The organism is Streptomyces sporangiiformans, from assembly GCF_005768555.2.
GTDB lineage: Bacteria > Actinomycetota > Actinomycetes > Streptomycetales > Streptomycetaceae > Streptomyces > Streptomyces sporangiiformans.
The window spans coordinates 1-57,065 of record NZ_VCHX02000348.1; the positions used below are offsets into that span (position 1 = coordinate 1).

Annotated in this window: 53 protein-coding genes, 2 pseudogenes and 2 riboswitches (1 of these 57 running past the window's edge); of the genes and pseudogenes, 41 read left to right on the forward strand and 14 right to left on the reverse strand. The window is 69.9% G+C overall.

What is annotated here, in order from left to right; genetic code table 11:
- From FGD71_RS45125 to gcvT, 4 genes are all read right to left on the reverse strand, one after another.
- Positions 1 to 509: serine dehydratase beta chain (locus FGD71_RS45125; RefSeq protein WP_276147195.1), on the reverse strand; the 509-nt coding region annotated here is incomplete at its 3' end.
- A 78-nt stretch (positions 510 to 587) separates the two neighbouring features.
- Positions 588 to 1,850 (reverse strand): serine hydroxymethyltransferase, encoded by a 1,263-nt coding sequence (gene glyA / locus FGD71_RS45130; protein WP_119106431.1) that lies wholly within the window; start codon positions 1,848 to 1,850, stop codon positions 588 to 590.
- A gap of 13 nt (positions 1,851 to 1,863) precedes the next feature.
- The gene (gcvH, locus tag FGD71_RS45135; RefSeq protein ID WP_119106432.1) at positions 1,864 to 2,241 is read right to left on the reverse strand and encodes a glycine cleavage system protein GcvH; all 378 of its coding nucleotides are present in this window, start codon (positions 2,239 to 2,241) and stop codon (positions 1,864 to 1,866) included.
- A 127-nt stretch (positions 2,242 to 2,368) separates the two neighbouring features.
- A complete protein-coding gene (gcvT, locus tag FGD71_RS45140) occupies positions 2,369 to 3,499 on the reverse strand; it encodes a glycine cleavage system aminomethyltransferase GcvT (RefSeq protein WP_119106433.1) in 1,131 nt (376 codons plus the stop codon).
- 35 nt (positions 3,500 to 3,534) lie between these two features.
- Positions 3,535 to 3,648, reverse strand: a riboswitch (glycine riboswitch).
- Positions 3,649 to 3,745: riboswitch (glycine riboswitch) on the reverse strand.
- 187 nt (positions 3,746 to 3,932) lie between these two features.
- On the opposite strand from gcvT, the gene FGD71_RS45145 reads away from it, so the two are divergent.
- The 11 genes from FGD71_RS45145 (at position 3,933) to FGD71_RS45195 (ending at position 15,743) form a co-directional block, all read left to right on the forward strand.
- Positions 3,933 to 4,601 (forward strand): AAA family ATPase, encoded by a 669-nt coding sequence (locus tag FGD71_RS45145; protein WP_240437076.1) that lies wholly within the window; start codon positions 3,933 to 3,935, stop codon positions 4,599 to 4,601.
- Between the two features lie 105 nt (positions 4,602 to 4,706).
- Positions 4,707 to 5,483, forward strand: coding sequence for an enhanced serine sensitivity protein SseB (locus FGD71_RS45150; protein WP_119106434.1), 777 nt, complete (start codon positions 4,707 to 4,709; stop codon positions 5,481 to 5,483).
- Positions 5,484 to 5,735: 252 nt separating this feature from the next.
- On the forward strand, positions 5,736 to 6,515 hold the full coding sequence (locus FGD71_RS45155) for an enhanced serine sensitivity protein SseB C-terminal domain-containing protein (RefSeq protein WP_119106435.1): 780 nt from the start codon (positions 5,736 to 5,738) through the stop codon (positions 6,513 to 6,515).
- A gap of 338 nt (positions 6,516 to 6,853) precedes the next feature.
- Entirely contained in the window at positions 6,854 to 7,864 is a 1,011-nt protein-coding gene (locus FGD71_RS45160) for an ABC transporter permease (RefSeq protein ID WP_119106436.1), read from the forward strand.
- A 61-nt stretch (positions 7,865 to 7,925) separates the two neighbouring features.
- Complete coding sequence (locus FGD71_RS45165; RefSeq protein WP_119106437.1) at positions 7,926 to 9,713, forward strand: ABC transporter substrate-binding protein; 1,788 nt, start codon at positions 7,926 to 7,928, stop codon at positions 9,711 to 9,713.
- Between the two features lie 115 nt (positions 9,714 to 9,828).
- Positions 9,829 to 10,827: an ABC transporter permease gene (locus FGD71_RS45170; RefSeq protein ID WP_119106438.1), complete on the forward strand. Its 999-nt coding sequence runs from the start codon at positions 9,829 to 9,831 to the stop codon at positions 10,825 to 10,827.
- Entirely contained in the window at positions 10,824 to 11,927 is a 1,104-nt protein-coding gene (locus FGD71_RS45175) for an ABC transporter ATP-binding protein (RefSeq protein ID WP_119106439.1), read from the forward strand. Before FGD71_RS45170 ends, FGD71_RS45175 begins: the two co-directional genes overlap by 4 nt.
- Before the next feature lie 23 nt (positions 11,928 to 11,950).
- Complete coding sequence (locus FGD71_RS45180) at positions 11,951 to 13,210, forward strand: ABC transporter ATP-binding protein (protein WP_240437077.1); 1,260 nt, start codon at positions 11,951 to 11,953, stop codon at positions 13,208 to 13,210.
- A gap of 150 nt (positions 13,211 to 13,360) precedes the next feature.
- The gene (locus tag FGD71_RS45185) at positions 13,361 to 14,218 is read left to right on the forward strand and encodes a thioesterase family protein (protein WP_119106440.1); all 858 of its coding nucleotides are present in this window, start codon (positions 13,361 to 13,363) and stop codon (positions 14,216 to 14,218) included.
- A gap of 16 nt (positions 14,219 to 14,234) precedes the next feature.
- On the forward strand, positions 14,235 to 15,200 hold the full coding sequence (locus tag FGD71_RS45190) for a helix-turn-helix transcriptional regulator (protein WP_119106441.1): 966 nt from the start codon (positions 14,235 to 14,237) through the stop codon (positions 15,198 to 15,200).
- Between the two features lie 153 nt (positions 15,201 to 15,353).
- The gene (locus FGD71_RS45195; RefSeq protein ID WP_240437078.1) at positions 15,354 to 15,743 is read left to right on the forward strand and encodes a hypothetical protein; all 390 of its coding nucleotides are present in this window, start codon (positions 15,354 to 15,356) and stop codon (positions 15,741 to 15,743) included.
- A gap of 61 nt (positions 15,744 to 15,804) precedes the next feature.
- On the opposite strand, the gene FGD71_RS45200 is transcribed toward FGD71_RS45195, so the two are convergent.
- Complete coding sequence (locus FGD71_RS45200) at positions 15,805 to 16,422, reverse strand: TetR family transcriptional regulator (RefSeq protein ID WP_119106442.1); 618 nt, start codon at positions 16,420 to 16,422, stop codon at positions 15,805 to 15,807.
- Positions 16,423 to 16,545: 123 nt separating this feature from the next.
- Here FGD71_RS45200 and FGD71_RS47825 point away from each other — a divergent pair, with 123 nt between their 5' ends.
- The 3 genes from FGD71_RS47825 (at position 16,546) to FGD71_RS45210 (ending at position 18,259) form a co-directional block, all read left to right on the forward strand.
- Positions 16,546 to 16,710, forward strand: coding sequence for a hypothetical protein (locus FGD71_RS47825; protein WP_162931411.1), 165 nt, complete (start codon positions 16,546 to 16,548; stop codon positions 16,708 to 16,710).
- A 37-nt stretch (positions 16,711 to 16,747) separates the two neighbouring features.
- Complete coding sequence (locus tag FGD71_RS45205; protein ID WP_119106443.1) at positions 16,748 to 17,023, forward strand: DUF4190 domain-containing protein; 276 nt, start codon at positions 16,748 to 16,750, stop codon at positions 17,021 to 17,023.
- A 66-nt stretch (positions 17,024 to 17,089) separates the two neighbouring features.
- On the forward strand, positions 17,090 to 18,259 hold the full coding sequence (locus FGD71_RS45210) for a cysteine desulfurase family protein (RefSeq protein ID WP_119106444.1): 1,170 nt from the start codon (positions 17,090 to 17,092) through the stop codon (positions 18,257 to 18,259).
- A 35-nt stretch (positions 18,260 to 18,294) separates the two neighbouring features.
- On the opposite strand, the gene FGD71_RS45215 is transcribed toward FGD71_RS45210, so the two are convergent.
- A complete protein-coding gene (locus FGD71_RS45215; RefSeq protein WP_119106445.1) occupies positions 18,295 to 18,960 on the reverse strand; it encodes an N-acetylmuramoyl-L-alanine amidase in 666 nt (221 codons plus the stop codon).
- A 60-nt stretch (positions 18,961 to 19,020) separates the two neighbouring features.
- Between FGD71_RS45215 and mnmA the strand changes: the two genes are divergently transcribed.
- Together mnmA and FGD71_RS45225 are read left to right on the forward strand one after the other, a co-directional pair.
- A complete protein-coding gene (gene mnmA / locus FGD71_RS45220) occupies positions 19,021 to 20,145 on the forward strand; it encodes a tRNA 2-thiouridine(34) synthase MnmA (protein ID WP_119106446.1) in 1,125 nt (374 codons plus the stop codon).
- A 113-nt stretch (positions 20,146 to 20,258) separates the two neighbouring features.
- Entirely contained in the window at positions 20,259 to 20,723 is a 465-nt protein-coding gene (locus tag FGD71_RS45225) for an HIT family protein (protein WP_119106447.1), read from the forward strand.
- Here the strand turns inward: FGD71_RS45225 and FGD71_RS45230 are convergent.
- Positions 20,693 to 21,025 carry a DUF427 domain-containing protein gene (locus FGD71_RS45230; protein ID WP_240437079.1) on the reverse strand — a complete coding sequence of 111 codons (333 nt, stop codon included), beginning with the start codon at positions 21,023 to 21,025 and terminating at the stop codon, positions 20,693 to 20,695. The two genes, FGD71_RS45225 and FGD71_RS45230, sit on opposite strands and share 31 nt — an antisense overlap.
- Before the next feature lie 87 nt (positions 21,026 to 21,112).
- Between FGD71_RS45230 and FGD71_RS45235 the strand changes: the two genes are divergently transcribed.
- From FGD71_RS45235 to gatB, 10 genes are all read left to right on the forward strand, one after another.
- Positions 21,113 to 21,916 (forward strand): class I SAM-dependent methyltransferase, encoded by an 804-nt coding sequence (locus FGD71_RS45235; RefSeq protein WP_119106449.1) that lies wholly within the window; start codon positions 21,113 to 21,115, stop codon positions 21,914 to 21,916.
- On the forward strand, positions 21,913 to 22,452 hold the full coding sequence (locus FGD71_RS45240; RefSeq protein WP_119106450.1) for an LOG family protein: 540 nt from the start codon (positions 21,913 to 21,915) through the stop codon (positions 22,450 to 22,452). Before FGD71_RS45235 ends, FGD71_RS45240 begins: the two co-directional genes overlap by 4 nt.
- Before the next feature lie 21 nt (positions 22,453 to 22,473).
- The gene (locus FGD71_RS45245) at positions 22,474 to 23,163 is read left to right on the forward strand and encodes an SDR family oxidoreductase (protein WP_119106451.1); all 690 of its coding nucleotides are present in this window, start codon (positions 22,474 to 22,476) and stop codon (positions 23,161 to 23,163) included.
- Positions 23,164 to 23,194: 31 nt separating this feature from the next.
- On the forward strand, positions 23,195 to 24,214 hold the full coding sequence (locus FGD71_RS45250; protein ID WP_119106452.1) for a methionine synthase: 1,020 nt from the start codon (positions 23,195 to 23,197) through the stop codon (positions 24,212 to 24,214).
- Positions 24,215 to 24,229: 15 nt separating this feature from the next.
- Entirely contained in the window at positions 24,230 to 26,437 is a 2,208-nt protein-coding gene (gene ligA / locus FGD71_RS45255; protein ID WP_119106453.1) for an NAD-dependent DNA ligase LigA, read from the forward strand.
- A gap of 259 nt (positions 26,438 to 26,696) precedes the next feature.
- On the forward strand, positions 26,697 to 28,925 hold the full coding sequence (locus FGD71_RS45260; protein WP_119106454.1) for a putative bifunctional diguanylate cyclase/phosphodiesterase: 2,229 nt from the start codon (positions 26,697 to 26,699) through the stop codon (positions 28,923 to 28,925).
- Positions 28,926 to 29,096: 171 nt separating this feature from the next.
- Positions 29,097 to 29,393, forward strand: a complete 297-nt coding sequence (gatC, locus tag FGD71_RS45265; RefSeq protein WP_119106455.1) for an Asp-tRNA(Asn)/Glu-tRNA(Gln) amidotransferase subunit GatC — start codon at positions 29,097 to 29,099, stop codon at positions 29,391 to 29,393.
- A gap of 5 nt (positions 29,394 to 29,398) precedes the next feature.
- On the forward strand, positions 29,399 to 30,907 hold the full coding sequence (gene gatA / locus FGD71_RS45270; protein WP_119106456.1) for an Asp-tRNA(Asn)/Glu-tRNA(Gln) amidotransferase subunit GatA: 1,509 nt from the start codon (positions 29,399 to 29,401) through the stop codon (positions 30,905 to 30,907).
- A complete protein-coding gene (locus tag FGD71_RS45275) occupies positions 30,904 to 31,146 on the forward strand; it encodes a hypothetical protein (protein ID WP_119106457.1) in 243 nt (80 codons plus the stop codon). Before gatA ends, FGD71_RS45275 begins: the two co-directional genes overlap by 4 nt.
- 16 nt (positions 31,147 to 31,162) lie before the next feature.
- Positions 31,163 to 32,674 (forward strand): Asp-tRNA(Asn)/Glu-tRNA(Gln) amidotransferase subunit GatB, encoded by a 1,512-nt coding sequence (gatB, locus tag FGD71_RS45280; protein ID WP_119106458.1) that lies wholly within the window; start codon positions 31,163 to 31,165, stop codon positions 32,672 to 32,674.
- A 132-nt stretch (positions 32,675 to 32,806) separates the two neighbouring features.
- Here the strand turns inward: gatB and FGD71_RS45285 are convergent, their stop codons facing one another.
- Both FGD71_RS45285 and FGD71_RS45290 read right to left on the reverse strand, forming a co-directional pair.
- On the reverse strand, positions 32,807 to 34,240 hold the full coding sequence (locus tag FGD71_RS45285) for a DHA2 family efflux MFS transporter permease subunit (RefSeq protein WP_240437080.1): 1,434 nt from the start codon (positions 34,238 to 34,240) through the stop codon (positions 32,807 to 32,809).
- Positions 34,237 to 34,848, reverse strand: coding sequence for an NADPH-dependent FMN reductase (locus tag FGD71_RS45290; protein ID WP_119106459.1), 612 nt, complete (start codon positions 34,846 to 34,848; stop codon positions 34,237 to 34,239). Before FGD71_RS45290 ends, FGD71_RS45285 begins: the two co-directional genes overlap by 4 nt.
- A 97-nt stretch (positions 34,849 to 34,945) precedes the next feature.
- Here FGD71_RS45290 and FGD71_RS45295 point away from each other — a divergent pair, with 97 nt between their 5' ends.
- From FGD71_RS45295 to FGD71_RS45325, 8 genes and pseudogenes are all read left to right on the forward strand, one after another.
- A complete protein-coding gene (locus FGD71_RS45295; protein WP_119106460.1) occupies positions 34,946 to 35,593 on the forward strand; it encodes a TetR/AcrR family transcriptional regulator in 648 nt (215 codons plus the stop codon).
- A gap of 206 nt (positions 35,594 to 35,799) precedes the next feature.
- The gene (locus FGD71_RS45300; protein ID WP_119106461.1) at positions 35,800 to 38,139 is read left to right on the forward strand and encodes an MMPL family transporter; all 2,340 of its coding nucleotides are present in this window, start codon (positions 35,800 to 35,802) and stop codon (positions 38,137 to 38,139) included.
- Positions 38,117 to 38,701, forward strand: coding sequence for a GNAT family N-acetyltransferase (locus FGD71_RS45305; protein WP_119106462.1), 585 nt, complete (start codon positions 38,117 to 38,119; stop codon positions 38,699 to 38,701). Before FGD71_RS45300 ends, FGD71_RS45305 begins: the two co-directional genes overlap by 23 nt.
- Positions 38,702 to 38,736: 35 nt before the next feature.
- On the forward strand, positions 38,737 to 39,321 hold the full coding sequence (locus FGD71_RS45310) for a hypothetical protein (RefSeq protein ID WP_119106463.1): 585 nt from the start codon (positions 38,737 to 38,739) through the stop codon (positions 39,319 to 39,321).
- Between the two features lie 175 nt (positions 39,322 to 39,496).
- Positions 39,497 to 39,679: a hypothetical protein gene (locus tag FGD71_RS45315; RefSeq protein ID WP_119106464.1), complete on the forward strand. Its 183-nt coding sequence runs from the start codon at positions 39,497 to 39,499 to the stop codon at positions 39,677 to 39,679.
- 311 nt (positions 39,680 to 39,990) lie between these two features.
- Positions 39,991 to 40,095, forward strand: a pseudogene (locus FGD71_RS49520) (ATP-binding protein); the annotation flags it as partial.
- A 55-nt stretch (positions 40,096 to 40,150) separates the two neighbouring features.
- A pseudogene (locus tag FGD71_RS45320) lies at positions 40,151 to 40,843 on the forward strand (helix-turn-helix transcriptional regulator); the annotation flags it as partial.
- A 39-nt stretch (positions 40,844 to 40,882) separates the two neighbouring features.
- Positions 40,883 to 41,083, forward strand: a complete 201-nt coding sequence (locus FGD71_RS45325; RefSeq protein ID WP_119106466.1) for a DUF6191 domain-containing protein — start codon at positions 40,883 to 40,885, stop codon at positions 41,081 to 41,083.
- A 17-nt stretch (positions 41,084 to 41,100) separates the two neighbouring features.
- Here the strand turns inward: FGD71_RS45325 and FGD71_RS45330 are convergent, their stop codons facing one another.
- Together FGD71_RS45330 and FGD71_RS45335 are read right to left on the reverse strand one after the other, a co-directional pair.
- Positions 41,101 to 42,303, reverse strand: coding sequence for a PQQ-dependent sugar dehydrogenase (locus FGD71_RS45330; protein ID WP_119106467.1), 1,203 nt, complete (start codon positions 42,301 to 42,303; stop codon positions 41,101 to 41,103).
- A gap of 118 nt (positions 42,304 to 42,421) precedes the next feature.
- Positions 42,422 to 43,420 (reverse strand): aldo/keto reductase, encoded by a 999-nt coding sequence (locus tag FGD71_RS45335; RefSeq protein WP_119106468.1) that lies wholly within the window; start codon positions 43,418 to 43,420, stop codon positions 42,422 to 42,424.
- Between the two features lie 75 nt (positions 43,421 to 43,495).
- On the opposite strand from FGD71_RS45335, the gene FGD71_RS45340 reads away from it, so the two are divergent.
- The 6 genes from FGD71_RS45340 (at position 43,496) to serA (ending at position 53,516) form a co-directional block, all read left to right on the forward strand.
- Positions 43,496 to 44,437: a 2-hydroxyacid dehydrogenase gene (locus tag FGD71_RS45340; RefSeq protein ID WP_119106469.1), complete on the forward strand. Its 942-nt coding sequence runs from the start codon at positions 43,496 to 43,498 to the stop codon at positions 44,435 to 44,437.
- Positions 44,438 to 44,864: 427 nt separating this feature from the next.
- Positions 44,865 to 47,882, forward strand: a complete 3,018-nt coding sequence (locus tag FGD71_RS45350) for a putative bifunctional diguanylate cyclase/phosphodiesterase (RefSeq protein ID WP_162931412.1) — start codon at positions 44,865 to 44,867, stop codon at positions 47,880 to 47,882.
- A 226-nt stretch (positions 47,883 to 48,108) separates the two neighbouring features.
- Positions 48,109 to 49,962: an acetolactate synthase large subunit gene (locus FGD71_RS45355; RefSeq protein WP_119106471.1), complete on the forward strand. Its 1,854-nt coding sequence runs from the start codon at positions 48,109 to 48,111 to the stop codon at positions 49,960 to 49,962.
- A 46-nt stretch (positions 49,963 to 50,008) separates the two neighbouring features.
- Positions 50,009 to 50,533 carry an acetolactate synthase small subunit gene (gene ilvN, locus FGD71_RS45360; RefSeq protein ID WP_119106472.1) on the forward strand — a complete coding sequence of 175 codons (525 nt, stop codon included), beginning with the start codon at positions 50,009 to 50,011 and terminating at the stop codon, positions 50,531 to 50,533.
- 118 nt (positions 50,534 to 50,651) lie between these two features.
- A complete protein-coding gene (gene ilvC / locus FGD71_RS45365) occupies positions 50,652 to 51,653 on the forward strand; it encodes a ketol-acid reductoisomerase (protein ID WP_119106473.1) in 1,002 nt (333 codons plus the stop codon).
- Positions 51,654 to 51,926: 273 nt separating this feature from the next.
- Positions 51,927 to 53,516, forward strand: a complete 1,590-nt coding sequence (gene serA, locus FGD71_RS45370; protein ID WP_119106474.1) for a phosphoglycerate dehydrogenase — start codon at positions 51,927 to 51,929, stop codon at positions 53,514 to 53,516.
- 118 nt (positions 53,517 to 53,634) lie between these two features.
- On the opposite strand, the gene FGD71_RS45375 is transcribed toward serA, so the two are convergent.
- Positions 53,635 to 55,188 carry an MFS transporter gene (locus tag FGD71_RS45375; RefSeq protein ID WP_119106475.1) on the reverse strand — a complete coding sequence of 518 codons (1,554 nt, stop codon included), beginning with the start codon at positions 55,186 to 55,188 and terminating at the stop codon, positions 53,635 to 53,637.
- Between the two features lie 109 nt (positions 55,189 to 55,297).
- Between FGD71_RS45375 and FGD71_RS45380 the strand changes: the two genes are divergently transcribed.
- Positions 55,298 to 55,897: a TetR/AcrR family transcriptional regulator gene (locus FGD71_RS45380; RefSeq protein WP_119106476.1), complete on the forward strand. Its 600-nt coding sequence runs from the start codon at positions 55,298 to 55,300 to the stop codon at positions 55,895 to 55,897.
- On the opposite strand, the gene FGD71_RS45385 is transcribed toward FGD71_RS45380, so the two are convergent.
- Both FGD71_RS45385 and FGD71_RS45390 read right to left on the reverse strand, forming a co-directional pair.
- Positions 55,857 to 56,564, reverse strand: coding sequence for an ATP-binding cassette domain-containing protein (locus tag FGD71_RS45385; RefSeq protein ID WP_181359405.1), 708 nt, complete (start codon positions 56,562 to 56,564; stop codon positions 55,857 to 55,859). The two genes, FGD71_RS45380 and FGD71_RS45385, sit on opposite strands and share 41 nt — an antisense overlap.
- On the reverse strand, positions 56,561 to 57,065 hold the 3' end of the coding sequence (locus tag FGD71_RS45390; protein ID WP_119106478.1) for an ABC transporter ATP-binding protein. The gene runs 593 nt beyond the window's last position; 505 of the gene's 1,098 nt are visible here — the last part of the coding sequence; its start codon lies off the right edge, out of view — the gene reads right to left on this strand; its stop codon occupies positions 56,561 to 56,563. Before FGD71_RS45390 ends, FGD71_RS45385 begins: the two co-directional genes overlap by 4 nt.

The following is a 57,065-nucleotide window of genomic DNA, read 5'->3' on the forward strand; positions in this document are numbered from 1 at the left end:
ACGGTGTCGTCGAGCTTGATCCGGTCCGCGCCGACCGCCTCCTCGTCCACGACGAAGCCGCCGCCCACCGAGTAGTACGTCTTGGAGAGGAGTTCCGTCCCGTCGGTGTCGTACGCCCAGAGCGTCATGCCGTTCGCGTGGTACGGCAGTGCCTTGCGCCGGTGGAGGATCAGGTCGTCGTCGAAGGAGAAGGCGATTTCGTGCTCGCCGAGCAGCTTGAGGAGCTTCTCCGAGCGGATCGCGTCGACGCGGTCGTCCGCCTTCTCCACGTCCACCGTCCGCGGAGACTCGCCCTCCAGGCCGAGCAGGACCGCCTTCGGCGTGCCGTGGCCGTGGCCGGTCGCGCCGAGCGAGCCGTACAACTCGGCGCGCAGCGAGGCGGTGGGGGCCAGCAGGCCCTCGTTACGCAGGCGGCGGGCGAACATCCGCGCCGCGCGCATCGGGCCGACCGTGTGGGAGCTGGACGGGCCGATGCCGATCGAGAAAAGGTCGAAGACCGAGATGGCCACGGTGACTCCTCACAACGGGGGTGGAACAGAGTGGGGCACCGCGCACGCACGTTCAGGCTGCGCGGTGCCCCCGAGCGGTTACTTCAGGCCGGGATACAGCGGGTGCCGGCCGGCCAGGGCGGACACCCGGGCCTTCAGGGCGTCCCGGTCGTACACGGGCTTCAGCGCCTCGGCGATGATGTCCGCGACCTCGGCGAAGTCCTCGGCCTCAAAGCCTCGGGTAGCCAGGGCCGGCGTTCCGATGCGCAGGCCGGAGGTGACCATCGGCGGACGCGGGTCGTTCGGGACGGCGTTGCGGTTGACCGTGATGCCGACCTCGTGGAGGCGGTCCTCGGCCTGCTGCCCGTCGAGCTCGGAGTCGCGCAGGTCGACCAGGACCAGATGGACGTCCGTACCGCCGGACAGGACATCGACGCCGACGGACTTGACGTCGTCCTGGACCAGGCGCTCGGCGAGAATCCGCGCGCCGTCCAGCGTCCGCCGCTGCCGCTCCTTGAAGTCCTCCGAGGCCGCGACCTTGAACGAGACGGCCTTGGCCGCGATGACATGCTCCAGCGGGCCGCCCTGCTGACCCGGGAAGACGGCCGAGTTGATCTTCTTCGCCAGCTCCGCCGTGGACAGGATCACGCCACCGCGCGGGCCGCCCAGCGTCTTGTGCGTCGTGGTCGTGACCACGTGCGCGTGCGGGACGGGGTTCGGGTGCAGGCCCGCCGCCACCAGACCCGCGAAGTGCGCCATGTCCACCATCAGATACGCGCCGACCTCGTCGGCGATCCGGCGGAACGCGGCGAAGTCCAGCTGACGCGGGTAGGCCGACCAGCCGGCCACGATCAGCTTCGGCTTGGACTCCTTGGCGAGGCGCTCGACCTCGGCCATGTCGACCTGGCCGGTCGCGTCGTCCACGTGGTACGCGACCACGTTGTAGAGCTTGCCGGAGAAGTTGATCTTCATGCCGTGGGTCAGGTGGCCACCGTGCGCGAGGTTCAGGCCCATGATCGTGTCGCCGGGCTTGAGCAGGGCGAACATCGCGGCGGCGTTGGCCTGGGCGCCCGAGTGCGGCTGCACGTTGGCGTGTTCGGCGCCGAAGAGCTCCTTGACGCGGTCGACGGCGATCTGCTCGACCACGTCGACGTGCTCGCAGCCGCCGTAGTAGCGGCGGCCCGGGTAACCCTCGGCGTACTTGTTGGTGAGTACGGAGCCCTGGGCCTCCATGACCGCCACCGGAGCGAAGTTCTCCGACGCGATCATCTCCAGGGTGGACTGCTGACGGTTCAGCTCGGCGTCGACGGCGGCGGCGACGTCCGGGTCGAGTTCAGAGAGGGGCTGGTTCAGAAGCGACATCGGTCAGGAGTCCTCAAGATCCGGAGAATTCGGTGTACTCGTCCGCGGAGAGCAGGTCCTTGGGCTCCTGCGCGATGCGAACCTTGAACAGCCAGCCGCCTTCGAACGGGGCGGTGTTCACCAGCGCGGGGTCGTCCACGACGTCCTGGTTGATCTCCGTGATCTCACCGGACACCGGCGAGTACAGATCGCTCACCGACTTCGTCGACTCCAGCTCGCCGCAGGTCTCGCCCTCGGTCACCGTGGTGCCGACCTCGGGGAGCTGGGCGTAGACGACGTCGCCGAGCGCGTTGGCCGCGAACTCGGTGATGCCGACCGTCGCGACGCCGTCCTCGGCGGCCGACAGCCACTCGTGCTCCTTGCTGTAACGCAGCTGCTGGGGGTTGCTCATGGCCTGAATTCTCCTGTACGCGAGAGAGTGCTGATGAACGGGTGGGCTGGTGAGACGCCCTTTGCGCTACGAGGCGGCACACGGGGTCGCACGTCACGTCGGCGCGCCGGCGACCCCGATGCCGGGACTACTTGCGGCGCTTGTAGAAGGGCAACGCCACGACCTCGTACGGCTCGTGACTGCCCCGGATGTCCACGCCGACACCGGGCGTGCCGGGCGCGGCGTGCTCGGCGTCGACGTACGCCATCGCGATCGGCTTGCCGAGCGTGGGCGAGGGCGCGCCCGAGGTGACCTCGCCGACGACCTCGCCGCCGGCGACGACCGGGTATCCGGCGCGCGGGACGCGGCGGCCCTCGGCGATCAGACCGACAAGGACACGCGGGGGGTTCTCCTGGGCCCTGGAGGCGGCCTCGGCGAGCGCCTCGCGCCCCACGAAGTCGCCCTCCTTCTCGAACTTCACGACCCGGCCAAGCCCCGCGTCGAACGGCGTCAGCGAGGTGCTCAGCTCATGCCCGTACAGCGGCATGCCCGCCTCCAGGCGCAGGGTGTCGCGGCAGGACAGCCCGCAGGGGACCAGGCCCGCCGAGGAGCCCGCCTCCGTCAGCGCCTGCCACAGCTTCTCCGCGTCGGCCGGGGAGACGAACAGCTCGAAGCCGTCCTCGCCGGTGTAGCCGGTGCGGGCGATCAGGGCCGGGACGCCCGCGACCGTGCCGGGCAGGCCCGCGTAGTACTTCAGGCCCTCCAGGCCGGCGTCGGTCAGCGACTTGAGGATGCCAGGGGACTCGGGGCCCTGGATGGCGAGCAGCGCGTACGCGTCGCGGTCGTCGCGCACGGCGGCGTCGAAGCCGGCGGCGCGCTCGGTCAGGGCGTCCAGCACGACCTGGGCGTTGGAGGCGTTGGCGACGACCATGTACTCGCTCTCCCCGAGCCGGTACACGATCAGGTCGTCGAGGATGCCGCCGTCGGCCCGGCAGATCATGGTGTAGCGGGCGCGGCCCACGCCGACCGAGGAGAGGTTGCCGACCAGCGCGTGGTCGAGGAGCCGGCCGGCCTGGGGACCGGTGACGGTGATCTCGCCCATGTGGGAGAGGTCGAAGAGGCCGGCCTTGGTGCGGACGGCGATGTGTTCGTCCCGCTCGGAGCCGTACCGCAGGGGCATGTCCCAGCCGGCGAAGTCGGTCATCGTCGCGCCGAGGACACGATGCAGGGCATCGAGCGCGGTGCGCCGTGGTGTGAGGGGCGCGGCGTTACTGCTCATCGGTTCTGCTCCCAGGGCATGACAGGCGAGGTCGTTCCTCCCCATCTGTCATCGGAACCTGAGAGGTTCGCCATGACCGTCGGTAGTCGGCGGTCACGGTTTGCACCTTGGGTGGAGCCACTGGACAGCGGCCCGCTTTTCAGATGTGCCTCGCCCGCGCGGTAACGGGGCCTGAGAGATTCAAGGGAGGGACTTGCTCCTTCGGCGCCCGGGTACCCGTACCCGGAACTCTCCCGCGCGGATTCAAGCGGCCGGTATGCAGTTGGCGCGCACATCATTGCACGCCTGGGTGCGGCACGGCAGGGGGACCTTTCACAGTGATCTGTGACGGGGCTGTGGCAGGACGAGTACCAAAATGACAGGTGGCACGCATTACCTTCTCTTTACACTCGACGGGGATGGGTCTCCCGACCCCAAGGGGAGGACGATCAGCGTGAACAGGACCACGGTGTATGCGACAGGTACGGCCGTCGCACTGCCCAAGCAGCCCGCTGCCCCGGCCAGGGAGGCGTGCGGCCCGCTCCCGGCGCCCGTCGTCCGCGATCTGCGGGACCGCGCGGGACACAGTCCGCACGGCCTCCGCTTCGGCGCGGCCGACCTGGTCGTGGTCACGGGCCTCCCGGGCAGCGGCAAGTCGACCCTGATGCGCCGCGCCGTGACGGGCCTCCGTATCGACTCGCAGGACACCCGCGACCGTTGGGACCGCCGGCTGTCCCGCTTCGTGCCGTACGCGATCTACCGCCCCCTCGTGCGGGCCGCGCACTACGCGGGCCTGCGCCGCGCCCTGCGCTCCGGCGAGGGCGTCGTCGTGCACGACTGCGGCACACAGGCCTGGGTGCGCAACTGGATCGCTCGCGAAGCCAGGCGCCGGGGCGGCACGCTGCACCTGCTGCTGCTCGACGTCCCGCCGGACACCGCGCTGGACGGCCAGCGCGAGCGCGGCCGCGGCGTCTCGCGATACGCCTTCGCCCGGCACCGCGGCGCGGTCGCCCGGCTGTTGCGCTCCGTCGAGGAGGGCGACCTGCCGGAGGGATGCGGCTCGGCCGTCCTCGTCGACCGTGCCGCGGCGGACGTGCTGCGGCGGATCGACTTCGGTGACTGAGCCCCTTCGGCGACGGAACGCCACTGGACGCCGCGTGGGGTGAAAGCTCCGCAGGCGATAGGGTTTACCCCCATCAGCAGAGGTTCCGAGCAGATGGTTACGCAGATGGACATACCGGTACAGGCACACCCTCACCCGCATGCCGGCTGGCCCGGCAACGCGCTGGAGGAGGTGCTCGCCGCGTCCCTCGGCGCTCCCGTGGGGCCCTCGGCGGGTGCCCGCATCGTGGAGGTCCTCGGGCGCAGCTTCCTCTGGGTCCCGCTGCCCAATGGCGGCGGCCCGCACAGCGGCCCGCTCGACCTGCCGATGATGGAGCTCGACGGCCAGGCCTACGTTCCGGTCTTCAGCTCGGAGCAGCAGTTCCGGCAGATCGTGGGCGACCACATGTCGTACACGATCGCGCCCGCCGTGGAGTTCGCGCGCGGACTGCCGCCGCGGGTGGGCATCGCGGTGAACCCGGACGGCACGGTCGGTGTGCCCCTGCCGCCGCCCGCCGTCGCCGCGTTGTGCCGCGCCGGACGGACCGAGCTGGACGGGCCCGCGAGCGGCGGCCGGGTGCGGCTGTTCGAGCCCGACTGGCAGGAGGACCCGGTGGACTTCCTGGCCGCCGCCTCCGCCGAGTTCGCGGCAACCGGTGTCGTGCTGAGCGCCCGCCGCTGCCTGGCGAGCATCGAGGGGGACGACCCGGTGATGTTCATCGGCGTCGAACTGATCTCCTGGGACGAGGGCGTGCGTGCGCTCCCGTTGGACGCCCTGGGACGGGCGCTCGCCCGGGTGCCGGTGGCGCTGCCGGTGAACCTCGTGTTCCTCGACGTCGCGCAGGACCCGGTGGGCGACTGGATGCGCGCCCGCGTGCGCCCCTTCCATCGGCACGGACACTGACGCCACGGGGGCACAGCCGCGGCCGCGTGCGCCGAGCCGCTGTCAGGATGGCGACCTAAGCTGGTTTCATGGCTCGGTCGGGGTTGGGGGTCTTTCACTCGGGGGTCCGGCCCAACGGCTGAGGCGCCAGTGAGTGCATCGGCCCCCGGACGATGCAGAATGGCTCGGTCGGGTGGTGCGCGCTTCAATTACATGACGCACGCCGGGCCTGTGGGGCATGTTGACGGGTATGTCGCGAAGGGGCGGTAGAGGGTGAGCGCGTCGGGCACAGCCGCGGCCGGGCAGGTCGAGCACATGCTGCGCCAGGTGACGCCCGGGCGTTACGACGCCTACGAGGCGCTCCTGCGGGCGCTCGCGACGCCCTCCGCGGGTCAGGTCTGGATGCTTCTCTGGCACGGCCAGGCCGGCTCGCCGGACGCCCAGTACGGGAACATGGAGGTGGAGGGCTTCGGTTACGCGCCCTGCGTCACCTCCGCCCAGGAACTCTCGGCGAGCGGCTGGAACCGTTCGTACGAGGTCGTCGACGGCCTCGACGTGGCCCGCACCCTCTACCCCGACCACTACGGCCTCTGGCTGAATCCGCACGCGCCCGGCGGTGGCGTCGGCATCCCCTGGCTGGACCTGCGCCGCATCGCCACCGGCCTGGAGCGGCAGCCCGCGGGTCCGCTCCGGATGGCCGAACCGGGCATCGAACTCCCGCAGTTCTACGCTCTGCTCGCGCAGAACGCGCATCGCACCGCCGCCGTGCGCTCGCTGCGCCGAGCCTGGGTGCAGCCGGCGCTCGGGGCGCCGTATCTCGCCATCGGCCTCGATGTGTACGACACCAGTCCGCCCGCCGTGGACTCGGTACGGGCGATGATGCAGCAGTCCATCGGCGCCGTGCCCGACGGGCTGCCGGTATCGACCGTCGCGATGTCCGACGGGTACGACCCGGTGGCCATGTGGATGCGGGCCAACGCGCGGCCGTTCTACGACCGGGAGGCCCATGCGGCCCCCGCCCCGGCCACAGGTGGCTTCCCGGGCACGTACTGAGCCCGCTCCGCCGTCTTCCCCTCGAAAACCGCTTGCACCACTCGCCACGAGTCACCGCGCGTAGATTGTCCAAATCTACGCGGGTAAATGGGGTAGTGATCCCCTTACGCCCCAACTATCCCCCGTCCGCCACCCGTTATCGGCAGTCCGGATAACGGAACACCCCAGACAGCATCACGGTTAGGCATCCATTCACCGCCAAGTCTGGCAACAGATCGCTGAACCGTTGAAGACTCCGGCTCCAGGGGTGTTCTCCCCTGCGTTCGACAGACTGATCACGCCGCTACCGCGGCAAGTGGGGGCCGGCTACCGCCGGTTTGAGAGGGGTCGCTGCCACGATGACGGCACCATTGCACGAGCCGACCGCGGAAGCGGCCCCGAGTGCTGCCGAGGAGGCGGCGACAGCCGGCTCCGCCGAGGCCAAGTCGGTACAGGGGCGTTCCCTCGGCCGGATCGCCTGGGAGCGCCTCAAGCGCGACAAACTGGCTCTCACGGGCGGCGTCGTCGTCCTCGTCCTGATCGCGATCGCGTTGCTCGCACCGGTGATCACGAACCTGGTCGGGCAGGACCCCGAGACGCACCACGAGGACCTGATCGACCCTCTCTTCTCGACTCCCAAGGGGTCGTTGGGCGGCATCAGCGGGGACCACCTCTTCGGTGTCGAACCGGTCAACGGGCGCGACGTGTTCGCCCGCATCGTCTACGGCGCCCGTATCTCGCTCCTGGTCGGCTTCCTGTCCGCCCTGGTCGCGGTCGTGATCGGCACGGTTCTCGGTGTCCTCGCCGGCTACTTCGGCGGCTGGCTGGACGCCCTCATCAGCCGGGTGATGGACGGTCTGCTGGCGTTCCCGCAGCTGCTGTTCATCATCGCGCTGGTCTCGGTCATGCCGAACGAGATGCTGGGTCTCACCGGCACCGGCGTGCGCCTCTTCGTGATGATCCTGGTGATCGGCTTCTTCGGCTGGCCCTATGTCGGACGTGTGGTGCGCGGCCAGACGCTCTCGCTGCGTGAGCGCGAGTACGTCGAAGCGGCCCGCAGCCTGGGCGCCGGGCGGCTGTACATCCTGTTCAAGGAGCTGCTGCCCAACCTCGTCGCGCCCATCATCGTCTACACGACGATGATGATCCCGACCAACATCCTCACCGAAGCGGCGCTCAGCTTCCTGGGCGTGGGCGTCAAGCCGCCCACGGCCTCCTGGGGACAGATGCTTTCCTCCGCGGTGGACTACTACGACTCGGACCCCATGTACATGGTGATCCCGGGTGTAGCGATCTTCATCACCGTGCTTGCCTTCAACCTTTTCGGCGACGGCGTACGCGATGCGCTGGACCCGAAGGGTTCTCGCTGAACTGCCGTACCCCCAGGGCCCGTCACCCATCGGCGGGCCGCTACACACACGGAGGATCCGAGTGACTACCCAACGCACCACAGGGCGGCGCAAGCAGGCCGTGGCTGCCGCAGCCGTGGTCGCTGCGCTGCTGTCCACGGCGGCGTGCGGCGGCGGCAACGACGACGACGGCGGTTCGAAGAACGGCGCGGCCGGCTACGACGCTGCGAACAACAAGGTCGCGCAGGCCTCGCTCGCCAAGAAGGGCGGCACGCTGAAGTTCGCCGGTGCCCAGGACGCCGACTCGTGGGACACCACGCGTGGTTACTACGGCATGGCGTGGAACTTCATGCGCTACTACAGCCGTCAGCTGGTGACCAACAAGCCGGAGCCCGGTGCCAAGGGCGCCGAGATCACGCCGGACCTCGCCACCAGCACGGCGAAGATCACCAACAACGACAAGACGTACACGTACACGCTGCGCGACGGGATCACCTGGGAGGACGGCAAGCCGATCACCTCCAAGGACATCAAGTACGGCATCGAGCGCGTGTGGGCGCAGGACGTGCTGTCCGGCGGCCCGGTCTACCTGAAGGACGTCCTCGACCCCAAGGGTGAGTACAAGGGCCCCTACAAGGACACGTCCAAGGACAAGCTGGGCCTGAAGGCGATCGAGACGCCCGACGACAAGACCATCGTCTTCAACCTGCCCGCGGCGAACTCCGACTTCGAGGAAATGCTCGCCATGACCTCGGCGTCCCCGGTCCGCCAGGACAAGGACACCAAGTCGAAGTACGGTCTGAAGCCGTTCTCCTCCGGTCCGTACAAGTTCCAGTCGTACACGCCGAACAAGTCGCTCACGCTGGTCCGCAACGAGAACTGGAAGCAGTCCTCGGACCCGGTCCGCAAGGCGTACCCGGACAAGATCACGCTGACGCTGTTCACCAACGCCAATGACATGGACCAGCGTCTGATCAACGGCGACTACGACCTGGACATCAACCAGACCGGTCTGTCGCCGCAGGGCCGCACCACCGCCCTGAAGGAGCACAAGGGCAACCTGGACAACCCGGTCTCCGGCTACATCCGTTACGCGGTCTTCCCGCAGACGGTCAAGCCGTTCGACAACGAGCACTGCCGCAAGGCCGTGATCTACGGCGCCGACCACGAGTCGCTGCAGACCGCGCGCGGCGGCCCGGTCGCCGGTGGTGACATCGGCACCAACATGCTCCCGCCGTCCGTCCCGGGCTCCGAGGGCCAGAAGTACGACCCGTACGAGATGGCCGGTGCCAACAAGAAGGGCAACGTCGCCAAGGCCAAGGAAGAGCTGAAGGCCTGCGGCAAGCCGAACGGCTTCAAGACCACCATCGCGGTCCGCAACAACAAGCCGGTCGAGGTGGCCACCGCCGAGTCCCTCCAGGCGTCGCTGAAGAAGGTCGGCATCACCGTCGACATCGACCAGTACGACGGTGCGCAGAGCTCCGGCATCATCGGCAGCCCCTCGAACGTGAAGAAGAAGGGCTACGGCATCATCATCATGGGCTGGGGCCCGGACTTCCCGTCCGTCCAGGGCTACGGTCTGCCGCTGTGGCACAGCAAGTACATCCTGGAGAGCGGTAACAACAACTTCGCGATGATCGACGACAAGACGATCGACGGCCTCTTCGGCGACTACGTCAAGGAGCTGGACGACGCGAAGAAGGAGCAGATCGCCACGGAGATCAACCACAAGGTCATGGAGGGCGGTTACTACCTGCCCTTCGTCTTCGAGAAGTTCATCAACTGGCGCTCGAACCGGCTGGCGAACGTGTACACGACCGACGGCTACAGCGGTCAGTACGACTTCGTCAACCTCGGCCTGAAGAAGTAACTACGACCGGCACACCCGCCGTACGGCACGAAAGGCAGGTGAAGGCCGGCGCGGTGTGATCGTGGGCCACCGGAAGACCTCCGGTGGCCCACGGTCCGCCGCCGGGCCGAGAGCAGTGCTCGCTTACCTCATCAGGCGGCTCTTCGCCGCCGCAGTGATGCTGGTGGTCATCATCCTGGTGGTCTTCTGCATCTTCTTCCTCGTCCCCCGGTGGGCGGGCGTGGACCCGGCCACGATGTTCGTGGGCAAGCAGGCCGACCCGGGGGCCATCGAGGCGGTGCGCCAGAAGCTCGGCCTCGGCGAACCGATCTTCGTCCAGGTCTGGGAGTTCTTCAAAGGCCTCTTCGTGGGACGCACCTACGCGGCCGGCGGCGATGTGACCAACTGCGCGGCACCGTGCTTCGGTTACTCCTTCCGTAACGAGCAGGCCATCTGGCCGGTGCTCACCGACCGCTTCCCGGTGACCCTGGCCCTCGCGCTCGGTGCCGCCGTGCTGTGGCTGCTGTTCGGTGTCGCGGCGGGCGTGCTCTCCGCGCTCAAGCGCGGAACTCTGTGGGACCGCAGCGCGATGGTCGTCGCCCTCGCCGGCGTCTCGCTCCCGATCTACTTCACCGGCCTGCTGTCGCTGGCGATCTTCAGCTACGGACTCGGCTGGCTCGACGCCCAGTACGTGCCCCTCGAGGAGAGCTTCGGCGGCTGGTTCGGAGGCATGATCCTGCCCTGGGTCACCCTCGCCTTCCTCTACGCGGCTATGTACGCCCGGATCACCAGAGCCACGATGCTGGAGGTCATGGGCGAGGACTACATCCGCACCGCGCGCGCCAAGGGCCTGCGCGAACCGGTCGTCATCGGCAAGCACGCGATGCGCTCCGCGATGACCCCGGTCCTCACCATGCTCGGCATGGACCTCGGCGCCCTGATCGGCGGCGCGATCCTCACCGAGACCACGTTCAGCCTTCCCGGCCTCGGGCAGGCGGTCCTCAAGGCGATCAGCGACAAGGACCTGCCCGTGATCCTCGGCGTCACCCTGATCACCTCCCTCGCGGTGATCATCGCCAACCTCGTCGTGGACATCCTGTACGCCGTGATCGACCCCCGAGTGAGGCTCGCATGACCGACCTCAGTAAGAGCTCCGGGGCGGCGATGACCGAGCCTGTCGTCAGTGACTCGCCCGCCCCCACCGCCTTCCTCGAAGTCCGCGACCTGAAGGTGCACTTCCCGACCGACGACGGCCTGGTCAAGTCCGTCGACGGGCTCAGCTTCACGCTGGAGAAGGGCAAGACCCTCGGCATCGTGGGCGAGTCCGGCTCCGGCAAGTCGGTGACCTCGCTCGGTATCATGGGCCTGCACACCGCCGGCCAGTACGGCAAGCGCAAGGCGCGGATCTCCGGCGAGATCTGGCTCGACGGCACGGAACTGCTCTCCGCCGACCCCGACCACGTACGCAAGCTGCGTGGCCGTGAGATGGCGATGATCTTCCAGGACCCGCTGTCGGCGCTGCACCCGTACTACACGATCGGCCAGCAGATCGTGGAGGCGTACCGGATCCACCACGACGTCGACAAGAAGACCGCCAAGCGCCGTGCCGTGGAGATGCTCGACCGGGTGGGCATCCCGCAGCCGGACAAGCGGGTCGACAACTACCCGCACGAGTTCTCCGGCGGTATGCGCCAGCGCGCGATGATCGCGATGTCGCTGGTGAACAACCCCGAGCTGCTGATCGCGGACGAGCCGACGACCGCCCTCGACGTCACCGTCCAGGCGCAGATCCTCGACCTCATCCGGGACCTGCAGAAGGAGTTCGGCTCCGCGGTCATCATCATCACCCACGACCTGGGCGTCGTCGCCGAGCTGTCCGACGACATCCTGGTGATGTACGGCGGCCGGTGCATCGAGCGCGGTCCTGCCGAGAAGGTGTTCTACGAGCCCCGCCACCCCTACACCTGGGGGCTGCTCGGCTCGATGCCGCGCCTGGACCGTGACCAGCAGGAGCGGCTCATCCCGGTCAAGGGCTCCCCGCCCTCGCTGATCAACATCCCGTCCGGCTGCGCCTTCAACCCGCGCTGCCCGTACGCGGACGTCCCCAAGGACAACGTCACCCGCACGGTCCGCCCCGAGCTGTCCGAGGTCGGCAGCCAGCACTGGGCCGCCTGCCATATGACGCAGGAGGAGCGGGAGCGTATCTGGACCGAAGAGATTGCGCCGAAGCTGTGAGTGAGAACGCAGAGGACAACGCAGTGAGCATCCCTGCACAGAGCGACGGCGCGGCGAAGGGCGCAGCGAAGGGCGCGACCCTCACCAAGGACGTCGCCCCCGGCGAGACCCTGCTGAAGGTGACCGGGCTCCAGAAGCACTTCCCGATCCGCAAGGGCCTGCTCCAGCGGCAGGTCGGCGCGGTGCGGGCGGTCGACGGCATCGACTTCGAGGTGCGCGCGGGCGAGACCCTGGGCGTCGTCGGCGAGTCGGGCTGCGGCAAGTCGACGATGGGCCGGCTGATCACCCGGCTGCTCGAACCGACCGCGGGCAAGGTCGAGTTCGAGGGCAGGGACATCACGCACCTCGGGGTCAGCGGTATGCGCCCGATGCGCCGTGACGTCCAGATGATCTTCCAGGACCCGTACTCGTCGCTGAACCCGCGCCACACGATCGGCACCATCATCGGGGCCCCCTTCAAGCTCCAGGGCGTCGAGCCCGAGGGCGGTGTCAAGAAGGAGGTCCAGCGGCTGCTGTCGGTGGTCGGCCTCAACCCCGAGCACTACAACCGCTATCCGCACGAGTTCTCCGGCGGCCAGCGTCAGCGCATCGGCATCGCCCGCGCGCTCGCGCTCAACCCCAAGCTGGTCGTGGCGGACGAGCCGGTCTCGGCGCTGGACGTGTCGATCCAGGCGCAGGTCGTGAACCTGCTGGACGACCTCCAGCAGGAGCTGGGCCTGACGTACGTGATCATCGCGCACGACCTGTCCGTCGTACGCCATGTCTCGGACCGTATCGCGGTGATGTACCTCGGCAAGATCGTGGAGCTCGCGGACCGCGAGTCGCTCTACAAGGCGCCGATGCACCCGTACACCAAGGCGCTGATGTCGGCCGTGCCCATCCCGGACCCCCGGCGCCGGTCCGCCAAGAGCGAGCGCATCCTGCTCAAGGGCGATGTGCCCTCGCCGATCGCGCCGCCGAGCGGCTGCCGGTTCCACACCCGGTGCTGGAAGGCCACGGAGATCTGCACCAAGCAGGAGCCGCCGCTCATCGAGCTGAAGCCGGGTCAGCAGGTCGCCTGTCACCACCCGGAGAACGCCGAGGACCAGGCACCGCAGGACACCGTGCTGCTGTCGGCGGCGAAGGAGGCGGTCGAGCTGGTCGCGGTGGGCACGGCGGCCGAGTTGGCGGCGGCGGAGAAGGCTTCTGAGGCCGCGGTGGAGGAGACCGCTGTGGAGGAGACCGCTGTGGAGAAGAGCGCTGTGGAGAAGAGCAGCGATCGTCCGGAGTCGACCGACAAGTAGGACGCAAGAGCAGTACGCGAACGGGAGAGCGCCGATCACGGCGCTCTCCCGTTCTTCGCGTTGCCGGACGGCGAATGGAGCGGTGTGAGATGTCACGCAGCCGAAACACAAAAAGCTACTGCTTAGTAATCTCTGTTGTACGGTTCAACCATGTCAGAAGCAGCTTCCATACAGGCCGTCCGAGCCACGATCGGCGACAGCGAGTTCGACCGCGACACCGCGGTCACCCGGCGCGAACCGGGCGTCTACGACATCGACCTGTCCGCCGGCTGGACGATCATCAACGCCGTCAACGGCGGCTATCTGCTGGCGGTCCTGGGTCGCGCGCTCGCGGACACCCTGCCGCACGGCGATCCGTTCACGATCTCCGCGCACTACCTGACGGCATCGCAGCCGGGTCCGGCGGTCGTCCGCACGGATGTCGTACGGACGGGCCGCACGCTCTCGACGGGCCAGGCGTCCCTGTTCCAGTACGACGAGGCAGGCCGGGAGGTCGAGCGGATCCGCGTCCTCGCCTCGTACGGGGACCTGGGGTCCCTGCCCGACGACGTCCGTACGACGGCGAAGCCGCCCACGATTCCGCCCCTGGAGCAGTGCTTCGGCCCTGCCGACTCGCCCACTCCCGTCACCGGCAGCTCCGCCATCACCGACCGGCTGATGCTCAAGCTCGACCCGGCCACCCTGGGCTGGGCCCTCGGGGCACCGTCCGGCAAGGGTGAGATGCGGTCCTGGTTCGGGCTTGCCGACGGTCGCGAAGCCGACCCGTTCTCGCTGCTGCTCGCAGTCGACGCGTTGCCGCCGACCGCCTTCGAACTGGGCCTGTCCGGCTGGGTCCCCACCGTCGAGCTGACCGTGCATATACGCTGCCGCCCGGCGCCCGGCCCGCTGCGGATCTCTATCACCACCCGGAACCTCGCCGGCGGTTTCCTGGAGGAGGACGCCGAGGTCTGGGACAGCGCGGACCGGCTGGTGGCGCAGTCACGGCAGCTCGCACGGGTCAGGCTCTGACCGGGATCCTGGGCGGGTGAAGTCCGACCGGCTGCTCTCGATCCTCCTGCTCCTGCAGACACACGGCCGTGTGCCCGCGCATCAACTCGCCGAGCGGCTGGAGGTGTCGGTGCGCACCATCTACCGGGACGTCGAGGCCCTGTCGGCCTCCGGCGTCCCGGTCTACGCCGAGCGCGGGCGGCACGGCGGGATCGAACTGCTCGCCGGTTTCCGTACGGACGTCACGGGACTGACCGCCGACGAGTCCCGCGCGCTGTTCATCCTCGCCGCCCAGGGCGCGCACGCCGCGCTCGGTCTCGACGATGCCCTCGGTTCGGCGCTGCGCAAGGTGATGGCCGCGCTGCCCGCGCCGCACCGGCCCGCCGCCGAGGTCACCAGCCGCCGCATCCTCGTCGACGCCACGCGCTGGAAGGGCGGCCCGCTGCCCGCCGTCGACCTCGACACGCTCCAGGACGCGGTGTTCGCCGACCGCCGGCTGCGGCTGCGCTACCGCCACAGCGACGCCACGCAGGACAGCACCTACACCGTGGACCCGTACGGGCTCGTCTCCAAGGCGGGCGTCTGGTATCTCGTCGCCGACCGGCGCGGCAGTCCGCGGCTCTTCCGCGCCGACCGGGTGCGCTCGGCCCGCCTCACGGAGGAACCGGTGAAGCGCCGTTCCGGGGTCGAACTCGCCGACACCTGGGAGACGCTGCGGCGCCAGGTCGAGGACAGGCCGGGCGGGATCGAGGTGACGGTACGGGTCAGGCGTGAGCGCTTGGGCCTTTTCCTGCGCCTGCACGGCGGCGCTCTGACCGAGCCGCCCGACGACGACGGCGTGAGCCCATGGGTCACCGCCCGGCTCGCGATCGGAGTCGTCGGCGAGGCGCGGCCGTTGCTCGCCTTCGGGGACCGGCTGGAGGTGCTCTCCCCGCCGGAGGTCCGGGAGGAACTGGCCGAAGTGGCAGCCTCTGTCACGGAGCTGTACCAGCGGGGGAGTTGAGGGCTGCGCAAGAAGGCGCAGGTCAGGCCGTATGTGTTGGGTCGGCCTTTGCCGTAACCGCAGGCGGGGCACAGCGCGGGCCCAAGTGCGGCCTATGGGCGGTTGATTGCATGCGGCGTCTCAGAATCCGCTCATCATCCGGGAGTTGCCCTCATGAACCGTGTAAGTCTCGTCCCCGCGGTGGCCGTGCTGGCCCTCTCACCCTTCCTTCTGACGGCCTGTGGCTCGGGCGACTCCTCGTCCTCGTCCTCGGGCAGCGGTAACGGCAACGGTACGTCGGGGCAGCAGAGCTGCCAGGCTCCGTCCGGCGCCCCCAGCGGGGCTCCGTCGGGGAAGCCCAGTGGGGCGCCTTCGGGTGCGCTTACCGGAAAGGCCCCGTCGGGCGCCCCTTCCGGCATGCCGTCGGGTGGGCCCGGCGGTGGCCCCGGTGGCGGGCAGGGCGGCGGCTGTGGTCCCGGTGGGCAGCAGGGGCAGAACCAAGGCCAGAACCAGGGTCAAGGCCAGACCCAGGACCAGGACCAGGACCAGCAGGCTCAAGGTTGACGGGGCCTGCTTGCCGCGGGATGACGAGGGGCGCGTACGAAGGTGTCGTGCGCGCCCTCTGTCACCCGAGCCAGTGGCGGCTGCCGATGCTGATCAGCCGCATCCGGCGGGTCGCCACCCGGGCCACCTGATCCTGCTCCTCGGCGGGCGCCTCCAGGAAGTTGCAGGCGGTCATCAGCATCTGGTCGACGTACAGACCCGCGAGCATCAGCAGGTCGTCGTCGCTCCATCCGGCCGACTCCGGGTGTTTGGCCAGTTCTGCCTTCACCTCGCCGGTGAACCTGTCCAGTTGCTCCGCGATCGCGGCCCGGACCTTCTGCACCCCGCCGTTGCGCTCGCGGGCGACAAAACGGATGTGTGCGGGGTACTCGCGCACATGACGGGCGATCAGGTCGACGGCGCGGTCGATGCGTTCGTCACCGTCGCCGGCCGCGGACACCGTGCCGGCGATCATCGGGTGCAGGCTGCCCAGCGCCTCCTCGACCAGGGCGACGCCGAGATCCGCCGTCGACTGGAAGTGCCGGTAGAAGGCCGTCGGGGCGACGCCTACGGCCCGGGTGACCTCGCGCAGGCCCAGACTGCTGAGGCTCTGTTCCTCCAGCAGGCCCAGCGCCGCATCCAGGAGCGCCTGCCGGGTCTTCTGTTTCTTGGCCTGCCGGACGCCGAGGGTGTGACTCATGCCATGCAGTTAACAACTGTTCTCCGTAAGAGGGAAGCCGGGAGGCGAGTTAGACTGGGAAGTCAGTGAACAGTTGTAACCACAACCGTTCACCGAATATTCGACTTCCAGGAAAGGCATCTCATGCTGTTCCTCGTCGCAGCACTCCTGCTGCTGGGCGTCGTCCTGGGCACCGTGGCCCACGCGCCGCTCCCCGTCACGGTCGTCGCGAGCGTCGTCATCGGCGTCTGGCTGGCCGTCTTCGCGGTCCGCGAGCGCCGCGGCCGTCGACGCCACACCGCCAACTGACCACCCCGTACCTACAAGCCTGTTGGGAGCAGACCTCATGGAACTCACCACCGCTGCGCCCCGGCGCCGGAACGCCGTCCGTGACGCCGACGGCATGGCCGTCGCGTCCTTCATCCTCGGACTCGTCGGCCTCCTGGTCTTCAACGTCTTCCTCGGCCCCATCGCCATCGCGCTGGCGGCCGTGGCCCTCCACCGCGGCACCACCCGCCGCGGCCGCGCCTTCCTGGGGCTAGGCCTCGGCGCGGCCGACCTTCTGGTCCTCGCGGTGTTCATGTCCGCCGACCACACGATGTCGTGGAGCTTCGGCAGCTGACGGCCACCGCCGCTGGGCGGAGCCGAAACATGCCGGCCGGCAGCGGGCCCTAGAATTGGGCCCACCATGGCATACCTCGACCACGCCGCGACCACCCCGATGCTGCCGGAGGCGGTCGAGGCGTTGACCGCCCAGCTGAGCGTCACCGGCAACGCCTCGTCTCTGCACGCCGCCGGCCGCCGTGCGAGGCGCACCGTCGAGGAGGCCCGCGAAACCCTGGCGGAGGCCCTGGGCGCACGCCCCAGCGAGGTGGTCTTCACCTCCGGCGGCACCGAGGCCGACAACCTCGCCGTGAAGGGCCTGTACTGGTCCCGCCGCGACGCCGACCCGGCCCGCACCCGGGTACTCGCCAGCCCCGTCGAGCACCACGCCGTCCTCGACGCCGTGCACTGGCTCGGCGAACACGAGGGCGCCACGGTCGAGTACCTCCCCGTCGACGGCTACGGCCGCGTCCACCCCGACACCCTGCGCGAGGCCATCGAGCGCAACCCCGACGACGTCGCGCTGGCCACGGTCATGTGGGCCAACAACGAGATCGGCACGATCATGCCGGTCCGCGAACTCGCCGACATCGCCGCCGAGTTCGGCGTCCCGCTGCACGCCGACGCCGTCCAGGCCGTCGGCCAGCTCCCCGTCGACTTCGGCGCCTCGGGGCTCGCCGCGATGTCCCTCTCGGGCCACAAGATCGGCGGCCCGTACGGCATCGGCGCGCTGCTCCTCGGCCGTGAGTACAGCCCCGTACCGGTCCTGCACGGCGGCGGCCAGGAGCGCCATGTCCGCTCCGGCACCCTCGATGTGCCCGCCGTCGCCGCGTTCGCCGTCGCCGGCCGGACCGCCGCCGAGCACCGCGAGTGGTTCGCCCGGGAGATCGGCGCGCTGCGCGACGATCTGGTGGACGCCGTACGCAAGGCCGTCCCCGACGCCATCCTCGGCGGCGACCCCGTCGGCACGGGCCGGCTGCCGGCGAACGCCCACTTCACCTTCCCCGGCTGCGAGGGCGACTCGCTGCTGCTGCTCCTGGACGCCCAGGGCATCGAGTGCTCCACGGGCTCGGCGTGCACGGCGGGCGTGGCGCAGCCCAGCCATGTCCTTCTCGCCACGGGCACCGACCCGGACCTGGCGCGCGGCACCCTCCGCTTCTCCTTCGGCCACACCTCCACGGAGGCGGACGTGGCAGCGGTGGCCCAGGCGATCGGCCCGGCGGTGGAACGCGCACGGACGGCGGGGCTGAGCTGACTCCCGGGTGCCCTCGCCCCCCCGAGTACCTGGGCCTAGGCCTTGGCCTGGGCCGTACGAGCCTTGCGTACGAGCGGTATGTACCGGTCCCAGTCCCAGTGCGGCCCCGGATCCGTGTGGTCCGTGCCCGGTACTTCCACGTGGCCGATGATGTGCTCACGGTCGACGGGCAGGTCGTAGCGCGCGCATATCCGTGCCGTGAGACGGGCCGAGGCGGCGTACATCGCGTCCGTGAAGTCCTTCGGCCGGTCCACGAAGCCCTCGTGCTCGATGCCGACACTGCGTTCGTTGAAGTCGCGGTTCCCGGCGTGGTAGGCCACGTCCAGCTCGCGGATCATCTGCGTGATGTGGCCGTCCTTGCGGACGATGTAGTGCGCGGCCGCGCCGTGCCCCGGGTCCTGGAAGACCTTCACGGCGCTGTCGAAGCTGCCCTGGGTGACGTGGATGATCACTCGGTCTATGTCGTAGTCGTCGGGGCGGTCCGCGCGCCGCCAGTTCGCGGACGACGCCGCGACCCAGCGGGCGCCTCTGAAGTCGACCTCGCCTGCCTTGCGCGGCTTCTCCACGCTCGGCATCCGCCACCACAGGCGTGCCAGCTCGTCACGGGCCAGCACGCTCGTGCCCACGGCGGCCGCCGCCCCGCCGATGAGCAGGGCGCGCCGCCCGACGCGCCGGTCCGAGTCCTTCTTCCTCTCGCCCATGTGATCGTCAACGGATACTCGGGGGCTCCGGTTCCCGTGGACCCGTACCCTTGAAGCGTTATGACTGAGATCTCGCAGCGTCCCCTCCGTGTACTGGCCGCCATGTCCGGCGGCGTGGACTCCGCCGTCGCCGCCGCCCGAGCAGCGGAAGCCGGGCACGACGTCACCGGCGTCCACCTCGCCCTCTCGGCGAACCCCCAGTCCTTCCGGACCGGCGCGCGCGGCTGTTGCACCATCGAGGACTCGCGCGACGCCCGCCGCGCCGCGGACGTCATCGGCATCCCGTTCTATGTGTGGGACCTCGCCGAGCGCTTCCGCGAGGACGTGGTCGAGGACTTCGTCGCCGAGTACGAGGCGGGGCGCACCCCGAACCCCTGCCTGCGCTGCAACGAGAAGATCAAGTTCGCGGCCCTGCTCGACAAGGCCCTCGCCCTCGGCTTCGACGCGGTCTGCACCGGTCACTACGCCAAGGTGATCGTGAACGAGGACGGCACGCGCGAGCTGCACCGCGCCTCCGACATGGCCAAGGACCAGTCGTACGTCCTCGGAGTCCTCGACGACCGCCAGCTCGCGCACGCGCTGTTCCCGCTCGGCGACACGGTCACGACGAAGGACGAGATTCGCGCGGAGGCCGAGCGCCGGGGCCTGGCCGTGGCCAAGAAGCCGGACTCGCACGACATCTGCTTCATCGCCGACGGCGACACCCAGGGCTTCCTGGCGAACCGGCTGGGCAAGTCGGAGGGCGACATCGTCGACGAGTCCGGCGCGGTCGTCGGCACGCACGAAGGGGCGTACGGCTTCACGATCGGCCAGCGCAAGGGGCTCCGCATCGGCACTCCCGCCCCGGACGGCAAGCCGCGCTACGTGCTCGACATCTCGCCGGTGAACAACAAGGTGACGGTCGGCCCGGCGGCGGCGCTCGACGTCACCGCCCTGACCGCGATCAAGCCCCGCTGGTGCGGGGCGGCCCCGACCGGCCCGGGCACGTACACGGCGCAGCTGCGGGCCCACGGCGGCGAGACGACGGTGACGGCGGAGTTCGTCGACGGCGCGCTGGAGGTCACCTTCGCCGAGCCGGTCCGGGGCGTTGCTCCCGGGCAGGCGGTGGTGCTGTACGACGGCACTCGCGTGGTCGGCTCGGCGACGATCGCGACCACCAAGCGCGCGACGACGGCGGTGGCGTAGAGCCTGTCCGGCGGATCAGGATCGGACTGGCCCAGGACCTGTCCGGCTCGGCGTCCGCCCGCTTCCCCCGCGCCGACGCCGGGCAGGTGACTGGCAGTCATACGATTCCTGGCATGACGATGCCCGACTGCTACACCTGCCGTCAGGAGCAACGATTCGACGAGCTACCGCCGCGTGAGCGCATCGCGGTGGATCAGCATTGGCGGGTGGTCCACGCGTTCGACACGGCACTGCCTGGCTGGTTGGTGCTGCTGCCCCGCCGCCATGTGACAGCCATCCACGAGCTCACCGATGCGGAGGCCGAGACGTTGGGTCTGTGGCAGGTGAGGTTGTCCCGGGCGCTTCGCGAGGTGACCGGGTGCGTCAAGACCTACGTCGCGCAGTTCGCCGAGGTCGAGGGGTTCGCCCATGTGCACTTCCACATCGTGCCGCGCATGAGTGACCTTCCCCAGGAACTGCGCGGCCCCCGCGTCTTCGGGCTGCTCAGGCGGCCTGAACAGCAATGGGTCGCCCCTGACGTCGCCGATGAAATCGTGCGCTCGCTTCGTCAGTGGGCTGCGACGACGTCCACTTCGTAGAAGCACACGTGGTCCTTGATCTCGGCGACCTCGGGCTTCGGGTCGGGGTACGTCCAGACGAGGTCGGGTGCGTCCGCCAGCGACCAGTAGGACGCGTCGCCCTTGAACGGGCAGTGGGTGTGGGTCTGCGACGGAGTCAGCAAGTCGATACGTACATCCTCCATAGGTAGGTAGTACCGTACGGGACAGCCCGTCTCGCGCAGCAGCAGCGGACGCGTGCTCTCCGCGAGCACCTGCCCCTCATGGACCACGCGTACGTGCTCGGTGCCCTGCTCGATGGTGATGCGATGGCCTGCGGTCAAGGTTCCGGCTCCTCGGGTAGCGGTCTTACCGGGTACAGCGCGCGTCGCATCCCTCTTCTTCCCTGACTTCATGCCGATGGGAGCCTCATGGGAACCACGTACCTCACCCGTAACCGCAAGAGCCTCGCCCATCAGGTCCGTTACGCACTGCGGAACCCCGAGAAAGTGCCCGCGCACGCCCGCCGGGCCGCGCGAGACGCCTGGCTGCGGCTCCGCTACCGCGACCACATCGCCTACTACCGGGCAGTGATGGCCTCCGACGCCGCGCGCAGTCCCGAGATGGCGGTGGGACACACCTCGTCGCTCGACCGGTGGACCGAGATGGGCCGGATGCAGTTCGACTACCTGGTCCGGCACGGGCTGACCCCGCAGCACAGAATGCTGGAGATCGGCTGCGGGAACCTGCGCGCCGGGCGGCTGTTCATCGACTACCTGGAGAGCGGCAACTACTACGGGATCGACATCTCGCCGGACATCCTGATCGCGGCCCAGGACACCCTCGTACGGGAAGGTCTCCAGGCCAAGGCGCCCCATCTGACGCTCACCGACGACCTGACCTTCGCCTTCCTGCCCGACGCGCACTTCGACGTGGTGCACGCCCACAGCGTGTTCTCGCACTCGCCGCCACAGGTCATCAAGGAGTGTTTCGCCCACGTCGGCCGCATCCTCGCGCCCGGCGGGTTCTTCGACTTCACCTTCGACCGGACCGAGGGCAGGGAACACCAGGTGCTGCACGAGGACTTCTACTACCGCACCTCGACACTCGTCGAACAGGCCGCGAAGTACGGCCTTTCGGCCCGTTTCATGGACGACTGGGAGACGCTGCCGCATCTGCAGTCGAAGCTCCGCCTGACCGCGATGTCGGAGGCGGCCCGTACCGTGAAGCCATGAACATCTGCGTCTTCCTCTCGGCCGCCGACCTCGACGAGCGCTACACACGCCCCGCCCGTGAGTTCGCCGAGCTGCTCGGAAAGGGCGGGCACACCCTGGTGTGGGGCGGTTCGGACGTCGGTCTCATGAAGGTCGTCGCCGACGGGGTGCAGGAGGCGGGCGGGCGGCTGCTCGGCGTCTCCGTGGAGTTCCTGGCGGCCAAGGCGCACCCGGGGGCCGACGAGATGGTCGTCGCGCGTGATCTCGCCGAGCGGAAGGCGCTGCTCCTGGAGAAGGCCGACGCCGTGGTGATCATGGTCGGCGGGACCGGCACGCTGGACGAGGCGACCGACATATTGGAGCTGAAGAAGCACGGCCACACCACCAAGCCGGTGGTGCTGCTGAACACGGCGGGCTTCTACGACGGCCTCAAGGAGCAGTTCCGGCGCATGGAGGACGAGGGTTTCCTGCCGGTGCCGCTGACCGAGCTGGTGTTCTTCGCGCAGGAGCCGGTGGGGGCGCTGGCATATCTGGAGGAGTCGTTCGGCACGCGGTGACGCCGGTGCGAGCATGGGGCCATGGCTACACATGTGATCACCGGGGCCGGTTCCGGCATCGGCGCGGCCGTCGCCCGCCGCCTCCACGCGCGCGGGGACGAACTCGTGCTGCACGCACGCGACGCCGGCCGTGCGAAGGAGCTGGCCGCCGAGTTCCCCGGGGCCAAGACCCTGGTCGGCGACCTCGCGGACCCGGACCGGCTCTCGTGGGCGTTCTCGCACCAGACACTGCCGGACCGGGTCGACTCGCTCCTCCACATCGCGGGCGTCGTCGACCTCGGCCCGATCGGCGAGCTGACCCCCAAGTCCTGGCGCCACCAGCTCAACGTCAACCTGATCGCCCCCGCCGAGCTGACCCGCCACTTCCTGCCCCAACTCCGCGTCACCCAGGGCCATGTGCTCTTCGTCAACTCCGGCGCCGGCCTCAACGCCCACGCCGGCTGGTCCGCGTACGCCGCCTCGAAACACGGCCTCAAGGCCCTCGCCGACTCACTGCGCCACGAAGAGCACGCGAACGGCGTCCGGGTCACCACGGTCTACCCCGGCCGCACCACCAGCCCCATGCAGGCCAAGGTCCACCAGCAGGAGGGCAAGGAGTACGACCCCTCGAAGTGGATCGCCCCCGAGTCGGTGGCGACCACGATCCTGATGGCCCTGGATCTGCCCCGGGACGCCGAGGTCAACGACCTGACGGTGCGACCGGGCCGCTGACCGCGCCTCGGCGATTCCGTACGCTTCCCAGGTGAGCGAAAACAGCGAGTTCAGGCCCGGCCCCGCGACCGGCGTCGGGTCGATGCCCGGCGAGGACACCCGGGAGGCCACCAAGACCGTGACCGGCACCTTCGAGGGACCGGAGACGGGGATGCCGTATCTGGTGGAGCTGCCCGCCCGGGGGCCGGGGGCCGACATGATCGGGCGGACCGCCGGGATGCTGGTCGAGGTGTACGCGCGCGTGGAGCCCAGCGGGTGGCGCGTCGGGGACCGGCCCGGGCGGGACACCCGGCGGGCCAGGGCATGGCTCGGCCAGGACCTCGACGCGCTGGAGGAGTTCACACAGGGCTACGAGGGGCCGCTGAAGGTGCAGGCGGTGGGGCCCTGGACGCTCGCGGCGGCGCTGGAACTGAAGAACGGCGAGGCGGCGTTGTCCGACGCCGGGGCCTGCCGTGATCTCGCCGGGTCGCTCGCCGAGGGGCTGCGGGCCCATCTCGACGACGTACGGCGGCGGGTGCCGGGCGCCCAGGTCGTGCTGCAGCTGGACGAGCCCTCGCTCGTCGCCGTACTGCGCGGCCAGGTGAAGACCGCGAGCGGCTACCGCACCCACCGGGCCGTGGACCGCCAGATCGTCGAGGCCACCCTGCGGGAGGTGGCGGGTGTGCGGGACGCAGGGCCCGTCGTCGTGCACACATGCGCCCCCGACGTCCCGTTCGCGCTCCTGCGCCGGGCCGGAGCCACCGCGATCTCCTTCGACTTCACGCTCCTCACCGAGCGTGACGACGACGCGATCGGCGAGGCCGTGGAAGGCGGCACGAAGCTGTTCGCGGGCGTCGTGCCGGGCACGGACGGTCCATTGTCAGACCCTGCCGGTAGCGTCATGGGTGTCAGGACGTTGTGGCGCAGGCTGGGGCTGAATCCGGGGCTTCTCACGGAGGCGGTCACGCTCACGCCGTCGTGCGGACTCGCGGGCGCTTCGCCCGAGTACGCACGCAGGGCGCTCGCCCACTGCGTCAGGGCGGCGAGATCTCTCGCGGACAACCCTGAGTAACGGGAGGACAACACGGTGGCCGGCGACAAGGACGCACTGACTGCCTCGGCTGCGGGGCCCGTGCCCGCCGAGGCACGGGAGAAGCACGCGCAGCTCGCTGAGCAGATCGAGGAGCATCGCTTCCGGTACTACGTGAAGGACGCTCCGGTCGTCAGCGACGCGGAATTCGACAAACTCCTGCGCACGCTGGAGGCCTTGGAGGACGAGTACCCCGAGCTGCGCACCCCCGACTCGCCGACCCAGAAGGTCGCGGGGGCGTACGAGACGGAGTTCTCGGCGGTACAGCACCGCGAGCGCATGCTCTCCCTCGACAACGCCTTCGACGACGCGGAGCTGGCGGCCTGGGCCGACCGCGTCGCCAAGGAGGTCGGCACGTCCGACCACCACTTCCTGTGCGAACTGAAGGTCGACGGCCTCGCGGTCAACCTCACCTACGAGCGCGGCCGCCTCACGCGCGCGGCGACCCGCGGTGACGGCCGCACGGGCGAGGACATCACGCCGAACGTGCGGACGATCGCCGAGATCCCGGACCGCCTCAGCGGCGACCGCATCCCGGACCTCGTGGAGATCCGCGGCGAGGTCTTCTTCCCGATGGAGAAGTTCCAGGAGCTCAACGCCCGGCTGGTGGAGGCGGGCGACAAGCCCTTCGCCAACCCGCGCAACGCGGCGGCGGGTTCCCTGCGCCAGAAGGACCCCCGGATCACCGCCACCCGCCCGCTGCACATGGTGGTGCACGGCCTCGGCGCGAGAGAGGGCTTCGACGGGCTCGGCCGGCTCTCGGAGGCCTACGACCTGCTGAGCTCCTGGGGCCTGCCGACCACTCCGTACAGCAAGGTGGTCGACGGCCTCGACGGCGTACGGGAATTCATCGCGTACTACGGAGAGAACCGCCACTCCGTGGAGCACGAGATCGACGGCGTCGTCGTGAAGCTCGACGAGATCCCCCTCCAGGGCCGCCTCGGCTCGACCTCGCGCGCCCCGCGCTGGGCGATCGCGTGGAAGTACGCGCCGGAGGAGGTCAACACCAAGCTGGTCAACATCCGCGTGGGCGTGGGCCGCACCGGCCGTGTCACCCCGTACGCCCAGGTGGAGCCGGTGACCGTGGCCGGCTCCGAGGTCGAGTTCGCGACGCTGCACAACCAGGACGTGGTCAAGGCCAAGGGCGTCCTCATCGGCGACACGGTGGTGCTGCGCAAGGCCGGTGACGTCATCCCGGAGATCCTCGGCCCGGTCGTCGACCTGCGCGACGGCAGCGAGCAGGAGTTCGTGATGCCCGCCGAGTGCCCCGAGTGCGGCACGGCGCTGGCGCCCGCCAAGGAGGGCGACATCGACCTGCGCTGCCCCAACGCCCGTACCTGCCCGGCCCAGTTGCGCGAGCGCCTGTTCTACCTCGCCGGGCGCAAGTGCCTGGACATCGAGAACTTCGGATACGTCGCCGCCGCGGCCCTCACCAAGCCGCTGGAGCCCTCCGATCCGCCGCTGGTGGACGAGGGCGGCCTCTTCGACCTCACCATCGAGCAGTTGCTGCCCATCAAGGCGTACGTGCTCGACCAGGACAGCGGACTGCCCAAGCGGGACCCGGACACGGGCGAGGAGAAGATCGTCACGGTCTTCGCCAACCAGGAGGGGGGACCCAAGAAGAACGCTCTCGCGATGCTGGAGAACATCGTGGCGGCCAAGGAGCGTCCCCTGCCCCGTATCCTCGCCGGCCTCTCCATCCGCCATGTGGGCCCGGTGGCCGCCGAGGCGCTGGCCCGTGAGTTCCGCTCGATCGACCGCATCCAGCAGGCCACGGAGGAGGAGCTGAAGGCGGTCGACGGCGTCGGCGGCATCGTCGCGGCCTCGCTCAAGGAGTGGTTCGCGGTCGACTGGCATCAGGAGATCCTGCGCAAGTGGCGGGAGGCCGGGGTCCGGATGGAGGAGGAGAGTTCCGGACAGGACGAGGGACCGCGGCCGCTGGAGGGACTCACCGTCGTCGTCACCGGAACGCTCGAGCACCACACGCGGGACGGCGCGAAGGAGGCGCTGCAGAGCCGTGGTGCGAAAGTGACCGGTTCAGTTTCGAAGAAGACGTCTTTCGTGGTCGTAGGTGACAATCCTGGGTCGAAGTACGACAAGGCCATGCAGCTGAAAGTTCCGGTTCTGAACGAGGACGGCTTTGCCGTTCTGCTCGAACAAGGGCCGGAATCGGCGGCTGAAGTAGCGCTTCCGACCGAGGAGTAGGGGTTGAAGGCCACCCGATCGGCGCATACCAGATGCATACGGGTGGCCGTGTCGCATTCGGGCAACCGTGGACGACCGCTGCCCGCAGAAGCCTTCTGCGGCCTACTGTTGAGGTGTGCGCCTGCCGTGCCCAACTGCGGTTGGCGCATGCCCTGCTCGTCGAGAGTTCGGGGAACGGTTTTCAGACGCGGTGCCGTTGAAGGTGTGTCGGGCATCGGGCCGCGTGGCGTGGGCACCGCCGGCTGTGAGAGGGACGGGAATGGAACCGACCGAGAGCGCCGCCCTGGACTCACGGCTGCGCCCGCGCTGGGTGACCGGCATGCGGCGATGGAAGATGTCGCTGCGCACCGCCGGGCTGCGCACCGGGACGGGCGCGCGAGACCCGGGCCCGGCCGGCGTCGGCTCCGGGCACGCGATACCGGGCCATGACTCCGAGCGGCAGACATCCTGGCCCGCGCTGCCGGCGGCGGTCGTCGCGATCGCCGGGATCGTGCTGGGCGCGGGCTTCTACCGGGCGTTCACCGGGCACCACGCGCTCTTTCCGTCCGGCTCCGTCGGATGGTCCCTGGCCCTCCTGGCAGGCATCATCGTCGGCCATCTGGTGGCGCTCGGACGCGCCCGCTGGTGGGGCGGCACGGGCTCCGGCGCGGCCCTCACGCTCGCGGTCCTGTTGCTGTACGGCTGGGTGCCGGCCGGGATGGTCAGCCTCACCGTCGTCGTCCTCGTCGGCATAGCGCGCCGCCACCGCTGGCGGCAGGGCGTGCTGCACGGGGCGGTGGACATCCTCGGCATCGGCGGCGGTGCGCTGGTGCTGGCCGTGTTCGGCCGGGTCCCGTCCGTGGAGAAGCCCTGGGACCCGGAGAGCTGGACCGTCTACGCCGTGCCCGAGGTGGTGATGGTGGCGGCCGCGTATCTCGCCGTGAGCCGCGTGCTGCTCTGGTACCTCCAAGCGCCCCGTGTCGGCGGTCTGCCCACCGTCGCCCGCACCGCCCTCGTCAGACAGGGGCTCGTCGCCGTGGCGGTGCTCGGCCTCGCCCCGCTGATCTGTGTCGTCGCGATGGCCCTGCCCGTGCTGCTGCCGCTCTTCTCGATCCCCCTCATCGCGCTCGACTCCACACTGTGGATAGCCCGCGCCCGGGCCGAGGAGCAGTTGCGCGATCCGCTCACCGGTCTGCCCAACCGTCAGTGGCTTCTCGAACGGACCTGGACGGCGCTGGACGATGCCGAGCGGATCGGTGCGCGTTCCGCGCTGATGCTGATCGACCTGGACCGGTTCCGGTCCGTGAACGACACGCTGGGGCATCTCGCCGGGGACCGTCTGCTGTTGCAGATAGCCGACCGGCTGCGGCTGGCATTGCCGCGCGGAGCGGAGGCCGCGCGGCTCGGTGGTGACGAGTTCGCCGTCTTACTGCCCGTCGCGGACTCCACGACGTCCGCCACACGCATCGCCCGCAACCTCGTCGGCGCGCTCGGTTCGCCGCTCGACCTGGACGGGCTCACCCTCGTGCTGGAGGCCAGCGCCGGGCTCGCCGTCTTCCCCGATCACGCGCTCGACGCGGAGGGGCTGCTGCGGCGGGCGGACGTCGCGATGTACCAGGCGAAGCGGGACCGGACGGGAGTGGAGGTGTACGAGTCCAAGCGGGACTCCAACACTCCCGACCGGCTCGGGCTGTTGGGGGACCTGCGGCGGGCTCTGGACGCCGGGGACGTCGAGCTGCACTACCAGCCGAAGGTGCGGTTCGACGGGCAGGTGGCCGGCCTCGAGGCGCTCGTGCGGTGGGTGCATCCCGAGCGGGGAAAGGTGCCGCCGGACGAGTTCATAGCGATCGCCGAGTCGTCCGGGCTGATGCCGCATCTCACCGAGTACGTGCTGGAGACGGCGCTCGGGCAGGTCGCCCGGTGGCGAGGGCAGGGATTGTTCGTTCCGGTGGCCGTCAATGTGTCGCCGCGGGATGTGCACACGCCTGGGTTCGCGGGGGCGGTCGCGGCGCGGCTGGCTCGGCACGGGGTCCCCGCGGGGGCGTTGCAGCTGGAGATCACCGAGCATGTCCTGCTGGAGGATCCGCAGCGGGCCGCGGACACCCTGGCCGCGCTGACCGGTCACGGTGTGAAGATGTCGCTCGACGACTTCGGGACCGGGTATTCGTCGCTGGTCCACCTGCGCAGGCTTCCCGTGAGCGAGCTGAAGATCGACCGGTCCTTCGTCGCGCGGCTGGCCATCGACACCGAGGACGCCGAGATCGTCCGGTGCACCGTCGATCTCGCTCACTCGCTGGGGCTTCTTGTCGTCGCCGAGGGGGTCGAGGACGACGAGACGTGGGAGCGGCTTCGGGATCTCGGCTGCGATGCCGTGCAGGGGTGGCTCGTTGCCGCGGCCATGCCGGCCGAGGAGACGACCGCGTGGCTTCGGGCCCGTGGGTCGCGGGGGTGGCAGCGGCCCGCCGCCGCGTTGCCCGCGGCGGCGGATGACCCTGGGCGGGTCGGGTAATTGTTCCCACCCGCACCACCCGTGACATCGTCGGTCGGGTGCGGGTCTTCCCGTTCGGGGGCCTCGCGGTCGGCGCCTGCCGGCGTGTGGGAGAAACCCGTGCGCGGGCACTCGTGTCGGCGCCATAGGATTGGCCGCAAACCACACGCACTCACCCCTGAGGATCGCTGCATGCCTGGCATCACGCGCGAGGAGGTCGCCCACCTCGCACGGCTGGCGCGTCTGGAGCTGCGGGACGAAGAGCTCGATCACTTCGCCGGTCAGCTCGACGACATCATCGGCGCGGTCGCCCGCGTCAGCGAAGTCGCCGACCAAGACGTACCGCCGACCTCCCACCCGCTGCCGCTGACGAATGTCATGCGCGCGGACGAGGTCCGTCCGTCGCTCACCCCCGAGCAGGCGCTTTCCGGCGCCCCGGCCCAGGAGCAGCAGCGTTTCAAGGTGCCGCAGATCCTGGGGGAGGACTAATCACCATGACGGACAACAGCAACGTCAACATCATCAGGCTCACCGCGGCCGAGATCGCGCAGAAGATCGCCGCCGGTGAGCTCACCGCCGTCGAGGTCACCGAGGCCCACCTCGCCCGTATCGGTGCCGTCGACGAGAAGGTGCACGCCTTCCTGCACGTGGACCGCGAGGGTGCTCTCGCCCAGGCCCGCGCCGTCGACGAGAAGCGAGCCAAGGGGGAGAAGCTCGGGCCGCTCGCCGGTGTGCCGCTCGCGCTCAAGGACATCTTCACCACCGAGGGGATTCCGACCACCGTCGGGTCGAAGATCCTCGAAGGGTGGATTCCGCCGTACGACGCCACCCTCACCAAGAAGCTGAAGGCCGCCGACGTCGTCATCCTCGGCAAGACCAACATGGACGAGTTCGCCATGGGGTCCAGCACGGAGAACAGCGCGTACGGTCCCACCGGCAACCCGTGGGACCTGACCAGGATTCCCGGCGGCTCCGGCGGTGGATCGAGCGCCGCCCTCGCCTCCTTCCAGGCCCCCCTCGCCATCGGTACCGACACCGGTGGCTCCATCCGCCAGCCCGCCGCCGTCACCGGCACGGTCGGCGTGAAGCCGACGTACGGCGGCGTGTCGCGCTTCGGCATGGTGGCGTTCTCGTCCTCCCTCGACCAGGGCGGGCCCTGTGCCCGTACCGTCCTGGACGCGGCCCTCCTCCACGAGACCATCGCCGGTCACGACCCCCTCGACTCGACGTCCATCGACGCGCCGGTACCGCCCGTCGTCGACGCCGCTCGCAACGGCTCCGTCGCAGGCATGCGCGTCGGTGTCGTCAAGCAGTTCCGCGGCGAGGGCTACCAGGCCGGTGTCGTCCAGCGTTTCGACGAGGCGGTCGCGCTCCTCAAGGAGCTGGGCGCCGAGATCGTCGAGCTGGACTGCCCGTCCTTCGACCTGGCGCTCTCCGCGTACTACCTGATCGCCCCGAGCGAGTGTTCCAGCAACCTCGCCCGCTTCGACGCCATGCGCTACGGCCTGCGCGTCGGCGACGACGGCACGCACTCCGCCGAGGACGTCACCGCCCTCACCCGTGCGGAGGGCTTCGGCGACGAGGTCAAGCGCCGCATCATGCTCGGCACGTACGCCCTGAGCTCCGGCTACTACGACGCGTACTACGGCAGCGCCCAGAAGGTCCGCACGCTCATCACGAAGGATTTCGAGAAGTCCTTCGAGAAGGTGGACGTCATCGTCTCGCCGACGACCCCGACGACCGCCTTCCCGATCGGCGAGCGCGCCGACGACCCGATGGCGATGTACCTCGCCGACCTGTGCACCATCCCGACCAACCTGGCGGGCAACGCCGCCATGTCGCTGCCCTGCGGCCTCGCTCCGGAGGACAACCTCCCGGTCGGCCTGCAGATCATCGCCCCCGCGATGAAGGACGACCGCCTCTACAAGGTGGGAGCCGCCGTCGAGGCCGCCTTCGTGGAAAAGTGGGGGCACCCGCTGATCGAGGAGGCTCCGTCACTGTGAGCAAGGCACTGTCGAAGGCCAAGGGCTTCAAGAAGTCGAAGTCCGGTACGTACCTGTCCATGGCCACCACCGCGTTCGGCGCCGTCTCCGTCGTGAAGCAGGCCAAGAAGGCCCGCCTCGAGAACGACACACTGCGCCTGGTCGACGCGGCCGTGTCCGCCGCCGCCATCGTCACCGGCCTCGCCATCCTCTACCGGGAGCTCAAGCGCCTGGGCGACGACGACGTCCTGCTGGGCTGAGAGGGAAAGTTTCACCGTGACTGTCACGACTGATCTGGTGTCGTACGAGGACGCGCTCGCGTCGTACGACCCCGTCATGGGCCTCGAGGTCCATGTCGAACTCGGCACCAAGACCAAGATGTTCTGCGGCTGTTCCACGGCCCTCGGCGCCGAGCCGAACACCCAGACCTGCCCCACCTGCCTCGGCATGCCCGGCTCGCTCCCGGTCATGAACAGGACCGGTGTCGAGTCCGCGATCAAGATCGGCCTCGCGCTGAACTGCGAGATCGCCGAGTGGTGCCGCTTCGCCCGGAAGAACTACTTCTATCCGGACATGCCGAAGAACTTCCAGACCTCCCAGTACGACGAGCCGATCGCCTTCAACGGCTATCTGGACGTCCAGCTGGAGGACGGCGAGGTCTTTCGCGTGGAGATCGAGCGCGCCCACATGGAGGAGGACACCGGCAAGTCCACGCACGTGGGCGGTGCGACGGGCCGGATCCACGGCGCCTCGCACTCCCTCCTCGACTACAACCGTGCCGGCATCCCGCTCATCGAGATCGTCACCAAGCCGATCGTCGGCGCGGGCGAGCGCGCTCCCGAGGTCGCCAAGGCGTACGTCGCCGAGCTGCGCGAGCTCATCAAGGCGCTCGGTGTGTCGGAGGCCCGCATGGAGATGGGCCAGATGCGCTGCGACGTGAACCTCTCGCTGCGCCCCAACGGCACCGAGAAGTTCGGTACGCGCTCCGAGACGAAGAACGTGAACTCGCTGCGTTCCGTCGAGCGTGCGGCCCGTTTCGAGATCCAGCGGCACGCGGCCGTACTGTCCTCGGGCGAAACGATCGTCCAGGAGACCCGGCACTTCCACGAGGACACGGGCTCCACGACCTCGGGCCGGGTGAAGGAGGAGGCGGAGGACTACCGCTACTTCCCCGAGCCGGACCTCGTTCCGGTCGCTCCGGCCCGTGAGTGGGTGGAGGAGCTGCGGGCGGGCCTGCCCGAGCTGCCGCGCGTACGCCGCAACCGGCTGCGCGAGGAGTGGGGCATCTCCGCGCACGACATGCAGTCGATCCTGAACGCCGGCGCGATCGGTGCGATCGCCGCCACGATCGACGCGGGCGCCGACTCGACCGCGGCCCGCAAGTGGTGGATGGGCGAACTGGCCCGGCACGCCAACGAGTCGGGCCGTGCGATCGACGAGCTGCCGATCACGCCCGAGCAGGTTGCCAGGGTCGCCGCCCTGGTGTCCGCCGGCGACCTCAACGACAAGCTGGCCCGTCAGGTCATCGTGGGCGTGCTCGCGGGCGAGGGCACCCCGGACGAGGTCGTCGAGAAGCGCGGACTGAAGGTCGTCTCGGACGAAGGTGCCCTGACGACCGCCGTCGAGGAGGCCATCGCCGGCAACCCGGCCATCGCGGACAAGATCCGCGGCGGCAAGGTGGCCGCGGCGGGCGCCCTCGTGGGCGCCGTCATGAAGGCCACGCGGGGTCAGGCCGACGCGGCCCGCGTCAAGGAGCTGATCCTGGAGAAGCTGGGCGTCGAGGGCTGACGGTGCGCTCCGCTTGAGGCGCGCGAGGGGGTGCACCTGGGTTACCAGGTGCACCCCCTCGCCCGTGCTGTCCTGAGGGCTCCGCCCCCAGACCCCCGATCGCCCTTGGGGCTCGTCCTCGATCTCCCCCAGCTACCGCTGGGAGGTGCCCCCGGACGGGCTCAATCGTGGCAGCCGCATCGCCATCGGCAACGCCAGTGCCATCAACCCCGCCCCGCACAGCAGCGTCGTACGGAATCCGTCCGTGGCCGTCAGCAGCAGAGCGGTGAGCGCCGTGCCGACGGACGCGGCGATCTGGAGGATGATGTTCAGCGCCGTGCTGCCGGCGGCCACCTCACTGTCCGCTAGGCCGCGCGTGGCCGAGGCCATCACGGGCATGTTGGTCATGCCGACACCGGTGCCCATCAGGGCGAGCGAAGCGACCAGCCGCCAGTACGGGGTGCCGGGCCCCGCCTGGACGGCGAAGGCGAGGAAGCCCGTGACGGCGCACAGGACGCCCGGCACGACGATCGCGCGCGTCGCGACGCGGTCCGAGACACGGCTGGAGAACTGCATCACCGTGCCGCTGAACAGGAACTGAGGAGCCATCAGCAGCCCGGCCTCCGTGGCGCTCAGGCCGCGCTCCTGCTGCCAGTACAGCGGTACGAGGATCATCGAGCCGAAGTACGCGGCCGAGAACGGCACCACCGTCGTCACCGCCCGGCCGACCGACGCCCTGCGCAGCAGCCGCAGGTCGAGCAGCGGATGGGGCGCCCGGGGCGCCCGTACGGCGAAAGCGGTCACCAGCGCCGCACCCGCGACGAGCGGGACAAGAACCCCGGCGTCACCGAAACCGCCGCGCTCGCCGCCCAGTGTCAGGCCGTAGAGAAGAGCGGCGAGGCCCGGGGAGAGGGTCAGCAGTCCGGCCAGGTCCAGCGGGCGGCGGATCCGCTCGTCGTCGGAGCGCATGACGCGCGCGCCGAGCAGCAGGGTCAGGGCACCGACCGGGACGTTGACGAAGAAGATCCAGCGCCAGGAGAGCGAGTCGGTGAAGACACCACCGAGGATCGGTCCCGCCATCGGGCCGATGAGCACGGGAATGCCGAGGAGGCCCATCATCGTGCCTTTGCGTTCCCGCGGCGCGGCCCGCAGGACCACGGTCATCGCGACCGGCATGATCATGCCGCCGCCGAGCCCCTGCAGCACCCGGAAGGCGATCAGCGAACCGGCGTTCCAGGCGAGGCCCGTGAGCCCCGAGCCGAGCGTGAAGAGCGCGACGGCCGTGAGGAAGACCCGCTTGGCGCCGTACCGGCCCACCGCCCAGGCGGTGACCGGGATGACGGTCGCCAGAGCGAGCGAGTAGCCGGTCACCGCCCACTGGATGACGGACAGCGGTGCTTCGAAGGCACGCGACAGGTGGTCCAGCGCGACATTGACGATGGTCATGTCGAGCACCGTCATGAACGAGCCGAGGATCACCACGCCAGCGAGGGCCAGGACGTGCCGGGGGATGGCGGGCAGGGGCGAACCCCCGGGCCCCTCGGACCCCCCGGAACCCCCGCTCCGCGTGGGCAGTGTGGCGCTCACCGCGCACCGTAGGCGGCGTGGGACCGGCCGGCCCGCAACGTCCGGCCCCACCAGGTCAGTTGGTCCAGCATTCCCTTGCCCGCGCCCTCGGGGATGTCGGGGCGCAGGAGTGAGCCGTCCTCCGCGAAGTTCTCCCACGCCATGTGGAAGCTGACCGAGTCCCGCATCGTCACGGCATGCAACTCGGCGAAGACCAGCCGCAGTTGCTCGACAGCGCGCAGACCGCCGCCGAGGCCGCCGTACGACACGAAGCCGACCGGCTTGGCCTGCCACTGCGTGAAGTGCAGGTCGATGGCGTTCTTCAGGGGCCCCGGGAAGCTGTGGTTGTACTCGGGCGTGATCACCACGAAGGCGTCGGCCGCCTCCAGACGCGCCGTGACCGCGGCGGCCTCCGGATGGGGCTCCGCGGAGGCGACGTGGGGCAGTGCGTGCTCGGCCAGGTCGATCGGGTCGAGTTCGAGATCGCCGCGCTGGGCGGCGAACCGCAGGAACCAGTCGGTGACCACGGGCCCGAAGCGGCCCTCGCGGGTGGAACCGGTCAGCACGGCGACCCGGAGCGGGGCGTTCGCCGGGCTCGGGAAAAGGGGGGCGTTTGATGAAGTCGTCATGCCGAGAAAAGTACAACGCTCATGGCAATAAATGCAACGAGCGTTGTAACTTTCCTGGTCCGGCTACCGTGACAGGCGACAGGAAGGGGCAGGACGCGTGAGACAGGGGCTCGCTGAGAAGCGGCAGGCGATCGTGCGAGGGGCGCGCCGGGTCTTCGGGCGCGACGGTTACACCCGCGCCGGCATCGACTCCATCGCCAAGGAGGCGGGAGTCTCCACCCGGACGATCTACAACCACTTTCCCGAGGGCAAGGCGCAGCTCTTCCGTGCCGTCGTCGTGGAGGGTTCCGAGGAGGTCGTACGGGCCCATGTCGACGCCCTCGACCGGCGGTTGTACAAGGTCACGGACCTGGAGGCCGACCTCGTCGACTTCGCGCACGCCTGGATGGCGCCGATGTACCAGTACCGCGACCACTTCGCCCTCGTGCGGCAGCTGCGCGCGGAAGTCGGCCACATCCCGCAGGAGTTCCTGGACGCCTGGCGGGCGTCCGGCCCTGATCGCGCACTCAAGGAGGTGGCGGCCCGGTTCCGGGAGCTGGCCGAGGAAGGGCACCTCGACGCTCCGGACCCGGAGCGGGCCGCGACCCACTTCCTCTGGCTGACCGGTGCCGAGATCAGCGACCGCACGTACCAGGGGGCGGTCCCGATGCCGGACGAGGAGCGGAACGAGCTGATCGTCTCCGGGGTGCGGGCGTTCCTGCACGGCTATCTGCCGCACCGGGGGGAGTTGTCCCGGGAGGTGTGAGACGCGGGGGTGAGAGACGCGGGGTGGACAGGTTTTGTGAGGGGGTTCACATGGCTGGGTTGTGGCCCTCCCCGCACCTCTGTGAGTAAGGGCACGAAAACGACTAACGATCTCGTAACTCTGTAAGAGTGGGCCGCGCATTGCTCATGTGTTCTTTGCGGGTTGTTCCCCGGTAAAGATCCACGAAATCCCAGGGAGCACGTCCCGTGGCAGCACTTGCGCGCTGGTGTGTCAGGCACCGTCTTGTCGTCGTTCTGTTGTGGATCCTTGCGCTGGGCGGCACGACCGCCGCCGCTGCCGTCGCGGGATCGGCCTACTCGAACGACTACAAGGTGCCCGGCACGGAGTCCGGCCGCGCGACGGAGCTGCTGCGGGAGGGATTCCCGGAGCTCGGCGGAGACAGCGACACGATCGTCTGGCACACCACACCCGGCTCGGTGCGCGCCGCTGACGTCGAGCAGACGATGACCCGCACCCTGGACAAGATCACCGAGCTGCCCGGAGTGGCCTCGGTGGTGAGCCCGTACCAGGGTCAGGGCCAGGACCCGGGGCAGGAGCCGAACCAGGGCCTGAACCAGGAGCAGGGGAAGGGGCGGGGCCAGGACCAGGGCTCGGGCCGGGAAAAAGCGCAGGCCCCGGGCCGGATCAGCGGTGACGGACGTACCGCCTATGCCACGGTCTCCTTCGAGGAACCGTCCAACGACATCGACAAGGCGGACGTCCAGGCAGTCGTCGACACCGCCAAGGACGCGGAGGCCGACGGCCTCCAGGTCGAGCTGGGCGGCAGCGCCGTCGGGCTCACCGAATCGGAGGGCGGGCACATCGCCGAGGCCGTCGGCGTGATCGTCGCGGCCGTGGTCCTCTTCCTCGCCTTCGGCTCGCTCGCCGCCTCGCTGCTGCCCATCGCCACCGCACTGGTGAGCGTCGGCACGGCATACGCCGGGATCGTGCTGCTCGGGCACTTCATGACCGTCGCCGACTTCGCACCGATGCTCGGCATGCTGGTCGGACTGGGCGTGGGCATCGACTACGCGCTGTTCATCGTGACCCGGCACCGGCGCGGCCTCAAGCGCGGACTGCCCGTCGAAGAGGCCGCGCGGAACGCCGTGGCCACCACCGGGCGCGCCGTCGTCTTCGCGGGCGCAACCGTTTGCATCGCCCTGCTCGGCATGCTCATCCTGCGGCTCAGCTTCCTCAACGGCGTCGCGATCGCCGCGTCCCTGACCGTGCTGCTCACCGTCGCGGCCTCCGTGACCCTGCTGCCCTCGCTGCTCTCCTTCATCGGCATGCGCGCCCTCAGCCGCCGTGAGCGCCGCCGCCTGGAAGAGCACGGCCCCGAACCGGAGCTGCCCACCGGGCTGGCCGCGCGCTGGTCCGCCTTCGTCGAGCGGCACCCCAAGCTGCTCGGCGTCGTCGCCGTCGCCGTCATGGCCGTGCTCGCCCTGCCGACGCTCTCGCTGCACCTGGGCACCTCGGACCAGGGCAACAACCCGGAAGCGGCCACCACACGGCAGGCGTACGACCTCGTCGCGGACGGCTTCGGACCCGGTATGAACGGTCCGCTGACCCTCGTCACGCCCGTCGACGGGGCCGAGGACCGGCTCGCGCTCGACAACCTCGACACCACGCTCCGGTCGACCGAGGGTGTGCGGACGGCGTCTCCCGTGTCGTACAACGCGGACGGTGACACGGCGTATCTCACCGTCGTACCGGACTCCTCGCCGCAGTCCGAGAAGACCAGCGACCTCGTCGACCGGCTGCGCGACGACGTGCTGCCGCGCGCCGAGGCGGACACCTCGCTCGACCTGCATGTCGGCGGGGTCACCGCGGGCTACGACGACTTCGCCGACGTCATCATCGGCAAGCTGCCGCTGTTCGTGGGTGTGGTGATCGGGCTCGGCTGCGTCCTGCTGCTGCTCGCCTTCCGTTCCCTGGGCGTCCCGCTCAAGGCCGCCGCGATGAACATCGCCGCCGTGGCGGCCGCCTTCGGGGTGGTCGTGGCGATCTTCCAGTGGGGCTGGGGCGGTGAGCTGCTGGGCCTCGGCCGCGGGGGCCCGATCGAACCCTTCCTGCCCGTGATCATGGTGTCCGTGCTCTTCGGGCTCTCCATGGACTACCAGGTCTTCCTGGTCAGCCGGATGTACGAGGAGTGGCTGGAGACCGGTGACAACCGGCGTGCCGTCCGCGTCGGTCTCGCCGAGACCAGCCGGGTGATCAACTCCGCCGCCGTGATCATGATTTCGGTCTTCCTGGCCTTCGTGCTCAGCGGCGACCGCGTCATCGCGATGTTCGGCATCGCGCTCGCCGCGGCGGTCGCCCTCGACGCCTTCGTCCTGCGTACGCTCCTGGTGCCCGCCCTGATGCACATGCTGGGCGGCGCCAACTGGTGGCTGCCGCGCTGGCTCGACCGCCGTCTGCCGCGCATCAGCATCGAACCGCCGGAGTGCCGTGCTCCCCATGCGACGATTCCCGGTGCGCGCGACGGCGCGCTCGTGGACGTACTCATGAAGGAGCGGCAGCAGGATGTACGCGATATCCCTGGGTGACGACGGCGCGGAACTTCGTCCTCTGGACCCCTGGCGGGCCGAGGAGTTCCTCGCGCATCTCGACCGCGGGCGCGAGTTCATCACGCAGCACGTGCCCTTCGGTCTCAAGGCCACGGACGTCGACTCCGCGCGGGCGCTGCTCCAGTCGTACGCGGACAAGCGCGCCGCCGACAGCGGCAGCCTGCACGGGCTGTGGCTGGACGGGAAGCTCGTCGGCGGACTCCTCTTCCGGATCTTCGACGCCGAGACCGGTACCTGCGAACTCGGCTGCTGGCTGGAACCCGCCGCGACCGGCCGCGGCCTGATCACGCGCGGCGCCCGGGTCCTCATCGACTGGGCGGTCGACGAGCGCGGCATGCACCGCGTGGAGTGGCACGCCTCCTCCGCCAACGAACCGAGCCTGAACGTGGCGCGGCGGCTCGGGATGAGCCGTGACGGCGTGCTGCGGGAGCACCACCCCTACCGGGGGATCCGGCAGGACGTGGAGGTCTGGTCGGTGCTCGCGGGGGAGTGGCGGGCCGCACGCGCGCGTGCCGATCGATACGCGCGGCCCGATCATTAAGAGACTTCTCATACAGCGTCCGTACGGTGCGGAGCATGGGTACCAAGACAGTTGACGAGGCCGGAGTCGACACCGGCACCGAGGCGAAGCGCGACAAGGAGGACGTAGAGCTCACGAAGGACGCCGACACGGCCGATGACCAGGCCGACGTCGAGGCGCGGGACGAGAGCGAGCAGACGGGCCCGGACTTCGACGAGGGCGCCGGTACGGACACCGGTGGCTCCGGCGTGGGCCAGGGAGCCGCTGCCGTCGTCTCCGCCGGGCTCGGCATCGTCTCGCTGACCGGCAGCTGGGTCGGCACCGTGGCCCAGGCACGCGACTCGCTGTACGGCCAGCTGGAGGTCGCGCAGAACTCGGGCGTGGGCACACAGCTCAAGCAGCTGTACGGCGACTCCTGGAACGCCCAAGCGGCGGTCGCCGGGTTCTTCGCGCTCGCCGCGCTGATCGTCGGCGTCGTGGTGCTCGTCCGGCCCGCGTTCGGGAACCCGGACCGGCTGCAGGCCCCCTGGGTCAAGTCGGTCGCCTGGGCCGGCGTCTCGCTCGGCGTCATCGGGCTGCTGCTCGCCGCCCTGAAGTACACCGACATCCTCCTGTCCCTTCCCTCCGCCCCCACCGGCTGAACAACCGCACGTCCTGAGGGGCCTTAGGTTCGCCGTAAGCCGCTTACGGTGCGCCTAAGGCCCCTCGTACGCGGAAGATGCGGAACTCTCCCGATGTGGCGGACCCCCCTTGGAGACGAAGGTTGAGGCATCGCAACGAGCGAAGCCGAAACCGACTCTTCACGAGGGGTACGAGATGTTCGCGTACGAGCTCCACCAGATCCGTTCCGCCGAGCTGATCCGCGAGGCCGACAACTACCGTCTGGCGCGGCAGGCGGTAAGCGCCCGCCGCGCCGCCCGCCGCTCGGCGAAGGACGATCCCGAAGGGCAGGTGAGCCACTCGCAGCCGCGCCGCCACCGCTTCCCCCGCGCGGCGTGACCCCGCCCGGGGAAGACGCCGGGGCCGGGAGCCCGGGGGGACTCCCGGCGCAGCGTCGCGCGGCCCGCGATCCGCAGGGCCGCGCGGACCCCGAACTCCAGGGGCGTGCGGACCCCGAACTCCAGGGGCGTGCGGACCTCGAACTCCAGGGACGCGCGGACCCCGAACCCCAGGGACGTGCGGAAGTCCCGCCGCAGCGACCCGCCGAGCCGCGGGCAATAATCGCTGCCGGTCTGTCAGGGGCCTGTGCGATGCTCGATGTTGTGCAGACCAGGTCCGTCAGTCCGGTCTTCGTCGGTCGCGCCGACGAAATGGGCGCGCTGAACGATGCGCTCGCGCGAGCTGCCGCGGGTGAGCCGCAGACGTTGCTGCTCGGTGGTGAGGCCGGCGTCGGAAAGACCCGGCTCATCGAGGAGTTCGCCGCCACGGCCGCCCGCGACGGCGCCGTCATGGCACTCGGCGGTTGTGTCGCTGCTGGCCGCCGCCGGCGCGGAGGCCGACGCCCGCGGACTGCCCGTCGCCGCACCGGGCCGCACCGAGACCGTGGACCGCATCCGCACGGCGGCCAAGTCACTGGCCACCGGCGCACCCGTCTGGCTCGCGTACGAGCAATGGGTCCGCGCCGAACTCCAGCGCGCCGAAGGCAGGGACACCCCGCCCGTATGGTCCGAGGCGGTCACCGCCTTCGAACCGCTCGAGCGCCCCTACGACCTCGCCCGCGTCCGGCTGCGCCTCGCCGAGTCCCTGCTGACCGCCGGCGGCGAGGACGAGCGCGACCGGGCCGCGGAGTTGCTGCGCCTGGCCCTCGCCGTCGCCGACCACCTCGGCGCCCGCCCGCTGGCCGAGTCCATCTCTCTGCTCGCGCGGCGCGCCCGGCTCGTCCTGGCGCGCGACCAGGAGCCGGCCGCCCTCACCCACGTCGACCAGGTCAAGGCGCTCGGCCTCACCAGCCGTGAGCGTGACGTCCTGCGTCTGGTCGCCGCCGGCCGCAGCAACCGCCAGATAGCCGAGGAACTCTTCATCTCCCCGAAGACGGCCAGCGTCCATGTCTCCAACATCCTCGCCAAGCTGAGCGTCTCGGGCCGGGGCGAGGCGGCGGCAGTGGCGCACCGGCTGCGGCTGTTCGCGCTTCCGGAGGCGCCCGCTGCCCAAGCGACAGGGTGAGGTATACGTTGTAAAGGACCCCGGGCCCAGGGAGGCGCCGTGTTCAACATGTTCGAGGAGCTCTTCGCACCAGGCCGCAAGCACACCAACGACGAGCGCAGGCGGCTGGAGCTGACGCGCGTGGACCTGAACGACGGTGACCCGGGACGCGGGCCGATAGACCTGTCCTCCGGCAAGGTGGTCGTACGCCTGCCGACGCAGGCGCAGCCCCAGTCGCCCACCCAGCCGCCCGAGGACTGACGGCGGCTGCCGCCGGCCTACTTCACCTCCAGCTCAAGGATCTTGTCGTCCCCCGACTCGGGGGTCCCCCGGCCGTCCGTCTCGCTCGTCATCAGCCACATTTTGTCCCCGCCGGCGGAGACCACCGTGCGCAGGCGGCCGTGGACGTCCTCGAAGAACGCCTGCGGGGCCGCCGCGGCCGTCGTGCCGTCCAGCGGGATGCGCCAGAGGCGTTTGCCGCGCAGGCCGGCCATCCAGACCGAGCCCTCCGCGATGGCGATGCCGCTCGGCGAGGAGTCGGCCACGGGCCACTGGGCCACCGGGTTGATGTACTGGGAGTCGTCGGACTTGCCCTCCACCTCGGGCCAGCCGTAGTTGCCGCCCGGCCGGATCTGGTTCAGCTCGTCCCAGGTGTCCTGGCCGAACTCCGAGGCCCACAGCCGCTGTTTGCCGTCCCAGGCGAGACCCTGGACGTTGCGGTGTCCGTACGAGTAGACGGGGGAGTCGCCGAACGGATTGCCCGGTGCCGGCTCGCCCTCCGGGGTCATGCGCAGGATCTTGCCGCCCAGCGACTTCTTGTCCTGCGCCAGCGGCCCCTCGTACCGCTCGCCGGTCGTGGCGTACAGCATCTTGTCGGGGCCGAAGGCGAGGCGGCCGCCGTTGTGGTTCGTGCCCTTCGGGATGCCCCGCAGGATGATGTCGGGGGCGCCCAGCTGCCGGCCCGCCGGCTTCTTGGGGTCGTACGGCATCCGCACGATCCGGTTGTCCGAGGCGCTCGTGAAGTACGCGTAGACCATGTGGTCCGAGGCGTACTCCGAGGAGAGCACGATGCCCAGCAGACCGCCCTCACCGGCGGGGGAGACCCCCGGCACCGTACCGAGCTCCGTCTTCTTGCCGGTCTTCGTGTCGACCCGGAGGATCGTGCCCTCGTCCCGCGACGACACCAGCAGGGCATCCTCCTCGGGCAGCGGCGCGAGACCCCACGGGCTGTTCAGGCCCTCGGTGACGGTCCGCACGACCTTCGCCGAGCCCTTCGCCGGCGCGGCGTCTTCCCCCTTCCCCCGCGAGGGCGGCGCCGAGGCGCCCGGATCCGAGGCGCCCGCCGAGGAGCCGCCGCCCTTTTCGTCGTCGCCCGAGGAGCACCCGGCCGTCAGCAGAAGCGCGGCCGCGGCCAAGACGGCGGTCACAGCTCGATGTCGCACGATCAGGATCCCTTCGACGCGGCAGGTTCTACTGTTCATACACCGCAACCGCCTCACAGGTTCCCGATCTCCGGACGCGGATCGCGGCGAGACCTTTACACGTCCCCAGACCACCCTCCCTCATGCCGTGGGCCGCCCGCACCTGCCCCCGGGCCGCTCAGTCCCAAGATCCCTGAGCCGACGGCAGTTCCGCCACCTCCGCGAGGTCCTGAGCGGACAGCCGCAGCCCGGCCGCCCCCGCGTTCTCGGCGGCCCAGCGCTCGCGCTTGGCGCCCGGCACCGGCACCACGTGCCGTCCCTGTGCGAGTACCCACGCGAGAGCCACCTGCGCCGGGGTGACCTCGTCGCCGTGCCGCCGGGCGATGCGGCGCAGACCGGCCACGATCGGCTGGTTGGCGGCCATCATCTCGGCGGTGAAGCGAGGGTGCCGGGCGCGTACGTCGTCGGGCTCGAAGCCACCGCCGGGCGTCAGGGTCCCGGTCAGGAAACCGTTGCCGAGCGGCATCGCCGCCAGAAAGCCGATGCCGCGCGCCTCGCACCACGGCAGGAGTCCGTCCAGCGCCTCCGGCGACCACACCGACAGCTCTGCCTCCACCGCGCTCACCGGAAAGACCTGCTGCACCCGCTGCAGCTGCCGGATCGTTCCGTCGTGCAGGCGTGCCCCGGAGCGGCGGCCCGAGCGGGCGCCCACCGCGCACAGCCCGAGGGACCGCACCTTCCCCGCCGACACCAGGTCCGCCATCGCGCCCCATGTCTCCTCGACCGGCACCTCGGGGTCCGCGCGATGCAGCTGGTACAGGTCGATGACGTCCGTCTGCAGCCGCCGCAGCGAGGCGTCGCAGGCCCGCTTCACATATCCGGGACGGCCGTTGGCCACGATGTGCTGCTCACCCACTAGCAGCCCGCACTTGGTGGAGACGAAGGCCTCCGGGCGCCGCTCCTTCAGCACCCGGCCCACCAGCAGCTCATTGGTGAACGGTCCGTACATGTCGGCGGTGTCGAGGAGGGTCGAGCCCCGGTCGAGGGCCGTGTGCACGGTCCGCAACGACTCCTCGCCCCGCTGCTGAGAACCCGAGTACGCCCAGCTCATCGGCATGCACCCGAGGCCGACGGCACCCACTTCGAGCGCCGCCGCCCCGATCGTCCTGCGATCCACCTGGCCGTACCCTCCCTTTCCTGGTCCCCCAAACTAACCTCTGCGTCCCCTGCTGTTTCGCATAGCCTCCTGAGCATGACTCCCGATGTATGGCTCCCCTTCGACGCAGACGACATCGACGGCCTCCCCAAGGGCCTCAACTATCGCTTCTGGGACGGTGAGCAGGAGTTTCCCGCCGACCCCGCCGACTGCGCGTTCTACGTCGTGCCCTATATGAAGGGCAGCGAGATCTCGGTGCGCCCCATGGCCCGGATGACGTCCGTCCAGGTCGTGCAGACGATGTCGGCCGGTATCGACCACGTCCAGCCGGGCCTCGGACAGCTGCCCAAGGGCGTGCAGTTGTGCAACGCGCGCGGGGTGCACGATGCCAGCACCGCCGAACTCACCCTCACACTGATCCTCTCTTCGCTGCGAGGCGTCCCCGACTTCGTACGCGGACAGGACCGTGAGGAGTGGCGGTCCGGTTTCCGTCCGGCGCTGGCCGACAAGTCCGTCCTGATCGTCGGGTACGGCTCGGTCGGCTCCGCCATCGAAGAACGGCTCGCGCCCTTTGAGGTGGCGCGGGTGGCGCGCGTCGCGCGCTCCGCACGCGAGACGGAGCGCGGCCCCGTGCATCCGATCACCGTCCTGCCCGAACTCCTTCCGGACTTCGATGTCGTGGTGATCATCACCCCCCTCACCGAGCAGACCAAGGGTCTGGTGGGTGCCGACTTCCTGGCGCGGATGAAGGACGGCGCGCTGCTCGTGAACGTCGCCCGGGGCGGAGTCGTCGACACCAAGGCGCTCCTCGCGGAGCTGGAGAGCGGCCGGATCAGGGCGGCCCTGGATGTCACCGATCCCGAACCGCTGCCCAAGGGGCACCCGTTGTGGCATGCGCCGGGCGTACTCATCAGTCCCCACGTGGGCGGCCCGACGTCCGCGTTCCTGCCGCGCGCCAAGCGCCTGCTGGTTGACCAGTTCAACCGGTTCGTGAACCGGGAGCCACTGCGCAACGTGGTCCTTACGACGGGTGCGTAGGCCGTATCAGCCACCCTCCGCAGTCTCCTGATTGCGGGCAGTGCACGCATCGCTGCTGGTCGTCACGGAGCGTAGAGGGGCTATGTCCCTGAGTGACGAGACTGGTGTATCGTCCCGACAGGGGATGCGCCGCGCACCATGCGGCGCCGGGGACGAGAAGCAGACTGCGAGGGGGGCGACGGGCGATGCACGGCCTATGGACGAACGATCCGACGCGGCGGAGCCGCCGACGGCGACCCCGGCGCGTACCCAGCAGTCGCGGCCACAGCTGTCACCACCACGGCCCGCGGCACGGCAGCCGCAGGCGGCACGCACATCCGGCACGCCGGGACCAGAGGGACTCGGGGGCGGCGCGTACCGGAGAGACGCAGTGAGCTCCCAGGGGGCACTGCTCGCACGCCGCCCGGTCTCCGGCGGCGGCACGAGCATGGTCCCGCAACTCGTACTGGTCCTGGTGTGCGCGGGATACGCCATCGGTGCCTCGTTCGGCTGGGGTTCGCAGACTCTCGCGCTGGTCATGGGCGACTTCGGGCTGAGCGCGGCGGCCGCGGCGGCGGCCGTCTCCTGCTTCCTGTCCGCCCGCACACCCCGCAGCCGCTTTCGACCCGCATGGCTGCTGTTCGCACTCTCCTCCGCCATGGCGGCCGCGGGCAATTTCGTCTGGGGGTGGTACGAGGTCGTCCTCGGCATACCGGTGCCCAGCCCGAGCTACGCCGACCTGTTCTTCCTGTGTTTCGCGCCGCCGGCGATCGTGGGACTGCTCGTTCTCGCCAAGCGCCCGGCGAGCAGGGCCGGCTGGGTCTGTCTGGCGCTGGACGCCTGGCTGATCGGCGGATCCCTGCTCACGCTGGCCTGGAGCCTCGCGCTCGCCCAGGCGGCCAGGGTGGAGGGGCCGAGCGTCGCGCACACCGCTCTGTCGCTCGCGTATCCGCTGCTGGACATCGCGCTGGTGAGCATGGTGCTGGCCCTGCATTTCAGGCGGTCCTCGGTGAACCGGTCCGCGGTGAACACCGCGATCGGCGCCCTCGCCCTGACGGTGATGTGCGACGCGCTGTTCACCTCACCGCTGCTGCACAACAGTTATCGCTCCGGGCAGTTGCTCGACGCCGGCTGGTTCGCCGGTTCACTGCTGCTCGCGTACGCCCCCTGGGTGGGGCAGCGCCACGGACAGACAGAAGAAGAGGGGCTCCCGCGCGTGGTGTTCGGCTACGTGCCAGGGCCCCGCCAGGAGCAACCGGCACAAGTGCCCGGCCAGGATCAACCGGCACAAGTGCCCGGCCAGGATCAACCGGCCCATGTGCCCCGCCAGGATCAGATGGCCCAGCCGGCCCATGCGCCTCGCCAGGATCAACCGGCTCATGTGCCCCTCCAAGAAGCAGGCCACAGTCGGTATCCGGCCGGCCGGCCCATCGCCGGTTCACTGGCGGCGCTCACGCCCTATCTCGCCGCTGCCGTCTGCACGTTGGGCATTCTCTACAACGTGCTCAACGGCCGCAGCGTCGACCGCGTGGTGCTCATCACCGGCGGCACGGTCGTGCTCGGCCTCGTCGTGCGCCAGGGCATCATGCTCCGCGACAACATCACCCTCGCCCAGGAACTGGCACACAAGGAGAACCACTTCCGCTCCCTGGTGCAGGGTTCCAGCGACGTCATCATGATCGCCGCGCCGAACGGCATCCTCCGGTACGTCAGCCCGGCCGCCGCCGGGGTCTACGGGCGGGCCGCCGAGGAACTCGAGGGCAGCGAACTCGCCTCGCTCATCCACCCCGAGGATCTCGGCTGCGTCGTGCACGAGGTGCGCCGGTTCCTCGCCGCGAGTCCGGCCGACGAGCCCACCACCCGCATCGAGTGCCGCTTCAAGTCCGGCGACGGCGGCTGGCTCAACGTCGAATCGACGGTGAACCGGCACCACGGCGGCCTCATCTTCAACAGCCGTGACGTCACCGAGCGGGTGCGCCTGCAGGCCCAGTTGCAGCACAACGCCGAACACGACCCGCTCACCGACCTGCCCAACCGCGCCCTGTTCACCAAGCGCGTCGGACAGGCCCTCTCCGGTCGCCGCGCCTCCGACCACGGCACGGCCGTCCTCTTCATCGACCTCGACGGTTTCAAGGCCGTCAACGACACCATCGGGCACCAGGCCGGCGACGAGCTGCTCGTCCAGGCCGCCCGCAGACTCCAGGACGCGGTGCGCCAGGGGGACACCGCCTCCCGTCTCGGCGGTGACGAGTTCGCGGCCCTCATCGTCGGCGACGGCACACGCGACCGCACCGCGCGTGAACACCACATCTTCGAGCTGGCCGACCGCCTCCGGGTCACCCTCTCGCAGCCGTACTCCATCGACGGCAACGACGTCCGGGTCGCCGCGTCCATCGGCGTCTCCTTCGCCGAACCGGGCCTGGGAGCGGGCGAGCTGCTGCGCAACGCCGACCTCGCGATGTACCGCGCCAAGGCCGCGGGCAAGGGCCGCGTCGAGCTGTACGCGCCGCAGATGCAGCAGGACGTGGTCCGCAAGGCGGAGCTGGCGACCCGGCTGAGGGCCGCCCTGCACGACGGCGAGTTCGCGCTGCTGCACCAGCCGGTGGTGTCGTTGAACACCGGCCGGATCACCGCCGTCGCGGCGCAGGCACGCTGGCGCTCGGCCCAGGGCGTGCTGTTCACGCCCGCCGAGTTCCTGCGCGTCGCCGAGGACAGTGACCGCACCGCGGAGCTCGGTCGCTGGATGCTGGAGGAGGCTGTCGAGCAGGCCGCGGAGCGCGGTGCCACCGGGCTCGGCGTGCCCGTCGCCGTCCGTATGACCGCCCGGCGGCTGATGGACCGGTCCATGCCCCCCGGCTCCATCGAGGCCCTGCTGACCCGGCACGGCCTGGCCTCCGGAGCCCTGGTCATCGAACTGGCCGAAACCGACCCACGGGTCTCCCTGGACGACCTGGAGCGCCGGCTGAACGCGCTCAGGCGCCTCGGCGTCCGGATCGCCCTGGACGGCTTCGGCAGCGGCTACGCGGCGATCACCGCACTGCGCCGACTCCCCGTCGACGTACTGAAGCTCGACCGTGGTCTGGTCGAGGGTGTCGTCGAGTCGGCCCGGCTGCACAAGATCACCAGAGGGCTGCTCCAGATCGCGGGCGACCTCGGCCTGGAGTCCGTGGCGGACGGCGTGGATCTGCCCGAGCAGGCCGTCGCCCTGCGCGACATGGGCTGCACGCACGGGCAGGGCAGGGCGTTCTCCGAGCCCGTCGACGAGTACCGGCTGCGCCGTGCGCTCACTTCCGGTCATTACCCTGTGCCCGGCGGCTCGGTCGAGCCGGTCTTCGTGGGCGGCGGTGTGGCCGGGGTTTACGCAGGTGGGGGCGCCAGTGCCTATACGGCCGGTGGCTCCGCGGGAGTGTACGGGACGGGGACGGCCCTACGCTCACATAATGAGACTCCCGTCCCACCTGCTTGACAGGCATAGCGTGACGGGGAGAGGGTCTGTGCCATGCGCACCCGAATTCTCGTACTTGGAAAGCGCGTCGGCTGAGCTGGGACCCCGGAACGATGAACCGGAACTCCCAGCGACCCTACCCGGCGCGCTCCCCTCGCTTGCCTCATGGCACGAGGGGTTTTTTGTTGTACAGGCACCCGTCGTACACCGCACAAAACTCGCAAAAACCCTCAGCATCGAGAAGAGAATGCCGATGACCGAGCAGGCCACCGGGGCCCACCATCCGCAGCCGCGGCCCCGTTCCGGAGGACAGTCCGCGCCCGAGCACGTCACGGGTGCGCAGTCCCTCATCCGTTCTCTCGAGGAGGTCGGGGCCGAGACGGTATTCGGCATCCCCGGTGGCGCGATCCTCCCGGCCTACGACCCGCTGATGGACTCCCAGCGTGTGCGGCACGTGCTGGTCCGTCACGAGCAGGGCGCAGGTCACGCGGCCACGGGTTACGCGCAGGCCACCGGGAAGGTGGGCGTCTGCATGGCGACGTCCGGCCCCGGCGCCACCAACCTGGTCACGCCGATCGCCGACGCGCACATGGACTCCGTGCCGCTGGTCGCGATCACCGGCCAGGTCGCGTCCAAGGCGATCGGCACGGACGCCTTCCAGGAGGCGGACATCGTCGGCATCACCATGCCGATCACCAAGCACAACTTCCTCGTCACCAAGGCCGAGGACATCCCGCGGACCATCTCCGAGGCCTTCCACATCGCCTCCACCGGGCGCCCGGGCCCGGTCCTGGTCGACATCGCCAAGGACGCCCTCCAGGCGCAGACCACCTTCCAGTGGCCGCCCGCCCACGACCTGCCGGGCTACCGCCCGGTGACCAAGCCGCACGCCAAGCAGATCCGCGAGGCCGCCCGGCTGATCACCCAGGCCAGGCGACCCGTCCTCTACGTCGGCGGCGGCGTCCTGAAGTCGCACGCGACCACCGAGCTGAAGGTCCTCGCAGAACTCACCGGAGCGCCCGTCACCACCACACTGATGGCGCTCGGCGCATTCCCCGACAGCCACCCGCTGCACGTGGGAATGCCGGGCATGCACGGTTCGGTCACCGCCGTCACCGCGCTGCAGAAGGCCGACCTGATCGTCGCCCTCGGAGCCCGCTTCGACGACCGCGTCACCGGCAAGCTGGACAGCTTCGCCCCGTACGCCAAGATCGTCCACGCCGACATCGACCCGGCCGAGATCGGCAAGAACCGCGCCGCCGACGTGCCGATCGTCGGTGACGCCCGCGAGGTCATCGCCGACCTGATCCAGGCCGTGCAGAAGGAACACAGCGAGGGCAACACCGGCGACTACAGCGCCTGGTGGAAGGACCTGAGCCGCTGGCGCGAGACCTACCCGCTCGGCTACGACCAGCCCGAGGACGGCTCGCTCTCGCCGCAGCAGGTCATCGAGCGCATCGGACAGCTCGCCCCGGAGGGCACGATCTTCGCGGCGGGCGTCGGCCAGCACCAGATGTGGGCCGCGCACTTCATCGAGTACGAGAAGCCGGCGACCTGGCTCAACTCCGGCGGCGCCGGAACCATGGGCTACGCGGTCCCGGCCGCCATGGGCGCCAAGGCGGGGCAGCCGGAGCGTACGGTCTGGGCGATCGACGGCGACGGCTGCTTCCAGATGACCAATCAGGAGCTCACCACCTGCGCCCTGAACAACATCCCGATCAAGGTCGCCATCATCAACAACGGCGCCCTCGGGATGGTCCGCCAGTGGCAGACCCTCTTCTACAACCAGCGCTACTCCAACACCGTGCTGCACTCCGGCCCCGAGGCCGATGGCAGGCAGCCCAGTGCCGGCACCCGCGTCCCCGACTTCGTGAAGCTGTCGGAGGCCATGGGCTGCCACGCGATCCGCTGCGAGTCCCCGGACGACCTGGACAAGGCCATCCAGGAGGCCAACGAGATCAACGACCGTCCCGTGGTCATCGACTTCATCGTCCACGAGGACGCGATGGTCTGGCCGATGGTCGCCGCCGGCACCTCGAACGACACGATCATGGCCGCCCGGGACGTCCGCCCCGACTTCGGCGACAACGAAGACGACTGAGCGAGCGAGACCACAGAGCAGAGACACAGAGAAGAGACGCAGAGAAATGTCCAAGCACACGCTCTCGGTCCTGGTCGAGAACACGCCCGGCATCCTCGCCCGGATCGCCGCCCTGTTCTCCCGTCGCGGCTTCAACATCGACTCGCTCGCGGTCGGTGTCACCGAGCACCCCGACATCTCCCGGATCACCATCGTGGTGAATGTCGAGGACCTGCCGCTCGAACAGGTCACCAAGCAGCTCAACAAGCTCGTCAACGTCCTGAAGATCGTCGAGCTCGAACCGGGCTCGGCCATTCAGCGGGAACTCGTTCTGGTGAAGGTCCGCGCCGACAACGAGACGCGCTCGCAGATCATCGAGATCGTTCATCTGTTCCGCGCCAAGACCGTGGACGTCTCCCCGGAGGCCGTCACCATCGAGGCCACCGGCGGCAGCGACAAGCTGGAGGCCATGCTCAAGATGCTGGAGCCGTTCGGCATCAAGGAGCTCGTCCAGTCCGGCACGATCGCGATCGGCCGGGGCGCCCGTTCGATCACCGACCGCTCGCTGCGCGCGCTGGACCGCTCCGCATAACCCGGGAAACGGGCGGCCGACGGTCTTCGGCCGCCCGTATTCCGAGACCGCCGGACTTCGCTTCCCTTTCCCGCCGTACGGTGGGACGCAACACCTGCACACAAGGAGAGAACCCAAAGTGGCCGAGCTGTTCTACGACGCTGACGCCGACCTGTCCATCATCCAGGGCCGCAAGGTCGCGGTCATCGGCTACGGCAGCCAGGGCCACGCCCACGCGCTGTCGCTGCGTGACTCGGGTGTCGACGTCCGTGTCGGTCTGCACGAGGGCTCCAAGTCCAAGACGAAGGCCGAGGAGCAGGGCCTGCGCGTGGTGACGCCGTCGGAGGCCGCCGCCGAGGCCGACGTCATCATGATCCTGGTGCCGGACCCGATCCAGGCGAAGGTCTTCGAGGAGTCCATCAAGGACAACCTCAGCGACGGCGACGCGCTGTTCTTCGGCCACGGCCTGAACATCCGCTACGGCTTCATCAAGCCCCCGGCCGGCGTGGACGTCTGCATGGTCGCCCCCAAGGGCCCGGGCCACCTGGTGCGCCGCCAGTACGAGGAGGGCCGTGGCGTTCCGTGTATCGCGGCCGTGGAGCAGGACGCCTCCGGCAACGCGTTCGCGCTCGCGCTCTCGTACGCCAAGGGCATCGGCGGCACCCGCGCCGGCGTCATCAAGACCACCTTCACCGAGGAGACCGAGACCGACCTGTTCGGTGAGCAGGCCGTTCTCTGCGGTGGTACGGCCGCGCTGGTGAAGGCCGGTTTCGAGACGCTGACCGAGGCGGGCTACCAGCCCGAGATCGCGTACTTCGAGTGCCTGCACGAGCTGAAGCTGATCGTGGACCTCATGTACGAGGGCGGCCTGGAGAAGATGCGCTGGTCGGTCTCCGAGACCGCCGAGTGGGGCGACTACGTCACCGGCCCGCGGATCATCACGGACGCCACCAAGGCCGAGATGAAGAAGGTCCTCGCCGAGATCCAGGACGGCACGTTCGCCCAGCAGTGGATGGACGAGTACCACGGCGGCCTGAAGAAGTACAACGAGTACAAGACCCAGGACGAGAACCACCTCCTGGAGACCACGGGCAAGGAGCTGCGCAAGCTCATGAGCTGGGTCAATGACGACGAGGCGTAAGCCGTAGGCACGGGGCCGCAGTGAACCGCTGCGGCCCCTTTGCCGAACCTCCGGTAACCGCTTGTCCACGGCGGCCGGCCACGGACGAGTGATCCTTCCGCGGAGGCGCAGGACGTCCCCCGCGACGCCACTACACTCTGCATTAGATACGCGTCAGGCCCACAGCGTCGTGCGTCTTCCACGCGGCTCCGGAGTGTCCGGAGGCCACTCCCTACCCCTCCACCGCATGCGGCCGTCGGGACGGCCGTCCGCATTGGACATGTGAGGACTCACGTGAGCTCGAAACCTGTCGTACTCATCGCCGAAGAGCTGTCGCCCGCCACGGTCGACGCCCTGGGCCCGGACTTCGAGATCAGGCACTGCAACGGAGCGGACCGAGCCGAGCTGCTCCCCGCCATCGCCGACGTCGACGCCATCCTGATCCGCTCCGCGACGAAGGTCGACGCCGAGGCCGTCGCCGCCGCGGGCAAGCTCAAGGTCGTCGCCCGGGCCGGTGTCGGCCTGGACAACGTCGACGTCTCCGCCGCCACCAAGGCCGGCGTGATGGTCGTCAACGCGCCGACCTCGAACATCGTCACGGCCGCCGAGCTCGCCTGCGGCCTGCTCGTGGCCACCGCGCGTAACATCCCGCAGGCCAACTCCGCGCTCAAGAACGGCGAGTGGAAGCGCTCGAAGTACACGGGCGTCGAGCTGGCCGAGAAGACCCTCGGTGTCGTGGGGCTCGGCCGCATCGGTGCGCTCGTCGCGCAGCGCATGTCCGCCTTCGGCATGAGGGTCGTCGCGTACGACCCCTATGTGCAGCCCGCGCGGGCCGCGCAGATGGGCGTGAAGGTCCTGTCCCTCGACGAGCTGCTCGAGGTGTCGGACTTCATCACCGTGCACCTGCCCAAGACCCCGGAGACCGTGGGTCTCATCGGTGCCGAGGCGCTGCACAAGGTCAAGCCGTCGGTCCGGATCGTCAACGCCGCGCGTGGCGGGATCGTCGACGAGGCGGCGCTGTACTCGGCGCTCAAGGAGGGCCGCGTCGCGGGCGCGGGCCTCGACGTGTACGCGAAGGAGCCCTGCACGGACTCCCCGCTCTTCGAGCTCGACGAGGTCGTCTGCACCCCGCACCTCGGTGCCTCGACGGACGAGGCGCAGGAGAAGGCCGGTATCGCCGTCGCCAGGTCGGTACGCCTCGCGCTCGCCGGTGAGCTCGTCCCGGACGCCGTGAACGTCCAGGGCGGTGTCATCGCCGAGGACGTCAAGCCGGGTCTGCCGCTCGCCGAGAACCTCGGCCGCATCTTCACCGCGCTCGCGGGCGAGGTCGCGGTCCGCCTCGATGTCGAGGTCTACGGCGAGATCACCCAGCACGACGTCAAGGTGCTCGAGCTCTCGGCGCTCAAGGGCGTGTTCGAGGACGTCGTCGACGAGACGGTGTCGTACGTGAACGCCCCGCTGTTCGCCCAGGAACGTGGCGTGGAGGTCCGTCTCACCACGAGCTCGGAGTCCCCGGACCACCGCAACGTCGTCACGGTGCGCGGCACCCTCGGCGACGGCCAGGAGGTCTCGGTCTCCGGTACGCTCGCCGGCCCGAAGCACCACCAGAAGATCGTCGCCGTGGGCGAGTACGACGTGGACCTGGCGCTCGCCGACCACATGGTCGTCTTCAAGTACGCCGACCGCCCGGGCGTCGTCGGCACGCTCGGCCGCATCCTCGGCGAGGCGGGCATCAACATCGCCGGTATGCAGGTCGCCCGTACGGACCTGGGCGGCGAGGCACTGGCGGTCCTGACGGTGGACGACACGGTTCCGCAGTCCGTCCTGAACGAGCTGGCCGAGGAGATCGGCGCGACGTCGGCCCGCTCGGTCAACCTGGTCTGAGGCTGCCCCGCCCCTGAGGGCTCCGCCCCCGGACCCCCGTGTCGGCCTGACGGCCTCGTACTCAAACGCCGGACGGGCTGGATCTTCCAGCCCGTCCGGCGTTTTGTGTGCGCCGCGCTCAGGCGAGGACCTTCTCGCACTCGCACTCCGCGGCCCGCGTAGCGCGGACCCGCACCTGCCGCAGTGCCAGCGACGCCAGGATTGCAGCCCCCAGCAGCAGCACCGTCGCGGCGAGCGCGGCTGCCTGCATTCCGCTGGTGAAGGCTTCGCGGGCCGTGGCCACGAGGGCCTCGCCCGCGTGGCCCGGCAGGTGCCGGGCCACTTCGAGCGCGCCGCCGAGGGTTTCGTGGGCCGGGCCGGGGGCCGATGCCGGGATGCCGTCACGGTAGACCGCGGTGCCGATGGAGCCCAGGACCGCCATGCCCAGCGCGCCGCCGAACTCCGCACCGGTCTCCAGGACCGAGGTGGCGGTGCCGGCCTTCTCGACCGGGACGGTGCCCAGCGCCAGATCCATCATCTGGGACATCACGACGACGATTCCGGCGGCGATCACCCCCGCGGCGGCGAGCACCAGCCACATCGAGTCCGTACCGGCCGCGGTCAGCATCCCGTAACCGCAGGCGCCGACCACGAAGCCTCCGGTGACGACGTACGCCCGGTTCACGCCGCGCTGCACCAGCTGGGCGGCGACCGGTGCCGCGACCCCGACCAGGACGGTGGGCAGCAGGCCCCACAGCGCGGCCTCCATGGAGCTCTTGCCGAGCACGGACTGGAGGTACTGCGTGGTGAAGTACGCCGAGCCCATCATCGCGAACGAGGAGAGCAGGTTCAGCGAGACGGCGGGCGCGAAGCCGTGGCCGCGGAAGAGCGCGGGCGGGATCATCGGCGACGCGATGGTGCGCTGGCGGTGGACGAAGAGCGCGGCGAAGAGCAGACCGACGGTCACCGACGTCACGTACCGCACGTTCCAGCCCTCGGACGGGATCTCCTTGATGCCGTAGATCACCGGCAGCACCGCGGCCATGGACAGCGGCACGCTCAGCAGGTCGAAGCGGCCGGGGGCGGGGTTCTTGGCCTCCGGGAGCAGGAGCGGGCCGAGAACCAGCAGAAGCGCCATCGCGGGCAGGTTGACCAGGAAGACCGAGCCCCACCAGAAGTGCTCGACGAGGACGCCGCTCATCACCGAGCCGAGCGCCACACCGGCCGTCATCACACCCGACCACAGGCCGATCGCCTTGGCGCGTTGGGACGGATCGACGAACAGCGTGCGGACGAGCGCCAGCGTGGACGGCATCAGCGTCGCACCGCCGATGCCGAGCACCGCGCGGGCCGCTATCAGCGTCTCGGCGCTGTTCGCGTACGCCGCCACCAGTGAGGCGGCGCCGAACGCCACGGCGCCGATCAGGAGCAGCCTGCGGCGTCCGATGCGGTCGCCGAGCGAGCCCATCGTCATCAGCAGTCCGGCGAGCACGAACGCGTAGATGTCGAAGATCCACAGCTGCTGCGTACCGCTCGGCTCCAGGTCCGCGCTGATCGCCGGGATCGCGAAGTAGAGGACGGAGACGTCCATGGACACCAGGAGCAGCGGCAGCATCAGGACGCCGAGAGCGGTCCACTCGCGGCGTCCGGCACGGGGTGCGGGGGTGGTGGTCGCGCCCTTCGGATTCGTCATGCCGAGGAATGTACGGGCGTCTTAAACGGCTGTCTAGTACGAGCGTGTAAGACGTCCGTTTGATACGTACGTCTAGGACGGTTGTCTGTCGCGGAGGTACGCTGCCCGCATGGGACACCGTGAGGATCTGCTCGAAGGCGCCAAGCGCTGCCTGCTGGAGAAGGGCTTCGTACGCACGACGGCGCGCGACATCGTCAAGGAGTCGGGCACCAACCTGGCGTCGATCGGCTACCACTACGGGTCGAAGGACGCGCTGCTCGCGGAGGCGTACGTCTCCATCGTCGAGGACCTCTCCGGCGACTTCGAGGCGGGCGGGAGGGCCGTCACCAGCACGGAGCCGGGCTCGCTGGAGCGGTTCCACGAGGTGTGGTCGAACATCATCGGCACCATGCGGAAGCCCGGTTCGCCGTGGCACCTCAGCATGGAGGTCCTGGCCATGGGCGACAAGCTGCCCGGGGTGCGCGATCATCTGGCCGTGGCGCAGCGCGAAGCGGCGCGAGGCATCATCCCGTTGCTGATGGGGGGCCGGGAGGAGGACGTCTCCGAGGAGGACGTCGACACCGTGGGCAAGTTCTATCTGACCCTGATGAACGGGCTCATCGCCCAGTGGACCTTCGACCCCGAGACCGCGCCCAGTGCCGACGAACTCGCCGATGGCCTGCGGCGGGTCATCGCGGCGGGGACGGCGACGTCACAGCGGTCGTCCTGACGAGCCTGCCCTCGCGCATCTCCGCGACACGGTCGCAGAAGTGGCGTACGAGCGCCATGTCATGGCAGATGAACAGGTAGCCGAGGCCGAGGCGTTCCTGCAGCTCGGCCAGGAGATTGAGGATGCCCGCGCGCAGGGACGGATCGAGCGCGGAGACCGGTTCGTCGAGGACCAGGAGCTTCGGCTCGCAGGCCAACGCGCGGGCGATACCGGCACGTTGGCACTGCCCGCCGGAGAGCTCGTGCGGGCGGCGGTCGCCGTGGGCCGGGTCCAGGCCGACCCGCTCCAGCAGCTCCGCCACCCGGGCGGGGCCGGTCGTACGGTCCCAACTCCCCTGTACGCGCAGGGGCTCCGCGATGGCGTCGCTGATCTTGTGGCGGGGGCTGAGCGATCCGTAGGGGTCCTGGAAGACGGGTTGCAGGGCAGGCCTGAGCGGCCGCAGCCGACGCTCGTCCAGTGCGGTCAACTCCTGCCCGTCGAACCACACCTCACCGGCGTCGGGGCGGCGCAGTTGTAGTACGGCCATGGCGGTGGAGGACTTGCCGCAGCCCGAGGGCCCGATGAGCCCGAGCGTCTCGCCGGGGTCGATGGTGAAGGAGACGTGATCCACGGCGGTGCGCGGTCCGTGGCGGACGACGAGCTCACGTATGTCCAGGAGGGGGCTCACAGGGACTCCAGGAACAACTCGGCGGGGTCGTCGGGCAGTTCGCGCCAGCGGTGGCAGGCGACGGTGCGCCCGTCGTGGGTCTGCGGTTCGGGCTGCTCCGTACGACAGCGGGTGGCGTCCGCCAAGGGGCAGCGAGGGGCGAAGGCGCAGCCGGGCGGGAGGTCGGTGGGGGCGGGGGGAGCACCGGCGATGGCTGGGAGTCGTCTCCGCTCCGCCAAGCGCTCCGCGGGAGGCGCGGTGGGGAATCTGCCGGCCGCTTGTGGCCGGCCGCGCCCACGCGGCGGAGCCCCATATGTCACAGCCCCGAGCCCCTCACCGGGCACGGATGCCAGCAGCCCCGCCGTGTACGGCGCCCGAGGTCGCGCGAACACCTCCTCCACAGGACCTGCCTCGACCAGCCGGCCCGCGTACATGACCAGCAGCCGGTCGGCGTGTTCGCGGGCCGTGTCGAGGTCGTGTGTGACCAGGACGAGGGCGGTTCCCGTGGCCCCGGTTCGGCGG

Coding starts and splice junctions, on each gene's coding strand:
- glyA (WP_119106431.1), bottom strand. CDS start 1,850: ATGTCGCTTCTGAACCAGCCCCTCTCTGAACTCGACCCGGACGTCGCC.
- gcvH (WP_119106432.1), bottom strand. CDS start 2,241: ATGAGCAACCCCCAGCAGCTGCGTTACAGCAAGGAGCACGAGTGGCTG.
- gcvT (WP_119106433.1), bottom strand. CDS start 3,499: ATGAGCAGTAACGCCGCGCCCCTCACACCACGGCGCACCGCGCTCGAT.
- FGD71_RS45150 (WP_119106434.1), top strand. CDS start 4,707: ATGGACATACCGGTACAGGCACACCCTCACCCGCATGCCGGCTGGCCC.
- FGD71_RS45160 (WP_119106436.1), top strand. CDS start 6,854: ATGACGGCACCATTGCACGAGCCGACCGCGGAAGCGGCCCCGAGTGCT.
- FGD71_RS45175 (WP_119106439.1), top strand. CDS start 10,824: ATGACCGACCTCAGTAAGAGCTCCGGGGCGGCGATGACCGAGCCTGTC.
- FGD71_RS45185 (WP_119106440.1), top strand. CDS start 13,361: ATGTCAGAAGCAGCTTCCATACAGGCCGTCCGAGCCACGATCGGCGAC.
- FGD71_RS45195 (WP_240437078.1), top strand. CDS start 15,354: ATGAACCGTGTAAGTCTCGTCCCCGCGGTGGCCGTGCTGGCCCTCTCA.
- FGD71_RS45200 (WP_119106442.1), bottom strand. CDS start 16,422: ATGAGTCACACCCTCGGCGTCCGGCAGGCCAAGAAACAGAAGACCCGG.
- FGD71_RS47825 (WP_162931411.1), top strand. CDS start 16,546: ATGCTGTTCCTCGTCGCAGCACTCCTGCTGCTGGGCGTCGTCCTGGGC.
- FGD71_RS45205 (WP_119106443.1), top strand. CDS start 16,748: ATGGAACTCACCACCGCTGCGCCCCGGCGCCGGAACGCCGTCCGTGAC.
- FGD71_RS45210 (WP_119106444.1), top strand. CDS start 17,090: ATGGCATACCTCGACCACGCCGCGACCACCCCGATGCTGCCGGAGGCG.
- FGD71_RS45215 (WP_119106445.1), bottom strand. CDS start 18,960: ATGGGCGAGAGGAAGAAGGACTCGGACCGGCGCGTCGGGCGGCGCGCC.
- mnmA (WP_119106446.1), top strand. CDS start 19,021: ATGACTGAGATCTCGCAGCGTCCCCTCCGTGTACTGGCCGCCATGTCC.
- FGD71_RS45225 (WP_119106447.1), top strand. CDS start 20,259: ATGACGATGCCCGACTGCTACACCTGCCGTCAGGAGCAACGATTCGAC.
- FGD71_RS45235 (WP_119106449.1), top strand. CDS start 21,113: ATGGGAACCACGTACCTCACCCGTAACCGCAAGAGCCTCGCCCATCAG.
- FGD71_RS45240 (WP_119106450.1), top strand. CDS start 21,913: ATGAACATCTGCGTCTTCCTCTCGGCCGCCGACCTCGACGAGCGCTAC.
- FGD71_RS45245 (WP_119106451.1), top strand. CDS start 22,474: ATGGCTACACATGTGATCACCGGGGCCGGTTCCGGCATCGGCGCGGCC.
- FGD71_RS45260 (WP_119106454.1), top strand. CDS start 26,697: ATGGAACCGACCGAGAGCGCCGCCCTGGACTCACGGCTGCGCCCGCGC.
- gatC (WP_119106455.1), top strand. CDS start 29,097: ATGCCTGGCATCACGCGCGAGGAGGTCGCCCACCTCGCACGGCTGGCG.
- gatA (WP_119106456.1), top strand. CDS start 29,399: ATGACGGACAACAGCAACGTCAACATCATCAGGCTCACCGCGGCCGAG.
- FGD71_RS45290 (WP_119106459.1), bottom strand. CDS start 34,848: ATGACGACTTCATCAAACGCCCCCCTTTTCCCGAGCCCGGCGAACGCC.
- FGD71_RS45305 (WP_119106462.1), top strand. CDS start 38,117: ATGTACGCGATATCCCTGGGTGACGACGGCGCGGAACTTCGTCCTCTG.
- FGD71_RS45310 (WP_119106463.1), top strand. CDS start 38,737: ATGGGTACCAAGACAGTTGACGAGGCCGGAGTCGACACCGGCACCGAG.
- FGD71_RS45315 (WP_119106464.1), top strand. CDS start 39,497: ATGTTCGCGTACGAGCTCCACCAGATCCGTTCCGCCGAGCTGATCCGC.
- FGD71_RS45330 (WP_119106467.1), bottom strand. CDS start 42,303: ATGAACAGTAGAACCTGCCGCGTCGAAGGGATCCTGATCGTGCGACAT.
- FGD71_RS45340 (WP_119106469.1), top strand. CDS start 43,496: ATGACTCCCGATGTATGGCTCCCCTTCGACGCAGACGACATCGACGGC.
- FGD71_RS45350 (WP_162931412.1), top strand. CDS start 44,865: ATGGTCCCGCAACTCGTACTGGTCCTGGTGTGCGCGGGATACGCCATC.
- FGD71_RS45355 (WP_119106471.1), top strand. CDS start 48,109: ATGCCGATGACCGAGCAGGCCACCGGGGCCCACCATCCGCAGCCGCGG.
- ilvN (WP_119106472.1), top strand. CDS start 50,009: ATGTCCAAGCACACGCTCTCGGTCCTGGTCGAGAACACGCCCGGCATC.
- FGD71_RS45375 (WP_119106475.1), bottom strand. CDS start 55,188: ATGACGAATCCGAAGGGCGCGACCACCACCCCCGCACCCCGTGCCGGA.
- FGD71_RS45380 (WP_119106476.1), top strand. CDS start 55,298: ATGGGACACCGTGAGGATCTGCTCGAAGGCGCCAAGCGCTGCCTGCTG.